The sequence below is a fragment of the Bacillus sp. HNG genome, assembly GCF_003400205.1.
In the GTDB taxonomy this organism is placed as follows: domain Bacteria; phylum Bacillota; class Bacilli; order Bacillales; family Bacillaceae_L; genus Ferdinandcohnia.
The window spans coordinates 115,344-173,014 of record NZ_QUQV01000002.1 but is presented as its reverse complement, the minus strand read 5'-3'; the positions used below and the strand labels follow the sequence as shown (position 1 = coordinate 173,014).

Sequence of the window (57,671 nt, the reverse complement as noted above, 5' to 3'; positions counted from 1 at the left end):
CTATAAGGGCTATAAATATGCAACATGTGCTTCGATTAACGATGAAATTTGCCACGGCTTTCCTAGAAAAACTCCTTTGAAAAGTGGAGATATCGTGACTATCGATATGGTAGTGAACCTTGGCGGGGCACTTGCTGACTCTGCTTGGTCATATGGTGTTGGTGACATTTCACCAAAAGCTGAAAAGCTTCTCGATGTAACAAAAACAGCGATGTATAAGGGAATTGAACAAGCGGTAATCGGAAACCGCCTTGGAGACATCGGTCATGCCATCCAGTCTTATACAGAAGGCGAAGGATTCTCAGTTGTTCGTGATTTTATCGGACATGGAATTGGACCAACGATGCATGAGGAACCACAGGTTTTACACTATGGTCTTCCGAATAAAGGATTACGTTTAAAAGAAGGAATGGTTTTCACAATTGAACCAATGGTGAATGTCGGTAGATATCAGACCACTATGGATAAGAACGGCTGGACAGCTCGTACGATTGATGGAAGTCTTTCTGCACAATATGAACACACAATCGCAATCACACAGGACGGTCCATATATTTTAACGGATCAAGATGCATAATAACGAAAAAGTGTCACACATTTGTGGCACTTTTTTGGTTAAAGGAAAGTTTCAATTAGAATTGGGAAAACAGAGTCCGCAACCCAATGAAAATAAAGTGGAAAAAGAGTGACAAGCCAGTTTCCGTATAAGCAGTATCTACAATAAAACCTCTTCGTTGTACCTGGCTCCTCTGCAATGGATGCAAATACAACTCCTATTAAACTCGTAAAGATAAAAAAGCCATACCCAAATAAAGAGTCAAATCTCACTTCGTACAAGATAAATCCCAATGACGAACCATTAAAAAACAAAATCAAAAAAGACATCAATAAAAAAAATCTTGGTACTATGGACATGTTTTCCACCTCAATAATGTATATGAAGCGGAAGTAGGGTAGATGACAGGAGAATTTTGGTGATGGAACGGAGGGCTTGGCCGATTTGTGATGATTATTGAAAAACTTCAGTGATAAAGAGTGCATTAGAAAAGACTTATGTAAAAATCTTGAAAAAGGTTTGATATAAAAATATTTTAAGTGATGACATCTGGATAATATTTGAAAAAGTCCTGTTTTAAAGTGTGTATATGAAAAGTCTTATGTAAAAATCTTGAAAAAGGTATGATATAAAAATAGTTTAAGTGATGACATCTGGATAATATTTGAAAAAGTCCTATGATAAAATGTGTATATGAATAGGTTTATGTGAAAATCTTGAAAAAGACATCTCAAAAACTCAGTTTATGTGGTGGTTATTGGAAAAGTATTGAAAAGGTCTATAGATAATATAAATGTCTTTAAATAATTCTTGGGAATCTTCCAAAATTACTTGTAGGCACTCTTAAAATATGATTAAATAAATCGACTAAATGACTTCTTTAAGAGGAGGGGATAAATAATGATTACTATAAAAAGACTATCTGAATGTACACTTGAGGATGCAGTAGTAGCATGGAATAAAGGATTTGAAGGTTACTATTTTGATATGACAACAACGGTTGATCTTTTTACAAGACGGATGATTTTGGAAGGGCTTTCTCCCACGCTTTCGGTCATTGCCTATGACGGGGAGCGACCTGTAGGACTTATTTTAAACGGGATTCGCTTTATTAACGGTAAAAAAGTTTCGTGGAATGGTGGAACAGGTGTTGACCCTGAATACCGAGGGAAGGGTGTTGGCAAGAAGTTAATGGAAGCTTCACTAGCAATCTATGAAGCGGAAGGTGTTGAAGTTGCCACACTTGAAGCCGTTAAGGAAAATGATAAAGCCATCACATTATACGAAAAGGTCGGCTATAACATTGTCGATGAATTAATTCATTTACAGCATACAGGTGAATTATCGGGCGATGCCTTTCTATCCGAAAACAACCAATTTACCTTTAAAAAAGGAATTCCGATTGACGCTTCACAAGTTCCCTTTTATAAGGCGATGGTTCCGTGGCAAACACAGTGGAATAATGCACGTGACGGAGAATCACTTCTAGCACTGGATGAGAATGATACGGTTGTTGGATATACAATTTTTAAAAGGTTATTTAATGAGGAAGGAAAGCTTCAATCAATTATTCTAATGCAATGTGAGACCGAACCTTCGCAGGATAAAAAAGAAGACATTGTGAGGGAGCTTTTACAAAGGGTATTTGGTCAAACGAATCTTAATGTTGCAAGAACTGCAGCGAATATGTCGGTGTCGAATAAAATTTTACGTGAATTATTAGAATATGCAGGATTTAAAGTAAAAGCAGAGCAAGTCTTTATGGTAAAATGAATTATTAGAATATTTTTACTAGTCGTGGTACCAAACCAATTGTAAAATGGGGGAGGTAAATGAAAAAAATCATTTTACGCGATGTCACGATGGAAAATTTGCTCGATGTGATTCGGTTAAAATCAGAGGATAAAGAGTTTACTTTATTCGAAAAATGGGTTGCCTCGAATGTCTTTTCATTAGCACAAGCAAAAGTACAGCCAGATTGGGTAACGAAAGCCATATATGATGGAACTCAGTTAATTGGATTTACCATGTTTGGTCTTGAAAATGAACGAAATCGCTTTGAACTTTGCAGGATTATGATTGATTATAAATATCAAGGAAAAGGGTATGGAACCGCCGCTGTGAAAGAAATTATTTCTGAAATGATTCATACATTGCCCTATTGCGATGAGATTTACTTATCAGTTATTCCTACAAACCAAGCTGCTATCCATGTGTATACGAAAGCGGGATTTACGAAAACAGGAGAAATCATCAAAGGTTTTGTTGATGAAGATGTTTATTGTTTTAAGGTCTAGGGGGGAGTATGGATTTTGAAAGCTATTCTAATTGGAATCATCTCGTCACTTTTTTTTGCGGTAACGTTTATTCTAAACCGATCAATGGAGCTTTCAGGTGGAAGCTGGCTGTGGAGTTCTTCATTGCGGTATTTTTTTATGATCCCCTTTTTAATTGGGATTGTTTTTCTTAGAGGTAACCTGAAGGAACTTCTGTATGAGTTAAAAAAGAATCCAATCAAATGGATGCTTTGGAGTACAGTTGGATTTGGGTTGTTTTATGCACCGCTTACCTTTGCGGCTGCTTCTGGTCCAGGTTGGTTGGTTGCAGGAACATGGCAATTTGTCATTATCGCTGGCCTCCTTGTTGTTCCTTTTTTCTATAAAACAGTGGAAATGGACAAAGGGATACAAAAAGTCCGTGAACATATCCCGGTCAAAGGACTTATTTTTTCTAGTTTTATTTTTATAGGAATTGTCTTGATTCAGCTTCAGGAAGCAGATGGAGGAATTGGAATAGAAATGCTCCTAATCGGAATTCTTCCCGTAGTAGTGGCTGCTTTTGCATATCCATTAGGTAATCGAAAAATGATGGAGCATTGTAAAAATGATTTTGACACCTTTCAACGTGTCCTTGGAATGACCCTTGCATCGACTCCGTTTTGGTTCATTATTGCTGGTTTTGGTGTTGCGACTGCTGGACTTCCAGGTAAAGACCAAGTATTTCAATCATTTATCGTAGGGATTTCCTCTGGGATTATCGCAACCGTGCTTTTCTTTTTCGCAACTGAGCTTGTCAAACACGATCAAAGTAAGCTTGCTGCGGTTGAAGCCACCCAGTCAGCCCAGATTATTTTTGTGATCTTTGGGGAGGTTCTCTTATTAAGTGCACCTCTGCCAACTATGTATTCTTTTGTTGGGTTATTGATGATTGCGGGTGGAATGGTATTGCATAGTATGTTTTCAAATCGTAAGTCACCGATAAAGGTAAGTGAATTGGAGTCAAAATCAATATAAAAAAATGCAGAGCTCAAACGTGGCTCTGCATTTTTAATGGTCTAAGAAATTATTTAAAATTTATCATTGTGGATAATTTTTAATGAGTGTATCCAAGTCCAGCTCCAGCGCCTAGCCCCTCGAGGTCATAAGCCAATCTGTCAAGAAGGATAAAATACATCCTTCTCGCCAGATTTTCTTATGCTTATCGGACTTGCACAGGAAGTGCTGACATCGACGTTTTGCCACAGGACGTGGCAGTAGTTAGTCGATGTTCCTCTTGCAAGGCGCTTGCGCTTTTGTTCTGGGTGTATTATTCTACTACAATTTTATTTTCTTCGACTGTTACGTTCAAGCTTGTTTGGTTTTCATTTTCTAAAAGAACATCAGTGATTTGGTCTTCAAGCTGTTCTTGGATGACACGACGTAATGGGCGTGCACCAAATGCTGGGTGGTAACCTAGCTCAGCTAATTTTTGTTTTGCAGCATCATCAACAGTGATGGTTACATCTTGTTCTTTAAGTGTTGCTTCAAGCTCATGTAACATAAGGTCAACAATTTGTAGTAAGTGTTCTTTTTCAAGCTGTTTGAATTCAATGATGGCATCAAATCTGTTCAAGAATTCTGGCTTGAAGAAGGAACCAAGTGAATCAAGGATAGATGTTTCCTTATAAACATCTGTATCAGCTTTTTCAAAGCCAACCGTGATTTTCTTAGGTCCGCCACTTCCTGCGTTACTTGTCATAATAATTACAGTATCTTTGAAGCTTACAGTGCGTCCTTGGCTATCTGTTAAACGACCATCCTCTAAAATTTGAAGGAACATATGCTGAACATCTGGATGTGCCTTTTCAATTTCATCTAAAAGGATGATGCTATAAGGGTTGCGACGAACTTTTTCAGTAAGCTGTCCTGCTTCCTCATGGCCGATATATCCAGGAGGTGAACCGATGATTTTAGAGACAGAGTGTTTCTCCATGTACTCACTCATGTCAAGTCGGATCATAGCATCCTTCGAACCAAATAGTTCTTCAGCAAGTGTTTTCGTTAATTCTGTTTTACCTACACCAGTAGGTCCGACAAACAGGAAGGAACCGATTGGTCGATTTTTAGCCTTCAAACCAGCACGGCTACGACGAACAGCTTTCGCTACCTTTGTAACAGCTTCATCTTGACCAATTACTTTTTTCGCAAGGTTGTCAGCAAGATGTTTCATTTTTTGTTGTTCATTTTCTTGAAGCTTACCAACAGGGATACCGGTTTTCTTCTCGATAATTTGTTGGATATTCGTTACATCAATCACATGCTCTTCTTTGTTTTCCGGATTATTTAATTGTTTTTCTAGCAGAATTTCTTGATGTCTTAGTTTCGCTGCTAATTCGTAGTTTTCTTCCCCAGCAGCTTTTTCCTTTTCAGCAGCGATTTTTGCAAGCTCTGCTTCAATATCCTTTGGATTTGTGCCTCCAGCTGCTAAATTCATTTTTGAACCAGCTTCATCAAGCAAGTCGATTGCTTTATCAGGTAAGAAGCGGTCTTGAATGTAACGATGTGATAATGTTACACAGGCGCGAATCGCTTCATCTGTATATTTTACACCATGGAAATCTTCATATTTTCCTTTAATACCTTCAAGAATCTGAATTGCTTCGTCAACCGTAGGTTCATCCACTATTACAGGTTGAAAACGACGTTCTAGTGCAGCGTCTTTTTCAATTTGTCTGTATTCTTTTAATGTTGTGGCACCGACAACTTGAAGCTCGCCACGAGCAAGAGCTGGTTTTAAGATATTACCAGCATCCATTGAACCTTCAGCAGACCCTGCACCTACTAAAAGGTGAATTTCATCTATAAATAAGATAATATTTTTACGTTTTTGAAGCTCAGCAATGAGTTGCTTCATTCTTTCTTCGAATTGACCTCGAATACCAGTGTTGGCAACGAGTGATGCGACATCTAGTAAATAAACCTGTTTATTTGAAAGCTTACTTGGCGCTTTTCCTTCAGAAATTTGTAGGGCTAATCCTTCTGCAATTGCAGTTTTTCCTACCCCCGGTTCCCCAATTAGAACAGGGTTGTTTTTATTACGGCGGTTTAAGATTTCAATGACACGTTGGATTTCCTCATCACGGCCAATTACTGGATCAATCAGTCCAGCTTTCGCCATTTGAGTTAGGTTTCGACCAAACTTATCGAGTAGACCTCCGCCATTTCCTCCGTGTTTTGGTTGTGTTTGTTGTTGATTCATTCCCATTTGTTGACCGAAGGCATTGCCTTTTAATAGATCATCAAATGTAAAGTTAGGGAAACCGTACATTCCTGAAGGTATTTTCATGTTGTTTTTCTCCTTCGCATAACACTCACTGCAAAGTTGAATTTGTCGCTTATCATTGTTCACTTGTACGTGTAACTGTATCGTAGCTTCATTTTTATTACATGCTTGACAAATCATAAACAACTACCTCCTTGAATTTTGACTATCTTTGACCAATTTAAGATTAAAGACTAAGATCGCCACATCCTGTGACAACGTCTTTGTGACCCACATCGAGTGAGCCTAAATATAATTAGGTCGTTTGTGATGTTTGACCATCTCTGACCTTATGTCTACATTATACTTTGACCATCTTTGACTTTCAAGTGAAAAGCACTAGAAATTTTTGCCACGGACAACGAAGGAATAGCTCGTCTTAATTTAAGAACTTGTACATATACATGAAGTAATACAGACAATTAATGAGGTGGCTATTTGTGCGAGGGAATTGGGGGGCAGCATTTCAAATTGGTGCTGTTTATGTTGGAACAATCGTAGGAGCAGGATTTGCAACAGGACGGGAAATTGTTGAATTTTTTACCCAATATGGTTTATACGGTTTAATCGGAATTGGAATAAGTGGTTTCTTATTTATATGGTTAGGAACTCGAATCATGATCATCGCAAATCTAATTCAAGCTGAATCGTATAAAGAATTTAATGAATATTTGTTTGGACGAAAAGCAGGATTTTTTGTGAACGGATTGATGCTTCTTGTACTGATAGGGGTTACTTCGGTCATGCTTTCGGGAGCAGGTGCAGTCTTTTACGAACAATTAGGTTTGTCCTATCAACATGGAATTTTTGTGACGAGTGCGCTTTCCATATTTGTTTTGATATATGGGGTCAAAGGGTTATTTGGTGTGAACATGTTTGTGGTACCGATTATGATTTTCTTCAGTGTTGTTTTAGCAGTAGAAGTCATTTCTACGGATGTAACAAGTTTATTTAGCAAACCTGACTTAGCTTCACCAAGTTATAAATGGATGATTTCGCCATTTTTATATGCTGCATTTAATCTCACCATGGCTATGCCGGTTTTGGTTCCACTTGCTAAAGAAATAAAACATGAAAAAACATTAAGATGGGGTGGATTGCTAGGTGGGGGCGCATTATGTCTGATTTTATTAACAAGCCATATATCCTTGTCGTCACTCCCAAATATACATACCTTTGAAATTCCAATGGCTGAGGTTATGAAAAACTTCATGGCTGCTTTCTCCTGGCTGTACATCCTTGTGATTTATGGAGAAATCTTTACTTCAGTAATTGGTAATTTATTTGGGCTTGAGCGTCAATTGAAAAATGTCATCAAACTGCCGTCAATCCTAATTGTATTCGGTATTTTGTCCATCGCCTATTGTCTAAGTCAGTTAGGCTACGGCGCATTAATCTCTTTTTTATATCCATTGTTTGGGTATATGAGTTTGATTTTATTAGTTCTATTGGCAAGACCAATGAAACACACCCGGAAAAAATAAAGAGGTTTAAGGTAACCTCTTTATTTTACTTTTCATTAATGAACCTCATCAGAGTATGCAAATGATTCTTTTAAGTGACAGGCTAACTGGATTTTAAGAAAATCTTTTGGATCATTAAAATCTAAATGAAGAATCTCCTCAATTTTTTTTAGGCGTTGATATAATGTATTGATATGAATGTGGAGACTTTTAGCTGTTTCGTTTATCGATTTATTTAATTTTATATAGGTTAGCAATGTCAGTTCTAAGTCATTTTTCCTTGACCTTGTCGTATTTAAGGGTTGAAAAAAGCCATTTATGAATTCTTCTATTTCATTCGTATCCTGATTAATAAATAAACGATTAACCCCAATGCTTTCATAGATAATGATACCTGTTTCCTTTTTATTCACTAGATATGCTACGGATTTCTTTGCTTCTTCATAACTCTTCCCTATGTGATAAGCTCCCTTTTTAGTTGAACCGATACCTACGCATACGAATGAGTCGTTATTATTCGTCCAGTTCTGAATAATGGTTTTCAGTCTTTTTATCAAATCATCAACTAACGAACTGTCAGCTAATGAAACGAGTAAAATGATTTTATTATGAAACCCATAAATGAGCCTCACGTGTAAAATATTCTTTTTAATCAATGAGATGATACTATGAATATCTGCACCAAGCTTATATAAATCCTTATAGTTTACAAGTTCGATGACTACAACAAAAAAGGAGTGGGATGGAATTAAATTGAATTCCTTTCTTTTTGCAATGAGAGCTTCGGGTTCTCTACTTTTAATAACCTCATTAAAAAATTCATGTGTCTTCTTATAATAAATTTCTTCTAATGTATGTTTTTTAACAAGTTCAAGGGCAAGAATGGCTCCACCTTGCTCAATAACAATCCGATCAATAATCGATAAGGTAGTAGAGTAGGGTAAAATAAAACAACCTAGAAAAATGGTACCATTGATGATGGGATATAAATAATACTTTTCTTCTTTAGGTTTTCGTATTTCGACGAAAACAGCATGTCTTCTATTTTTAAATATTCTAGAGATTTCATCAACGCTAAAATCACTTTTTTGATGGACCTGGTTATGATACCAATCATTCTCCAAATAATCATAAAAGGAAACTTTTCTATTTATCATTTTGCCTATTTCTTTTACGATAGTCTCTAAACCTTTATTTTGGAGAGAGAATTTAATAAGGGTATTGTGAACTTCATTTCTTTTTGAAAGCTCTTGTAATTTTTCGTTCACTTCTGTATAAAGGCGTGCATTCTGGATAGCAATTGCTACCTGTGAAGCAAAACCTTGTAATAGTCGTACATCCCCTTCAGTAAATCTCCCTTTCTTATCAAATTGGTGTATGGTCATCACACCGATCCGCTGGTCCCCAATCGAAATCGGTACACTTACAATGGCTTGAATAACTTTTCCTTTTGAAGATGAGTTGATAATTTGTAAGTTTTCTGGGGAAATGGAATGATCGCTCATTTTTTTATAAATCTGGTCTGTCGAATGATAGATTAATGGTTTCCCTTCCTTAAAAACCATTCCAGTTATAGATTCTCCTACGTTCATCCTAAGTTTTCCAATGATTGGTTCAAATCCAACACTTGTTTTCGTAATAATGACCTTTTCACTAGGATCATAAAGTTGGAGATACCCTGCATTTGCAACTGGTATTACGGACAATGCGTTTTTCACAATTTTCTCTAGTAAATCATCAAGAACAAGTGATGAAGAGACAGAGCGGATTCCCTCAATCAAAATATCCAGTTCCGCATCTTTTGCTTGAATCTGGCTTTTAGCGTCCAATAGCTCAAAGCAAATAGATAAATAATCCAAATCTCTTTTATCAAAGGGAGAAGTTATACAGTTGGAGCGAAGGAGTACTTGATGCCCATTCAGGTAAGAAAATGAAATATACAAATTCTCCTCATCCGTAAAGGTCGTGTAAGTGTCATCGAAATTCAATTTTAAAAGGTTAATATTTTCATTTTTTAATTTTCCTTTTTTGTGTAAGAGTTGAAAGGAAGTATCATGTGGTTTTTGAACCCAAATTTCATAAGAAGATTTCTCAAACCCTTTTTCTAAAAAGGAGAGCAGTTGATTTGTTATCATCCTAACCTCCAAAATATATATATATATAGAAAGTTCCGTTTTTTCCGAATTATATATGTAATATAATACATTGTAATAGCTAGTTCAATAAATTACTATAAAAATTAGAAAATAAAGAATTTTCAACCTTAATTATTTTGAATGCGCTTACTTTTTAAAGGGAGGAGTTCAAAAAAGATGTAGGGAAATTTTTTTTACACTTGGAGAAAATCTGAAAAGGAGGATGTTTGATTTGGAAAAAGTATTACAAACCGCAAATAGCTTACCACTTTGGATCTTTGCTTCACTGGTAGTTGGGATCGTCATCTTTCAAGGAATCATTTTTATTCGACTAGCATCAAAAACAAGTCAATCCGTTGGTATGACATCTACAGAAGTAAAGTCAGCGATAAGGGCCGGTGCGATTAGTTCATTAGGGCCATCTTTAGCCATCATTGTTGTTGCTATTTCTATGATTTCACTAATAGGAAGCCCTACAACATTAATGCGAATCTCAATCATTGGAAATGCTGCAATCGAAACAGTGGGTGCAAGTATTGGCTCAAAGGCCGCTGGCGTTGATTTGGGATCTTCTGATTATACGTTACAAGCCTTTACGAACGCTGTATGGGTCATGTGTCTTGGGGGAATGGGATGGTTGTTATTCGTTGCTCTATTTACAAAGTCATTAGGAAAGATACAGAAAAAAGCAGAAGCCAATCCAAAAAATGTAACGATGTTAAGCACCGTTTCTGTTGCTGCAATGATAGGGGCATTTAGTTATCTTGGTGGAGGAGAAATGGTAAAAGGTTTAAGTCATTTCATTGTATTTATTGTGGCGTTTATTACGATGCCCCTCATTATATGGATAGGAGATAAATCCCAATTGAGGTGGTTAAAAGAATGGTCATTAGGATTGGTTATTATAGTCGGGATGATAGCGGGTTATGTCATTTCTTAAAAAGAAAGGGAGGAGAACTAAATGCAAGTAAATAGAGAGGAAAATCTATCTATAAATCAAGCGGTGCCAAGTATGCAAGCACCAGCAATGGATTTTGACACCTTCCAATTAAAATCTCATTTTTGGGGGCGCCTCACAATCTGGTCCGTTATAGCGTTAACATTACTAGTGCCTTCATATCTCTCATTTGTTCTTGGATATCATCCTGGTTGGTCCACGATTATTTCTGGTTTTACAGCCTATGCAGCCATCATTATGTTTGTTTGGGTACTAGAACCGATTAGCTATTACCCTGTGTTAGGTGTGTCTGGTACATATATTGCCTTTCTTACAGGTAACATTGGTAATATGTGTCTTCCATGTGCATCGGTTGCTCAACGTGTCGTTGACGCGGAACCTGGAACGAAAAAGGGTGAAATTACGGCCGCATTGGCCATTTCGACGGCATCCATCATGAACGCGATTATCCTTATTTTAGCTATCTTAAGCGGTTCGTTCATTCTCTCCATATTGCCAGAGTCCGTTATAAATAGCTTGAATTTTGTTCTTCCTGCAATTTTTGGAGGTGTTATAGCCCAATTTGCAATCAAGAAGCCACTATTTGGTGTAATTGGGATTGCATTTGGTTTATTTGTTAATTTAGGTCCTGTTCCTCGTGCGTTCCAAACATTTGTCTGCATACTCGGAACAGTTGTAGTTTGTTTACTTTTAGAGAAGATCAAAAAACAAGAGAAAAATAATTAAGGTGTTGATATTGACTTAGTAGATTTGGAAGGAGTGAGAATCCATTAGTAAATGGATATAACGGATGAATAAACAAAAATTAGTGCAATGGATAAGAAATGACCAGTCCGAATTTACGGAAATGGCGAAAAAGATATGGGAACATCCGCAAGTTGCTTACGAAGAAAGCTATGCTTGTAACTTGCAGATTTCAAAATTAAAAGAAGAAGGATTTCGAATTCAAGCATCGATTGGTGGAATGTCTACAGCTTTTGTAGCTGAATATGGTTCAGGAAAACCAATAATTGGGATACTTGGTGAATATGATGCATTACCCGGACTTTCCCAAGCCGTCAAACCAGTTCAGGAACAAGTAGAAGTGGACGGACCAGGGCATGGCTGTGGCCATAATTTACTTGGAACCGCAGGAGTAGAAGCTGTGGTAGCGTTAAAAAACGCAATGGAGGAATTTAAACTAGCTGGTACGATTCGTTACTATGGTTGTCCCGCAGAAGAGGTTTTGTCTGGAAAAACGTATATGGCAAAGGAAGGCGTCTTTGATGATTTGGATTGCGCTTTAACATGGCATCCATGGACATCAAATATGGTAGTAAATAGGAGCATGCAAGCTATGGTGTCCATTAAGTTTCATTTTAAGGGAATTCCAGCACATGCCGCTTCATCGCCACATGCTGGGAGGAGTGCGCTAGATGCAGTTGAATTGATGAATGTTGGCACTAACTATTTACGAGAACACGTTGTAGACGGTACAAGAATCCATTATGTCATTACAAATGGGGGACTTGCACCAAATATTGTTCCAGAGCATGCGAGTGTTTGGTATTATTTACGGGCTGCTACAAAGGAACAGGTGGAAGACGTACTTAGAAGAGTTCAAAATATTGCTAAAGGGGCAGCTCTCATGACAGAAACAGAGGTGTATTGGGAGATCGAAGCATTTCCTTATAACACTCTGCCTAATGAAACTTTAAATGACCTTATGTACGACAATATGAAATTGGCAGACCCTTTAGTATTTACTGCAGAAGAAGAGGAATTTGCTCAGGAATTAGTAAAGACGATAGATGCTGCCATCGTAAAAATGGCACAACAGGCAAACAATGAAATTCTACCGGTCACCTATCAAAATGATAAACAAACAAAAGGAAAATCTGTCGCTGGTTCTACCGATGTTGGCGATGTTAGTTGGATTACACCTGTTGGGCAAATCATGACAACTTGTGCGCCTGTTGGAGTACAAGTACATTCTTGGCAGGCAACCGCTACTTTCGGATCGTCAATCGGTTTTAAGGGGATGCACTTGGCTGCTCAAACAATGGCATTATCTGCGTATGATTTATTATTAAATAAGGATCATGTACTTGAACAAGCAAAACAGGAGTTTTACTTATCCACAAAAGATAATCCGTATGTAGCGGGGATACCTAACAATGTAGAAAAAGTTATGTTGGGTTAAATGAAAATAGCGGAAAATACATGGATTAGGAAATCGAAGAATGGGCTCATAACGTTCTTCGATTTTCTTTTCGTTTTTAAAAGATGGGGTATAGCACGAGAAAAAATAAGTTGAACACAAGGTGAGAAAGGATTGTTAAAAGGATATTCCGATTCCACATATATAAGGTACCCCAAACCACTCCACCAGCAAATGTCGCTAGCAAGAAAAGTGGGTTAAAGGTATACATATTTGCCGACATATATAAAAGTGAGGAAATGACGATCACGAGTAGCTTATTTTCGAAATGATTCTCAACTTTCTTCTGAATATAGCCTCTCCAAAATAACTCTTCACCTGGAATGATGATGAGAAACAGCACCACATAATGCCAAGTTAGCTGAGGCTGAACTTTCATATACAAATCAGCAACATCTGTTAGTACATTCGGAAATACGAGTTCAGAGCCTATTTTACCGGTAAAAAAGAGTCCGTACATGAGAAGCCCGGAAAGTATAGCAATTGCTGTGTTTGAAATTGAAATGGTTTTGGTATCGAATTTTCCGTATCGGATGGCTGCAATAGATAATAGGAAAAAGGATATTGTAAACATGACCCAAAATGGAAGGTCCGAAAGAAAACTAATAGCGAGTAAAATATGTACAAGTATAAATAATAGTAAAAAGTTTTTGTGCATTTGTTTTTGCCTCTTTTGTTAAGATGTGTCGCTGTTCATTTTATCATGAGTGTGAATTTTTTAGAATAAATATCCGGTGGCGACTCATCCTAATGATGATAATCTGAAAGAAGGAGATGTTCGAGATGACACAATCTAAACGCCAACAAGAGCGCCAATGGACAGTTCGCAAACAATCCCAAAATCCGCATGGTAAAGTAAAATCATTTGAACAGCTTGCTGAAGAAGCAGGGAAGGATACTAAAGAATAGTAAGACTAAGGCACACACCTCTGTTATGAGGTGTGTTTTTTGGGTTTTGGGGTATGTGTTTTTATTGGAAGTGGTGGCTTAATGGAGTCTATGCGAGAGGTATTTCTAAGTATATCCAAAAGTGGTGTGTTAAGAGAGTTTTATGTAAGGGGTAGTTCCAGGTATATCCAGAAGTGATGTGAAAAGAGAGGTTTATGCAAGGGGTATTTCCACATATATCCATAAGTGGTGATATAAAAGAGGTTTATGCAAGGGGTATTTCCAAGTATATCCAGAAGTGATGTGAAAAGAGAGGTTTATGCAAGGGGTATTTCCACATATATCCAGAAGTGGTGATATAAAAGAGGTTTATGCAAGGAGTATCTCCAGAGATATCCATAAGTGGTGTGAAAAGAGAGGTTTATGCAAGGGGTATTTCCACATATATCCAGAAGTGGTGTGAAAAGAGAGGTTTTTGCCAGGGGTATTTCCAGGTATATCCAGAAGTGATGTGAAAAGAGAGGTTTATGTAAGGGGTATTTCCAATCATATCCAGAAGTGAATTTGTATAAGAGCCTGAGCACCATCACCCTCCTAAAAAATGGAGCATAGTGTATCTCCAAAGAGCTTGAAGCACCCCCCAACCTAGTAATAAGTGAAATATGGAACTAACTATAAATCGAAAACTTCATCCTCATCCATCAATCTAAAATTTCCAATTCATTTTCATTGAGAAATATCGGGAACCGAAATATAATTAACCAATGGTATAACTTGAATTGGAAAGAAGGTTCATTATGGAACAAGATGACATGAGGGAATATAAATTAGGTATCCTATACACCACGATTGCCTATATTGCATGGGGGGTACTGCCTCTTTATTGGAAGTTAATCGACTACGTTCCAGCATTCGAAATACTTGCACATCGAATTATTTGGTCCCTTGTTTTTGTGCTTTTAGTTATCCTTGTTTCAAAAAAAGGGAAACAGTTTATAACAAGCCTTAAAGAGATCGTTAAACACAAATTGAAACTAATTGGGATTGTAGGGTCAGGCATCCTCATTACAATCAATTGGGCTACTTACATTTGGGCGGTGAATACGGATCATATTATTGATGCTAGCCTTGGGTATTACATCAACCCATTGGTAAGCGTACTGCTAGGAATCATTGTTCTTAAGGAACGAATCCTGTTTTGGCAGGGGATTTCATTTGGATTAGCCGGTATTGGAGTTCTTATTTTAACCATTCAATATGGAAGTTTTCCTTGGGTTGCGATCACACTTGCACTAAGCTTTGGGTTTTATGGGTTAACAAAGAAACTTGCCAAGCTTGATTCATTGGTAGGTTTAGCGATGGAAACAATGGTGGTTGCACCAATTGCACTCATTTATTTAGCTGTACTCAATAAGGGTGGAGTCGATTCTTTTTCAGGAGCCACCATTGACGTGCAATTATTGCTAATGGGGGCAGGCGTGGTTACAGCATTACCGTTACTTTGGTTTGCTGCTGGAGCAAACAGAATCCCACTATCTGTTGTGGGGATTCTTCAATATATTTCTCCGACTATAAGCCTTTTCTTAGGAGTATTCTTATATCATGAACACTTTACAAAGGTGCATTTAGTAACTTTTATTTTTATCTGGACAGCACTATTAATCTACTCATTCTCAAAATCTAGATTTCTAACTTCGCTCCAACCTAAGTTTGTTAAAAATAAATCATTAGGGGCATAAATACAAAAAGGGAGCTGATTATTAATCAGCTCCTTTTTTCATTAGATTGTTGTGACAATCTTATAGTTTTTGTGATTAACTACAGTACGACTCTCTAATTCTAAATCTCTATAATTGTCCATATATGTTAAGTCTACGATAACCGAATTTTCATTTACCTTTTCGACGATGCCTTTTAGGCCCTCTTTGAACTCAATGATATCCCCAATTTCTGCAATTTTCATTATGTCGCCCTCCATTGCATTCTATGAATCTTCAATATAGTTCATAAAGTGCTTTTATTTACAAAAAAACCATTTTTTTATATTTTGCCTTACTTTTGTTCTTATGTAAAGCGTTTTCATAGATATTTTATTATAAAAATTTGTAAATAATGTGACAACCCTCCATTATTTTTTTATAGTTAGTAAATAAGCCTTTGTTAGAGGGAGAGAATAATAGTGAAAGATGTAGGATTGGTTTTAGAAGGTGGGGGAATGCGTGGTGTATACACAGCGGGCATCCTTGAATATTTTATGGAACAGGATTTATATTTCCCATATGTTGTTGGTGTATCGGCAGGGGCGTGTATGGCAGCGTCTTACCTTTCTAGGCAAATGGGAAGAAATCGCACGGTTAATATTGATTATGTCAATCACCCAAACTATCTATCATTCCGTAACTTTGTACAGCATAAGCAATTATTTGGGATGGATTTTATTTTTGATGAGATCCCAAATAAACATGTCCCGTATGACTATGATACTTTTTATCAATCAAAGGAAGAATTCGTGGTGGGAACAACCGATTGTGAAACAGGGGAACCCATTTATTTTAAAAAAGAGGAGTATGGAAATGACATGCTCAAGGTAATTCGGGCATCTAGCTCATTGCCTTTTGTTGCGCCAATCATCGAATTCAAAGGGAAAAAATTATTGGATGGTGGAATTACGGATCCCATTCCATTGATAAAAGCACAGCAGGATGGAAATTCAAAAAATGTGGTCATTTTAACTCGAAATCGTGGTTATTTGAAAAAGAAATCAAATATGACTTGGGTTGTAAAACGCGCATTTAAGCAATATCCTAATCTGGTAAAAGCCATGGAAACACGCTATAAGCGTTATAATGATACTCTAGCGTATTTGGATCAAGAAGAAAGAGCGGGAAGGATTTTTGTGATTAGTCCAACAGAACCACTTGAGGTGGGACGAGTTGAAAAAAATCCTGTGAAATTAACCAATTTATATGAACTTGGACTGAAGGACGCAAGCGAGCAGTTTGAAAAATTTCAGAAATGGTTAAAGGCTTAATCAAAACGGTGTCCCTAAAAAGAGACACCGTTTTTACTTATTTACCTTGCACATCATGATAGGCAAAGCGCTATTGACCGCAAGTACAACCAGGTCCATGAGGTCCATGTGGTTCCCTAGTGGTTGGTGTCATTCCATAACCTTGAGGAGCCATCATGCCAGGTATACCGGATCCTTGAGGAGAGAAACCACCCATCATAGGTCCAGCACCAGGAGTTTGAGGTCCGAATCCACCCATCATAGGTCCAGCACTAGGTCCTTGAGGTCCGAATCCACCCATCATAGGTCCAGCACTAGGTCCTTGAGGTCCGAATCCACCCATCATAGGTCCAGCACTAGGTCCTTGAGGTCCGAACCCACCCATCATAGGTCCAGCACCAGGAGTTTGAGGTCCGAATCCACCCATCATAGGTCCAGCACCAGGAGTTTGAGGTCCGAACCCACCCATCATAGGTCCAGCGCCGGGAGTCTGAGGATTGAATCCACCCATCATAGGCCCAACATCAGGATCCTGTGGATCAAAATCGCCCATTATTCCAGTTCCACTCATTGGTGCAAGCTGTTGACCGCAAGTACAGCCTGGCCCATGTGGTCCGTGAGGAATCATGATACTTTGTTGCACACCAGGCTGTGCCCCGTACATATTCGGATTCATAAACATTTCTTTTTGATAATTTTTCATAGAATCCACCTCTCTACAGTATGATCCAGATAAAAAAGTCAGCTACTTTGGTAAGTTAACTTTTACCTATTTCATCATAAATGCCTACTAGACACTTTCCCCACATCATATGCCTATTGGCGTAATGTGTGTAGAATCACATGATAAATGGGTATTAGCCTTGTTTCTCTTTCTATGAACTACTATAATTTAAAAGGAAGTTAAAAAAGTCCGGTGAAAATGACACATCGAATTTCTGCGAACGTTGCACTGAGAACATGATGAATACCTGGGGAATGCGCTTGCGTCTACTAGTTTAATCTGGGATGTCAATTCCTCAGCGCAAGGCTGCAAGGATGTTAACTCAAGCAGTTGCCTCGCTCCGGTACTCAAAGCTGCACCGCCTTGAAATTTCGACGCACAGGACGTGCTAGTGTCGACAATGCCACAGGAAGTGGCGCTTTTGTCGACGCGGTCCTTTTCATCCAGCTTTTTGTAACAGTCATTTAAGCTAGAGGTGTTTACTATGAATGAACAATTTGTAAATGAAATTTTAAATAAACTGCGAGATGGAGAACTAAGTGAATATTTGGTGAAAAATGATCAATTTTTAGAGTTTCGAAAGACATTGGTCAAGAGGGAAGATTTTAAGCATTTTCGCGGAATTGCCCAACATGGTGGGGATGTGCTGTATCGATATACGGAAGTCGCGAGAAGTTAATGTGACAAAAGTCACAGACCAAAGGTTGACAAAGTACATCATAATTTAGTAAAATTATCTTGAATTCAAGATAATGAAAAGGGTGGAAAGTATGGAAGCGAATGAAGCAATCAATGTTCCTAACCTCTCCTTAAAATTTTTTGTCATTCTATCTAGAGCATTCCGATCTGTGAATGAGCGAGTTGAAGAGGATGTAAAAGGATACGGACTAAACTTAACAGAATTTGCCGTGTTAGAGCTTCTTTATCATAAAGGGGACCAGCCAATTCAGCATATTGGTAAAAAGGTCTTATTATCGAGTGGAAGTATAACCTATGTTGTCGATAAATTAGAAAAAAAGAATTTCCTTCTCAGAAAACCTTGTCCAAAGGACCGACGTGTTACATGGGCGTCCATTACGGAGGAAGGTAAACAATTCATGGATACGATTTTTCCAAAGCATGAAGAGGCTATTGAAGAAATTGTCGGGGGTCTGACTGATTCCGAAAAAGAAGAAATGATGGTCCTCTTAAAAAAGTTAGGTTTTCATGCTGAAAAATTATAAAAGATAATTGAAGTGTATATTACTTGACCTCCCTTTTATAAAAATACTATACTTTCAGGACAAAGAATAGAGAACTTAAACTAGTTGCCGTAGTAAGAAAGGGAGAATGAATATGGTTTCAAATGAGATAAAGAACCTTCTTTTAAATAAAATGAAAATGATACAAAAACCAGGCGAACAGGATATCTGTTTAGTTGGACCTGTCACATTACCTGTTCAGTTAGATGATCATGTTGTGACATTTAATTGGTATACATGGTTAAAAGTTGAGGATGAAATGAGCACGGAGGAAGTGCTGGATACACTTTCTAAAACGAACCTTGCAGCTATGCAACAATCATCTGTACTTGTATACGGTGATTTTGATACCGAAAACGATGCTCTTATTCGAATGCACAGTATATGTCATACTGGTGATATTTTCGGAAGCAAACGCTGTGATTGTGGGTTCCAATTGCGTGAATCCATGAGAATGATCGTTTCAAATGGTTGTGGTGCACTTTTTTATTTAGCTAATCATGAAGGAAGAGGGATTGGGCTATTTTCAAAATCACTTGCTTACATCCTTCAGCAAGAAGGGCTTGATACCGTGGAAGCCAATCTTGCATTAGGCTTTAAAGATGATACCCGTAATTATGAGGATGCGATTCGTGTACTCACGGATTTACGTGCGAAACCAGTTACGTTAATTACAAACAATCCGAAAAAATTAGCTGCATTACAAGAATATGGACTTTTATCTGATACACATATCCCACTATGGGGGGATATATCTGAATACAACCAAAAGTATTTAGAAACAAAAGTTGAAAAATCAGGTCATATCCGTGTTAAAGAGAAAATGACAGTTATTTAATAATTTTAATCAAATGGTAAGCCTAACCTCTGGGCTTACCTTTTTTATTTGCTGATTGAAGTATTATCTTTGTTTTTTGTAAAAAAATAGAGGAGAATTGCATAGTCTTGTACTATTTATAATGTAGAGTCTCGATGAAATGGGGGAAACGGTAGTGGAAAGCCATGGGGCGCTTATTAAAAAGCAGCAAGAATTCTTTTCGACAGGTAAAACAAAGGAAGTTGCATTTCGGATTGATACTCTTAAAACGCTTCGAAGTTTAATTAAGACACATGAAAAAGAAATCATGGATGCCTTACATACAGATTTAAACAAATCGGAATTTGAGTCCTACACGACGGAGATTGGGTTTGTCTTGGAGGAACTTCGCTATACGTTAAAACATATTGAAAACTGGGCAAAGCCGAGAAAGGTAAAAACAAGCCTAACGGGCTTTGGCAGTAAAAATTATATTTATCCTGAACCATATGGAGTGGTTCTGATTATTTCACCTTGGAATTATCCGTTCCAATTGGCATTCGCACCCTTGATTGGAGCAATTGCAGCTGGGAATTGTGCAATTTTAAAGCCTTCAGAGTTAACACCTAAGACGTCTGAATTACTGACAAAACTGATTCGTGAACATTTCCAAGAGGATTACATCGCAATCGTAGAAGGTGGAGTTGAAACAAGTACAGCCCTTTTGAATGAAAAAACGGATTATATCTTTTTTACAGGAAGTGTTGCTGTTGGAAAGGTGATTATGGAGGCAGCAGCCAAGCACCTAACACCTGTAACCCTTGAACTTGGCGGAAAAAGTCCATGTATCGTCCATAAGGATGCCAACCTTCAGTATGCGGCTAAGCGGATTGCATGGGGGAAGTTTACAAATGCGGGGCAAACCTGTGTTGCGCCAGATTATTTATATGTTCATCATGAGGTGAAGGAAGAATTTTTGAATCTATTAAAAGAGGCTATCCAAGAATTGTATGAAAATGCTTTAAGTGAGGAGAGCCAGTTTACTAAGATTGTCAGTGATCGGCATTTTCAGCGTCTAAAAACATTTATATACAATAGTGGGACCATTTATCATGGAGGAGAATCAAATGCTGAAAAGCTACTGATTGCTCCAACAGTCTTGACTAACATTACATGGGAGGACCCAATCATGGAAGATGAAATTTTTGGGCCGATTTTACCTGTAATTGAGTATGAAGACATTTTAAAAATTATCGATGAAATTAATCAGCAGCCAAAACCACTTGCCTTGTATATTTTTTCAGAGGTTGAACGAGTTCAAAACATGGTCCTTGAGTCGATTTCCTTTGGAGGAGGCTGTGTGAATGACACGGTTTATCATTTTACTTCACCACATTTACCGTTTGGTGGTGTTGGTGAAAGTGGAATTGGGGCTTATCATGGCAAGGGGAGCTTCGATGTATTTTCTCATGAAAAAGGTATCATGAAGCAAACAACACGATTTGATTTACCATTCCGTTATCCAAACACAAAGCATGGGTTAAAGTGGATAAAAATGATTATGAAATAACCGTAAAACGGCTGAGATGTTTGTAAAGTTCAATCCATATTTTTCCGTCACGTCCAATATTTAGGTGAAACTTATCTAAGGATTATTTTTCCATGTATTTTTTCAGACAACGTGTAGCAATGGCTCTCACAATCTACCAAGTATTGGACAATGAATCGAAATATTACAGCTGTTACCCTTCTAGTAGGGACAAAAACGACGACTACTAGGAGGAATAAAAAATGAAAAACCTTAAAAAGATTGGATTTGCAACTGCATTAACATTCTCAATATTAGCAACAAGTGTGAGTGCATCGGCAGCAACTCATACTGTTAAATCAGGTGATACATTTTGGAATCTTGGCATGAAGTATGGTGTGTCTGTACTAAATCTTAAGGAAATGAACAATCGAACAAGTGATATGATTTATCCAGGAGAAGAGCTTAAAATTCCAGAAGCAGTGACGAATGAAGAGAAGGAATTACTTGCACGACTTGTACATGCGGAAGCAAAGGGTGAACCATATGCAGGCAAGGTTGCAGTGGCAACTGTTGTATTAAACCGTGTGGATTCATCTGAATTCCCAAATTCTATTAAAGAAGTTATTTACGAGAAAACAACAGGCGGTTCATATGCATTTAGCCCAGTGGCTGATGGTTCAATCAATCAACCAGCTGATGAAGAATCAAAACGTGCTGTAGATGAAGCTATAACATTTCGTGGACAAGGAAAAGGATCCTTATTCTTCTTTAATCCAGACAAGTCCTCACATCCATTCATGATGGCAAGAGAAGTAACAACTATTATCGGTAACCACCGATTTGCAAAATAATTAATGGTTAAAGCACCTATTTCAACAACAAAGAAATAGGTGTTTTTTTCGTATGCCCTTCATATAGTGAGTATTATACAAAAATATGAAGGGAGCAATAACGATGGCAGCTAAGGTATTATTTTTCGGAGATCCGGGAATAGATGATTCACTTGCAATTATGTACGGATTGCTCCATCCAGAAATTGAGATTGTCGGTATTGTACCGGGCTATGGAAATGTTGAACAAGAACAAGCTGTTCAAAATGTGGCTTATTTATTATCCCTTGCAGGTAAAAGAGATATCCCGATCATTGCAGGGGCGAAGGGACCTCTATCCGGAGAATTCACCCCTTATTATCCTGAAATTCATGGAGAAAAAGGGCTTGGTCCCATTCGTCCACCTGATACATTACAAACGGGAGAGTTATTAAATTTTGATGAGATATTTAAAATCATTCAAAAATATGAAAACGAACTCTATATCGTCGATGTAGGGCGTTCAACCTCTCTTGCTATTGCCTTTCTTCTTGGCGGTGAGGTTATGAATAAAGTAAAAGGAATTTATGTAATGGGCGGTGCTTTTTTTGTTCCTGGTAATGTCACTGCCGAAGCCGAGGCGAATTTTTACGGAGATCCGATTGCCTCAAACCTTGTTTGTGAGCGTGCAAGAAACCTTGCGATTCATCCACTGAATATTACCATCCAGGCTCTCTTGACTTCCGAAATTGTGGATACAATTGTCCGCCATGGAACTCGTAATCCTTACCGCGATTTAATACGACCCATTTTCGATTATTATTATGAATTTTATAAAAAAAGCGTACCTGGAATTAAAGGGACGCCGTTACATGATGTGGTTGCTTTAAGTGCAATTGTGAATCCATCAATTGTACAATATGCACATCGTAGGGTAAATGTTGAATTGTTCGGAATTTTAAAGGGAGTAAGTGTCGCAGACTTTCGAGCGAACCCAGATAAGGAGCCACCTGAAACATTAGACCGAATTGCCTTGCGCTTTGATTATAAAAAATTCATTACCGAATTTATTCAAGTGATGACAATGGGAGATGTAGATAGGTAGGAATATACAGTCCTTTCGATGTCCGAAGCAATTTTACAATAGGAAATAGTGCATTGGTAGTAGAAATATATTTTAAATTTTCGGAAAATATACCCAAGCTTTCTTATCAACATTTGGCATATAATGTGAATAAGGAAGCTTCCATATTTGCCTAAGGTCAAGCATTACTAAATCTGGACTTTAGGGGGTGATGACATGTTGTTACATCTCTTGCTAGCAATCTTTATTGGTGGCTCTATGGGGTTGTTGGGACATGCTAAAAAACAGGGGAAAATCGAAAAACCTCGTGTGACAAAACGCTTCATCTACCTCGGCTTCTTAGAAGAAATGATTATCGGAACCGTTGCGGCAGTTTTAGTCGTAGCATCGAGTGACACAGATTCGATTTTTCGAGTAGTGTTCCTCTCAATTTTGGCAGGTTACGGGGGAGAAAGGATCATGCAAAGAGTTGAATTCGTGAGACGTGCTGAAAGACAAACGGAATTGCCTGTGGAAACAAATCAAGAACAGGAGAGCAATAAGAAGAATGATGCTATTTGATTTAAAACAAGAAACAAAAGAAAAACGCGATGTTTTCTAGGCGACTCTTTTTGCAGGAAACCTGTGAAAAGGGTCATTTTTATGTTAATCTAAGTCCTTAAACTGCTAGAACTAGAGTTGTGTCTATTAAAATGGTATAATCAGTAGCAGTGATATGAAATGGAGGATTTATAATATATGATTACAGTTACAAATGTCAGTTTGCGTTATGGTGATCGCAAGCTTTTTGAAGATGTTAATATAAAGTTTACACCAGGAAATTGTTATGGTCTGATTGGGGCAAATGGTGCCGGAAAATCTACCTTTTTGAAAATCCTTTCTGGTGAAATTGAGCCACAAACTGGTGATGTTCACATGACACCAGGAGAACGCTTAGCGATTTTAAAACAAAACCACTTTGAATATGAAGAACATGAAGTCCTTAAAGTTGTCATCATGGGACATGCTCGTCTTTTTGAAGTGATGCAGGAGAAGGATGCCATTTATATGAAGCCAGATTTCTCTGATGAGGACGGCATGAGAGCAGCTGAACTTGAAGGAGAATTTGCCGAATTAAATGGGTGGGAAGCAGAATCAGAAGCTGCAATCCTTTTAAAAGGACTAGGGATTCCAGAGGAGCTTCACGCGAAGAAAATGGCAGAATTAACCGGTTCTGAGAAAGTAAAAGTGTTATTAGCGCAAGCCTTATTTGGCAAACCAGATGTCCTATTACTGGACGAGCCTACGAATAACTTGGATTTAAAAGCGATCCAGTGGCTAGAAGAATTTTTAATTAACTTTGAAAATACCGTAATTGTCGTTTCCCATGACCGTCATTTCTTAAATAAGGTATGTACCCACATGGCTGACCTTGATTATGGAAAAATTCAAATCTATGTTGGAAACTATGACTTCTGGTATGAATCTAGCCAGCTTGCTTCAAGAATGGCACAGGATGCAAACCGCAAAAAAGAAGAGAAAATTAAAGAACTTCAAGCATTTATTGCGCGCTTTAGTGCAAATGCATCTAAATCAAAACAAGCAACCTCTCGTAAAAAGCTTTTAGATAAAATTTCACTTGATGATATTAAACCATCTTCGCGTCGATATCCGTTCGTCGGATTTACTCCAGAGCGTGAAATCGGTAATGACTTATTACGTGTAGAAGGTCTTACAAAGACAATCGATGGTGTGAAGGTGCTAGATAATGTCAGCTTTATTATGAATAAAGGCGACAAGCTTGCGTTTGTAGGTAAAAGCGAAATAGCAATCACAACATTATTTAAGATTTTGATGGGTGAAATGGAAGCAGATAGTGGTACCTTCAAATGGGGTGTTACAACGTCTCAAGCCTATTTCCCTAAGGACAACTCGAAATATTTCGAGGGGAATGAGCCAACTTTAGTGGACTGGCTTCGTCAGTTCTCGCCAAATGATCAAAGTGAAAGCTTCCTACGTGGATTCTTAGGAAGAATGCTTTTCTCTGGAGAAGAGGTCTTGAAAAAGCCTAGCGTTCTCTCAGGAGGAGAAAAAGTACGCTGTATGCTTTCAAAAATGATGCTAAGCGGCTCAAACGTGTTATTACTTGATGACCCGACAAACCACTTAGACCTTGAGTCCATTACCGCTTTAAACAATGGCTTAATCGCGTTTAAAGGTTCTATTTTATTTACATCACATGACCATCAGTTTGTTCAAACAATTGCAAACCGCATTATTGAAATCACACCAAATGGTCTTGTTGATAAGCAAATGACATATGATGAATATCTTGAAAATACGGAGCTTCAAAAACAAATAGAAGCCATGTATGCGTAATATCAAATGCGTAAGCGCCTTTTTCTGCGGAACGTCGACTAAAATCTGCCACTTCCTGTGGCAAACATCGACGTCAGCACATCCTCGAAAATGCTATGCATTTTCTTCGTGCGATGCTATGCTCTCGAAGCTTTCCTTGTCCTGTGCAAGTCAGACAAGCACAAGACAAGCCAGCGGGAAGGTTGTAAATTGACCTTCTTGATGGATTGGCTTGTGACCTCGAGGGGTTAGGCGCAGAAGCTGGACGTATGTAAAAAAGCCGTCTTCCTCATGGGAGACGGTATTTTATTCTGCTTCCGAAATGGATGAATCTCTGCCATCAGAATCATACGTATTGGATGTACTTCTACCACTATGAATGGTAATATTAACACCCGTATTTAATGAACCAGCACCTGCATATGTTTTTCCTGTTGAGGTGGGAGAAACATTAAATGAGTTCCCGGCAATAATGGTTCCCTCATTCCGGTTAATCTCGATCGGTCCTAAAAAGATTGAAGCCATATACCATGTACCACCTTCCATACCTTTGGTAGTACTAGCATATAGCTTGTTAGAATATTATGAAAGGTACAAACCCCTAAAATTAAAAAGATAAGCCAAAAAGAGGCTTATCATTTACCCAATAAAGCTAAAATCCCCTTAAATATAAGGACGAATGAAAAGACAATGATTGTAAGGACACCTACTAAAATAAATACTGAATGTAAACTTCCTAAAACGGTATCGTATGCAGTTACTTTGATAAGAGCAAAGCCAGCTAAAATACACGCAACAAATAAGAAAACATATTTATCCAAGTGATTTCCCTCCTTTACTACACTATATGTCCAACTGAAAGGAAAGTGAGGAAATCAAAGAATTTTAATCATTTTTTAATATTTAGGAATAAATAAGAAAAGCGTGAATAGAATGGTTTTGTTGGAAAAAAAGGAAATAAATCAGGCATTAAAAAAGATAGGGTGGGAAAGATGGCATTAGTAAAAAATTGTATCATTGTGTTGTTGTTTGCACTTTTGGTTGTGGGGATGATTTTATTTGGAGTAAGAACAATCGAGGCCAAGGAAAAACCAACTGTGATGATGACGCCTGAGAAAATATATGTTGAAAAAACCGTTCACTTCTAAGGAAAGTGGCGGTTTTTTAAGTTATTCGTTGCTTAACAAATAGAGGCCCTTATGTAAGGACCTCTAATAAAGATGGTTATTGTTGTGAACCATTTTTAAGCTGTTGCTGTGCCATGGCAACGAGGCGTTTCGTCATTTCGCCCCCAACGGAGCCGTTAGCACGTGCGGTCGTATCTGCACCAAGCTGAACTCCAAACTCATTGGCGATTTCTTCTTTCATTTGATCTAGAGCATTTTCAGCACCTGGAACCAATAGTTTGTTTCTTGCCATGATACATCACTCCCGACTAGTTTTTTGAGTAACCAAATGATTACTCATTTTTAAGGTGTCACGTCAAGCGGAAATGATGCTTGGGAATTACGACCACTTCCGCCAAAAATGATTATTCAACCTTCATACTTTCCTCCTCAAGTTTCTCCATTTCAGCCTTCATCCATTGTGGAACCAATTTTTCACCAATAAATACCAACGTTGGCTTATAGTTCATTAGCTCTTTTAAGTAAATGGGTGTTCCATAGGAGTATTGGAACAAATAAGTATGATTCGAATGGGTAAACTTTAAATAACCCTTAATCCGGTAAATCGTATCAGGCATTTTTCTTAGCCAATCCTCGAACAAATCAAGGTCAAGTGGATTTGAAAATGTATGTACATATGTTTTTAGCTTCAAATCAAGATGGACATGGGCACGTTCATGTGGTTTTCGCTCGGTCTTTTTTATCGTTCGTAAATCATCAAGTTTCACGGAAGCATACTTCGTCAATAAGCATTTTGCATCACGGTTAATTGACTGAATTTCAAAGATCATTTGTCCTTGTTCCATCTCTGACAACTGGTCGACTTTATTCAGTAACAATACATCTGCGTGGTAAACTTGTTCACGTAAGAGCATTTGCAACTGAGCACTTAATGAGTTTCTTTCCTTCCAACGATTCACATCGATTAGGGTCACTATCGATTGGACAAATAATTGATCTGCAAATAGTGGGGACATACAGGCATCCAGCACTTCAATTGGATGGGCAACCCCTGTTGTTTCAATATAAATTGCATCAAGATCATAGTCCTGTAGAAGTCCTTGTAGATGAACTTCAAGCTGACCTTGAATCGTACAGCAAACACAGCCATTTAATAATTCTTTAAGGGGTGTATTTTCTGTAACGGCATTTGAATCGATTGAAACCTGGCCTAACTCATTCATTACAACCGCTACTTTACGACCTAATTTTTTTTCTTCGTTCAGAATATTTTGCAATAAAGTGGTTTTCCCACTTCCTAAAAATCCAGATAAAATAAAAACCTCAACTTTTTTCATAAAAACTCCTCATTCTTTCAGGCTGTTTTCGCAAAAATTGTTGTTTTTGGCACAATTGATTTCCGCTACAGGTGACGCTTTCCGCGGGCGTGGCTTGAGCCTCCTCAGGCCTACACGATGTAGGTCACGAAGCCGTTGCCACAGGACGTGGCGCTTTTAGGCTTCGTTCTATTGTTCGCTCCTGTGGGGTCTCAAGTCTCACGCTTTTCCCGCAGGACTTTGAATTTCTTCCTTGAAATAACCCACGCACGAAGAAAATGCGAATGCATTTTCGAGGAGTCGCCACCTTCCGCTTCAATCAATAGTTTTGTTTTATCCAATAGCAACAATCTTTTAGAAAAGATCCTTCTTTTATATGATTACTCTTATTATAACGAATTATCTCGAACAGGGAAGAAAAGTCGAATTTGACAGATTTTTTCAATGAACATATACTAGAACTAACAAAATTCGAAAGGAATGGGTAAGGGGCAATGGACAATTAATCTTATTTTCGTACCGATTTTTTATATATCGAGTATCTAGAGAATAGGATTACTATGCCCATTTCCATGTCCATTTGTATACCATACATTTGTACGTTTATTTGTATTGGGAAAAATGTGTCCTCTCTAGGTACTTACTAGGGAGGTTTTTTTATGACGATTTTAAAAATAAGTGGGGTCCACAAAAGCTTCGGAGATAAGATTATTTTAAATCATATTGAATTTGACGTCCAAAGGGGAGCTCGAATCGGGATTGTCGGGAATAACGGAGCTGGGAAGACAACACTGGCAAACATCTTAACGGGAAAAATAGAGATGGATAAAGGGAATGTCGAAATGCCGTCTGGACCGATTTCAATTGGTTATGTAAAGCAGGCTGCAGATATCGCGCTTGGTGACCTTGAGGAAGTAATAATGTCAAAAGATATGTTGAAGCAAACTAGCCAGCTTGGGTTAACGAAAGTCCAAACATGGGATCATCATCGCGGAGCCCACTTAAGTGGGGGCGAGAAGACAAAGCTATCACTGGCAAAGGTTTGGGCATCCCAGACGAATCTTTTATTGCTTGATGAACCGACTAACCATCTTGATTTTAAAGGAGTAGAGTGGCTGATTGAGGAAATGAAGGCTTTTCCGGGCGCCATTATTGTCATTTCGCATGACCGCTATTTCCTTGATCAAACAGTAAGTCAAATTATTGAGATAGAGGACGGAAATTCAATCATTTACGAAGGAAATTATAGCGATTTTTATAAAGAAAAGGAAAGGCAATACCAAAGTCAGCTTCATCGCTATGACATTCAACAAAAACAAAAAGAGAAAATTGAAAACCAGCTAAGCAATTTGCAAAACTGGTCAGACAAAGCGCATCGCCAATCGACGAAGCAGGAGGGCTTTAAAGAATTTTATCGAGTGAAGGCAAAGAAAATGGATAAACAGATAAAGTCAAAAAAGAAGCGTCTTGAAAGAGAACTCGAAAAAAACAAAATTGAAAAGCCAAAGGAAAAAGAGGAACTCCAATTTCATTTTAAACAGAGTAAAAAGCGGGGGAAACGAATTGTTGAAGTGAACAATGGAGGAATGAGATTTGGCGAGAGGCTATTGTTTCAAGAAAGCCATTTTTATGTAAAGTTTGGAGAACGAATTGGTATTCTTGGTGAAAATGGCTGTGGAAAGACGACATTGTTTCGTGTCATTATGGGAGATTCAACACTATCAACGGGGGAGCTTTGGAAAAGTCATTCCTTAAAAATCGGCTATTTGTCTCAGGATGTAACGGACTTGGACGAAACGAAGACAATCCTTGAATACCTTGGACTCACCGTAAAGGATAGAATTAGTGAGACAAGGACTATTTTTGCAAACATTGGGTTTCAAGCAGATAAAATCAATCAGCCCATATCGTCCTTAAGCTTGGGTGAACGAACAAGGGTGAAACTCGTTAAATTGTTATTGGATGAGGTGGATCTATTAATTTTAGATGAACCGACCAACCACCTTGATCTTGCAAGCCGCGAGTCTCTTGAAAATATGCTGCAAACATTTGAGGGAACGATTCTGACCGTTTCCCATGATCATTATTTTCTTGAAAAAATGTGTGACAAACTTCTTGTTTTTGAACATGGTGTTATTAAAAGAGTTGAAATGGGGCTGAGGGCATATCAGCACAAAGACCAGATCGGACCGGTCACTACACAAAACAAGGCAGAAGAAAAGCTGCTTATCGAAAATGAGATTAGTGCGATAATCGGACAATTGTCATTGATATCAAAGGATGATCCAAAATACGATGAGCTAGATAAAAAACTACTGGAATTAATGAAAAAGAAAAGAGAACTATAATTCGAAAAAAGTTCAGTGCTTAACAACACTGAACTTTTCTCTTTGCTTATGCCCCTTTTTGAATAGGGGTGAAAGGGGTCTGACGTTTCTTCTGAAGTATAAAAACGAATGCGAATAAGAAAATACCTATACCACTGAATAGAATATGTGGATAGATGAGCAATAGCCCACTTATGATTAAGAGAATTCGGTCTAGTACGTTTGCTATTGTTTGAAATCTGCCGATGATTCCTGCACTTAACGAAACAACGCCGACTACGGCAGTAAAGAATGCAATCATGATTTCAAGCGGTGAACCTTCAAGCAATAATGCAGGTTCTAGCACGAACATAAATGGCACGATGAAACCGACAATTCCAAGTCGAACGGCTTCTAGTCCCACTTGATTAGGGTTACTATCGGCAATTCCTGCTGCAGCATATGCAGCGACAGCAACAGGTGGTGTAATCGCCGAAAATATGGAGAAATAAACGATAAATAAATGTGCTGACATTAAGGATACACCTAACTCCATTAATGCTGGTGCAGCTAACATGGCTGTTAAAATATACGCAGCCGCAACTGGCATTCCCATTCCTAAAATAATACAAATAACCATAGTTAGTAATAAAGTTGGAATAAGCATACCTTCCGTTAAGCCAAGTACGACACTCGTTAACTTCCCCCCGAGGCCAGTTGACATGATACCTGATATCACTAAACCTGCTGCTGCACATGCGGTTGTGACAGGGATAGAGGATTTAGCACCATCCACCATTGCTTCGAAAATTTGCTTAATACCCATCCGCGTTTTTTTACGAAACCAGCTCACAATCACAATGGCTAATACCCCATAAAAACCAGTTCTTGATGCGCTATACCCATTTAAAAGAAAAACGAGTAAGACAACGAGTGGAATAAAGTAATACCAGCCTGCTTTTAAAACATCCGAAACTTTAGGGATATCCTCTTTTTTTGCCTTTGGTAAATCTAATCGTACAGCCTCAAAATGAACCATGGCAAGTAAGGAAAGATAGTATAAGATTCCCGGAATAATCGCCGCAATGACGATTGAAATATAAGGAATCTGTGTGATTGCTGCCATTAAGAAGGCAGAGGATCCCATAATTGGTGGAAGGATGCTACCTCCTGTTGATGCTGCAGCTTCAACTGCTGCCGCAAATGATGGTTTGTAACCAGAGCGTTTACTTACAGGAATGGTAAATGAGCCTGTCGTGACGACATTTGCTGTTGGACTTCCCGAAATCATCCCAAAAAATGCACTCGCTAGCACGGCCACCTTCGCAGCACCACCACGTGTTCTTCCAGCCAAAGCCGTTGATAACTGAAAGAAAAATTCACCCGCACCGGCTTTTTGTAAAAAGGCTCCAAACAATAAAAACATATATACAAATGATGCAGCAACTGCAATTGGTGAACCCCATAATCCATTAAAGCTGTAAGCTAAATCTTCGACTACCTCTGAGAACGAAAACTCCCGATGCCAGATAAGTCCTCCTAAATGATGACCCCAAAGCGCATAGCCGATTCCAATTAATACAATGATGACAATCGGCATCCCAATCGTCCGGCGTGCTGCTTCAATGCTTAACAAGACAAAAAGGAAGCCAACTAAAATATCCAATGAGGACAATGGGTCGACAATCGGGATTCGTTCTGAGATACGTTCTGCATGGATGTTAAAATAGATTCCCGCACCTAATGCTAAAAATGAACAGATATAGTCTATGACTGTCGGAGAAGTGCTCGTTCCACTCTTTTTTGAAAAACTATAATAAATAAAAGTCAAAAATAGTATGAAAGATAAATGCGTCGCCAACAACTGAATTGGATCTAATTTCCCCCAAATAACGGACCCAACTTGGAATAAAGATAGAATGAATGCGAAACTTATCAATAACTTAAAATGTGATCCAGTTAAGTGGCGCTTTTCACCTTCCGTGAAGACTTTTGTTATGTTATTTTTAAAGCCCATCATGTTGGGATCTCCCTTCTAGAATTCGTGAATGAGTCCTTTTTCTTTTAAAAATTTTTCCGCACCTGGATGAAGCGGGACTTTCCCAACCTTACTAAAGTTTTCTTTTGAAAGATTTTTAAATTCTTTATGAACGGTACTTAAGTATTCAAAGTTCTCATAGATCGCTTTTGTGACACGATATACTTCTTCTTCCGGTACATCTTTATGAACAATCAAAATCGCTGGAGTATATACGGTACTCATATCTTGTTCTAAGAAACGATAGCTCCCACTCGTAATCGTACCTTGTTCCATTCCTAATTTTTCAGCCACAGCTTGTAGGATATTTTGATCCATTGATATAAATTTCAAATCATTCGTTGTGGAAGCCTCTAAAATATCACTAGAAGGAACAGACACGGCATCTCCTGTCATATCGATTCGATTGTCAGACATCAATTCAAAGGTCGTTGACCCACTTAAATGATCCACAGAACCACCCCACGAATCAATGTCTTGATAAGTTACCCCGTATTCTTGTAGTATCGCTCGAGTAATGATTTCACCAGCAGAACCTCTCTGGTCAACAGCAAGTCGTATCGGAGCTTTCTTTTCAATGACCTCATCTAATGAATCAAATTTCACATCTCCTCGCGCAATCAGCTGATAATAGTTAGCAGGGATGACAACACTGATTGCCCGTATATCTGGATAGGCGTTTTTATAGGGTTCTGTTCCACTGAATGCCGCGTATGCTGTCATAGCGTATGAAATTCCGTATGGGACAGTGTTTGTTCCGACACTCGCAGGGTTTTCTACAATTCCGCCCGGTTCTACCGTAATCAGAGATCCTTTATATTCTCGACGAATCGATTCAGCGATTCCTTCTGTAAAAACAGACCATGCACCACCTGTTCGTCCACCGATGATGGTCGTTCGAATATCGTCTGAAGTATCGACAGCAACCGCGCCGACCTTATTCATGCAACCTACCAGTAGTAAACTACTTACTATTAAAATGAAAGATAAAGTCCAATTTCTGTGAGACATTATGTTTACCCCCAATGGGTTATCTTTTTGATTATGAATCTACACTCAATTTTTTAAATCAGAGGGATTTCTTGTTTCCTTCTTTTACCTGTAAGCTAATATCTAGGGCTTTAACCGAATGTGTTAAAAATCCTAATGAAATAAACTTGACACCTGTTCCGGAGTAGGTTGCTAAGTTATCTAAGGTAATTCCTCCAGAGGCTTCGGTGATAATGTCTTTTGGTACTAACTGTGCAAATTCCTTTACCTCTTCTGGGCTACGATTATCAAACATGATGACATCCGCACCGGCATTTACCGCTTCTAAAACTTCTTCTGCGTTTTCCGTTTCAACCTCAATTTTTACCATGTGACCGATTTTTTCCCGTACGGCTTGAACCGCTTTTGTAATGGACCCACAGTAAGCAATATGGTTATCCTTAATCATGACACCATCATAGAGACCAAATCGATGGTTTTTGCCACCGCCGGATACGACTGCATATTTATCCAGCATCCGGAGTCCTGGAATGGTTTTTCTAGTGTCACAAATATGAATGGTAGGATCGTTTAAAGCCTCCACACATCTGTTTGTGACCGTTGCGATTCCACTCATTCTTTGCATGAGATTTAAAATGACTCTTTCACCAGTAAGCAGGTGGGAAGTCGGTCCGCTAACAGTAGCAATGGTATCACCAACAGAAACTCGATCTCCGTCAGAAAAGCGTTGTTCGACTTTGATTGAAGGATCTAACAAATGATATGCTTCTTTAATAATGGACAATCCAGATATAATTCCATTTTCTTTCGCAATGAACACTCCTTGACTTGTTTGCTCAAGCGGAAAAATCGATTGACTAGTGACATCTTGTTCACCAATATCCTCAAGTAAAAATTCCTGTAGCATTTTTCGTAATTTTAATAGATTCATAGTTTGCCTCCTTACCTAAATAAGTTTGATAACAATTTCACAAACTTAGGCATATTTCGTTAAAAAAATCATGTGTACATGAGTGTGGAATTACATCTGTCTTGTCATCTATATTTACATAATACCAACAGAATATCAATAGTATCAATGATAAAAATTTTTGGTGTAATTGCGTGTGGATAGGGTTGATGGAATAAAAAAAGCACCATCGGGAGCTAATCCCTGATGGTGCATCTTTTTTAAAAAGCCCAGTTTCCGTTGCGAAAAACAGGTTCAATTTTGCCATCGGCAGTGATGCCGTCGATGTCCATTTCACCTGAGCCGACCATGAAGTCGACATGTGTGATACTTGAGTTTGCACCTTTCTTTACAAGCTCATCACGTGACATCGTTTTCCCACCTTCAATACAGAACGCATATGCATTACCAATTGCAAAGTGATTGGACGCATTTTCATCAAAAAGCGTGTTGTAGAAAAGAATCTTTGATTGTGAAATAGGTGAGCTATGTGGAACAAGTGCAACCTCACCTAAATAATGGCTACCTTCATCTGTTTCGATCAGACGTTTTAAGGTATCTTCACCTGTTACAGCCTTCACATCAATAATTCGTCCGTTTTCAAAGGTTAATGTAAATTCATCGATCAGGCTTCCACCGTAATTTAGTGGCTTAGTGCTGCTGACAAATCCATTTACACCATCCTTTTTGGGAACTGTAAACACCTCTTCAGTCGGCATATTCGCAACAAACTCAATGTTTTGTTCGTTTTCGCCACCGCCGCCAATCCATACATGGTCTTCAGGTAATTCAACGACTAAGTCAGTTCCAGGTGCTTTATAATGTAATTTTTTATATTTTTTCTTGTTTAAGTATTCAACCTTTGCATGTAAGGTTGCGTTATGTTCCTTCCATGCTTGAACAGGATTGTCAACATCAACACGAGTGGCTTGGAAAATGGCATCCCATAATTTTTCGACTTGCTCCTCTGCTGACAGATCAGGGAAAACTTTTTCAGCCCAGCTTTCAGAAGGGACAGCGATGACAGACCAGCTGATTTTATCAGCCTGAGAATAATTTCGATATTTTTCAAGTGCCTTACCTGCCGTTTTATTGGCATTGGCTATGCGCTCAGGATTGACACCTTTTAATAAGTCTGGATTGGAAGAAATAATCGATAAAAAGGCTGCTCCGTTTTCAGCAAGATCTTCCATTCCTTTTGCCTTCCACATTGGATAGTCAAGAAAGGCTTCATCTGGTGCCAGGTCAAAACGTGTGCGTGTAATTTCGTCGTCATTCCACTCGATATATACATTTCTTGCTCCGGCCTCATAGGCTTTTTTTACAACTTTCCTTACATATTCTACGGCTGAAATAGGTGCATTTATAAGAAGGTTCTGTCCTTTTTGAACATTAACACCAACGCGAACAGCTAAATCAGCATATTTTTCAAGCATTTGTTCGAATTTAGACATATGTATTCTCCTTTTGTGGTGCCATACATAGCACGAATGTAAGTGTTACCTTTCTAGTGTAACAGAACAGATTCGGTGAGCGAAATACAAATTTAACTTTATTCGTAGGAGTCTCTATTTTTAATGGAGGGGCTGCATGCAAGAAGAGTAACTATCCAATTTGGGACTGAATAAAGTTAAATGCCTCCGGCGGATGCCACAGATTTTCAAAGGAAGTTTTTCCAGCAAAGCTCGAAAAAATCTAGGCGCAAATACGCTTTGGCGTATTTGATTTAAAAAATAGGCGAACGTATATTGACAGGATGGTGTATGTGATTTAATGTATTAAGTGTACTATATGATATAATACACATAAAACACAATTGACATAGAACAACTGAAAGGGGTGTTTTGCTTGTATTTTCAGTTAGATGAACGAAGTAACACACCGATTTGGGAACAAATTGTAAACCAAGTCAAGGAACTCATTTTAAAAGGAGTCCTTCAGCCTGATGAAAAATTATTAAGTGTTCGCGAGCTTTCTTCAACCTTGCTTGTAAACCCAAACACGGTCAGCAAAGCCTATCAAGAGCTTGAGCGACAGGGAATTATCGAAACACGAAGGGGAAAGGGTACATTTGTTTCCGAACAGCTTCCAAAGAAGGTGGATGATGAAAAAGTGGAGGAAATCAAACAATCATTAAAGCTTTTACTTGTAGAAGCTTCTTATCTCGGGATAAATAAAGAAACTTTTGTTGAGTGGATTGAAAAGTATGTAGAGGAGTTAGGAGGGAAGGATAGCAATGCTTAATGTACAAAATCTTTCAAAAAGCATTGAAGGAGAAAGAGTTTTACATGATATTTCTTTTTCAATTGGCGAAGGATCAATTGTCGGCTTGGTCGGACGAAATGGAGTCGGAAAAACAACATTGTTAAGAAGCCTTGTTGGCATTTTAGATGCGGATGAAGGGGAGGTTGTGTTTCAAGGGGAAAACATCGTGACAAACCCTGAGGTGAAAGGGGAAATGGTGTTTGTTCCAGATTCAAATGCAACATTTAATGGCTACAGTATCAAAGAGCTTGTGACACTATATGAAGCGATTTATGTGAATTTCGATAAACCCTATTTTTATTCGCTTTTACAACGCTTTAACCTTCCAGAAAAGAGAAAAATTCGGACTTTTTCACGTGGGATGAAGGCTTTGTTATTTATCATTTTGGCTATTTCAACAAAAGCAAAACTGATTATATTAGATGAACCAACAAATGGGCTAGATGCGATTGTAAAAAGGAAAATTCTCCAGTTTTTATTAGAGGAAGTGTCAGAATCAAAGATCTCTCTTTTGATTTCTAGTCATCATTTAGATGAACTCGAGAAAATCGCGGATACCATCATCATGTTAAAGAATGGTGAGGTCGAATCAATCGTCACAATGGAGGATGCAAGACTGCATTATAAAAAGGTTCAGGTGGTCTTCAAAGAAAACGGGATTCCTGAAGAACTAAAGCAACTTTCAAATATTGAAGTCCTATCTCAAATTGGTCGGGTCCACACCCTTTTAATAAAAGGAAACACAGAAGCAGTAGTATCACGATTAAAAGCAGAGCAACCATTGCTATTAGAAGAATTACCTATGTCACTTGAAGACATGTTTGTGTCTGCATTAGGAGGGGATGACATTGTTTAACAAGGCACTTTGGCTAAAGAATTATAAGCAATCAAAGTTTGTGGTATGGGGACTTTGGTTAGTTTGTCTTTACTTTCCATATAAACTGAATAACTATTTAAGCATCGAGGAAAATTCGCTTTTACATTGGGATGAATGGGGAAATTCAGAGCCCTACACATTACATTTTGGAAATTTTTTGGAGGTAGGATTGTTTCAAGTTCTTGCATGCATACTCTTGGCCACAGCCTTAATTGGATTAGAACGAACAAATCAAAGCTTTGATTTTACACTAGCATTACCTTACAAAAGAAGTGATATCTTTTTCTCCAAGTGGATATTTGGCGTATTTCATCTGACCGTAGCAGTGGCAGTAAGTGTGTTAATCTCAATGTTTGTACTTGGTAATTCTTTGTTGAATGAGTATCTTCCATTAGCTGCCCTTGGGTATTATTTTTTGATTGCTCTTGCCACTCTTATTGGAGTCTTTACGTTTAGTCTGTTTATTGGCTTAATTGGAGCAAGTTTTGTTTCGCAATTTGCCTTTAGTTTGATCTTTCTATTCTTGCCATACGGACTATATAACTTAGTAATGCAAGGAATTTCTACTCACTATAGAGCAATTACAGGAGACTACTTTATAAAAGAAAAATACGGAATCCAAGGGTTTGATGTCTATGCTGAAAATCTCTCATTCCCATTACTCTTATTGGATTTTGAACATGGGATAAATGAAATCTTTGTTTGGAAGCAGGCTACATTTTTAAGTGAGTTGTCAGTTATAATCATTCCAATTCTTGTAACGATTCTCTCTTTATACTTGATTAAGCGATTATCAACTCGAATAAAAAGTGAAAACAACGGTAAAATCTTGGCTTATGAAAATCTGCTTCCATACCTAAAAGTAGGTGTGCTCATCTGTTTCTATCTATTTGGTGGAATGGTATTTGGCCAGTCCAATAGGTACAATGAACCGCCAAACCTCCTATCCTATCACCTAGGAGGACTTGGATTCAGTATCATTGCCTACTTTATCCTGACAAAAATAGCAGGAATGAGAATGCAATTCGGAAAGAAATAAAGGATCAGAGGTTGCTAGGAGACCAGGTGGCACCAGAGGGACGGTTCTCTTGGTTCCTAATAGGTATAAATGAAAAGGAGGGACCACAGGAACCGTCCCCGTGGTCCCCAAGTTTTTAATAAGGGGGATGAGAAGTTGAAACTGTTAAGAATTTTATTGTTCGTTCTCATCATGATGTTGCTTGCGGGGTGTAATAAGGAAGAGTTGCAGTGGTATGAAATGGTGGTGTTTCAGCCAGTAGAGACACCAGAAACGATCAATACATGGTCCGCTCAACTACAGTATGTCAATTATAGTGAAATGAAAGAGACGCCTCCAGACATTCTTAAACTTACATACAATGGGGTGGGTTCTCCTGTTCCAAATGAGGTTATGTTTCACATTCAAGGGACTTCGATCTCAGGGGATATTGAATTAAAAAATGATGGCACTGGTGAAGCCATTATTGATCGTGAACAACTATTAGACTATCTCGATACGATTATTTTAGAAGACGGTACGATTACAGGTTCAATCCCTCTAGTTCTTAGTTGGGGTGATCTAACTGAAGAAATAACCTTGCCCTATTTAACCGCCGTTAAAGACTTTGAGAAAACGACATTGGACAAATTGCTAAAATTTCTTTCTTAAAATGAAACCCTTGCCACTCCTTACTCGTATAAACTAGTATGAGGAAGGAGTGCTTTATTATGTCTGAAAAACCAGAGTTAAAGCTGCCGAAAACTTTATTTGAAAAAATAATAGAGTTGCTCTCGATACTATTTTTACTTGGCATGTATGGGTTTGTCATCTTGAATTGGAGTGAGATTCCAGACCGAATCCCGACTCATTTTAATATCATGGGAGAACCTGATAGGTGGGGAGGAAAATGGAGTGTGCTCATTCTTCCAATTATCGCAACCTTTTTATTTAAAATGATGTTTATTCTAAGCAAGTTTCCACATATTCATAATTATCCGGTAAAGGTAACACCAGAAAATGCGGAAAAACTGTATAGAATCTCTAGAAAAATGCTCATTACGATGAATTTTTGGCTTACTCTCTTTTTTGCGATTGGCACGTGGGAAATGGTCAATGTCGGACAGGGCAATGAAGGGTTAGGCATGTGGTATATGATTGGGCTACTCCTGTCTATTTTTGGACCAATGGGTTATTATATTTACAAGATGATCAAATAGTTACCAGAGGGACGGTTCTTGTGGTTCCCTGTTAGGGACCACAAGAACCGTCCCCGTGGTCCAATGAAAGTAGGTAGACATCAATGTTAATAGAAATTATTGTTCAACATGCAGAGGATGCAAAGTTAGCTGAAGAACATGGCGCAAATCGTTTAGAGTTAGTGACCGCAATGACGGAAGGAGGTTTGACACCTTCTTACGGCATCATCAAGGATGTTGTTCAAGCCGTCTCTATTCCCGTCCATGTCATGGTCCGTCCTCACGGCTATTCATTTACATATTCAGAAGATGACAAGCGGGTTATTTTAGAGGATGTTAAAGTGTGTAAGGAACTTGGCGCGACTGGAATTGTGTTTGGTTCTTTAACTGAAAATGGAGAAATAGATGAAGCATTTCTTCAAAAAGTGATTAATGTAGCAGATGGAATGAAGATCACCTTCCACCGTGCGATTGATGAAGCAAAGGATATTATCGAAGCCTATAAAACCCTTCAAAAATACAGTGATTCGATTCAAACAGTGTTAACCTCTGGAGGTGCCCCAAAGGCATTAGATGGTGTAGAAAATCTCAAGGCAATGTTGGCGCTCCACCGTGAAAAACCATCACCAGTCATTATGCCTGGATCTGGACTGTCTCATAATAACATTGTAGAGATTCACCAAAAACTTCAGGCAACCGAATACCATTTTGGATCGGCTGTTCGTATAAATGGGAAGTTTAGCGAACCAATAAATGGGAATACTATTAAAAAGATAAGAGAAATACTAGGATAAAACAACAAGGATGTCTGGATGTATATTTGGACGTCCTTTTATTTTGGAGAAAATGCCTAAAATCGATAGAATGGCTGCTAACATCGATAGAAAAGAAATATCGTCGATAGAATCAAAATAAAATCGATAGAACAAAAATAACGCCGATAAGAAACAAAAAAGACGTGGCAATACACCCAAATTTCACCTAACAGGAGAGTGAAACCAGTGGAAGTTCTCATTAAACACCTCGAAACCATATGTAAACAGCATTTTTTAAATGAAAAAATCTTACTTGTTGATTCATATATGATAGGCGAGCAAATTTTAAGACAATATACTCAACGAAACAATTATGCCCTTAATATAAAAATCAAAACAATCAAGGACCTTGCGCTCGATTCAACATCAAACCAACAAAATCAACTCATGAGCAATGCACTCGGGGTTCATTTGGTGTACAACCTGTTAACTGAACTTAAGCCTGGACTAAACTATTTTCATGAGCTCGAAATTACACCAACCTTAAGCAAAAGTATGTATCTTACCATAAACCAACTTCGTCTTGCAGGATACAAAAGTAGCAACCTTTCAAGTGAACCATTCGTTTCACCCAAAAAAGGAGACGATCTGAAACTCATTTTAGAGGCATACGAACAACTTCTTCATAAACATAAACTGGTGGATGAGGCAGACCTTTATCGGAGTTCACTAGGAAAATATGATTCTCGAAATCAAATCTTCATTCTTCAAAGTAACCTTAAGTTAACATATGAACAGGTTAAATTTTTAGAAGCGCTCCTTCCACCAACCAATTTTTATTTACCAATGGAAGCAGTCCGCGGTGCTGCTATACCTGAAAGTTCACCATTATCAAAAGTCGTGTTTGGAGACGAAACGCCATTAAGCTATTTATCTGATGTGGAGAATTCACCAACAACCGTTCCGACCCTTTCCCTTTTTTCAGCTAAAACGGAGGAAATGGAGCTAAAAGAGGTCATCTATCGAATCAAAGAAAAAGGGATTCGCTTTGATGAGGCAGCCATTTTTTATACATCGAGCGCTCAATATGTAACTGCTATGTATCACGTAGCTGAGCGTTTACAAGTGCCGGTGACCTTTGGGGAGGGGATACGGATTGGGTTTACGAGACCAGGTAAAATGGTGGCTGGAATCTTAGCTTGGATGAAGGATTATTATAGTGTGCAGGCTTTTTTAAAGCTTCTTCAGGAAAACGTGCTCGATTTAGGGGATGATGCACCTTCAAAAAGAACATGGGCGACACTACTTCGTGGTGCCGACATTGGCTGGGGTAAAGAGCGCTATCTTACTCAAATCCAAGCTAAACTGAAAGAATCACTTGGCTCAGAGAACCGAATCCGAGATTATGAGTGGATTTTAAAATGGTTTGCGACTACGTTTAAGCATATGCAAACTGCCGAAAACAATGGAACAATCAATTATAGGGACTTGTTAAAAACGATCCACTATTTTCTGCAGAACTATTGTAAGGTTTCATCAGCATTTGACCAAGCGGCGAAAGAAGCATTGCTTGAGCGAATTGAGAATTTGCTACCATTTTCCAATGAATCTGTAGTAAATGCCCACCAAAAATTCGAGGAGGATTTCCTCACCATTCGCATTGGGCACTCGCGTCCTAAGCCTGGATTTCTACATTTCACTTCGTATAAAAACGGGCTTTATTTGAATCGTGAGCATTTGTTTATTGTTGGTATGGACAACAAGCGGTTTCCAGGGAAAGCAGGGGAAGACCCACTATTGCTTGATACTGAAAGAGGAAAACTAGGGCGGTTTTTGCCATTGGAAAAAGAAAGAACTAAAAACGACCTTTATTCCATGTTGCAGTTGTTTGCTTCAGCAGCAAAGAATGAAATAACCATTAGTTTCTGTAGATTCGACATAAATGAAAATCAAAATATATCACCTGCGTATTTATTTTTACAATGCTATCGAATTCAAACAGGAGATTTTTCTGCAGACTTTAAGACTCTTCAAGAGAATGTTCCGGTTATAAACCGAAGTCATCCACTTGAAATCGAAGACTGGTGGTATGAGAAAATCACAAACTCTCAAACGACCCAGCTTAATGAACCATTTTTAGCCGATTTTCCGAATATTACGAGAGGGCTTCATGCTGAAAAAATGAGGCAGGATCCAGCGTTTACCGTGTACGAAGGTAAAATTGAGAGTGATACGACCAGTTTTGATCCACGCAAAAATCAGGAAATCACTATTTCAGCTGGAAAACTCGAAAAAATCGCGAAATGCCCTTATGCCTATTTTTTAGAAAATGTGTTGCGATTAAACGTAATTGAAGACATTACATATGACCCGACAAAATGGTTAGATGCTAAAACGAGGGGAACCTTGCTGCATGAAATATTTGAGAAATTTTATCAAGAAATGAAAGAACGGCACGAAAAACCTTCCTACTCAAAGCATGTTGGCCTTTTAACTAAGATAGCGAACGAAAGGCTGAATGATGTTAAAAAAATTGTTCCGCCACCTAATCCACGAACGGAGAGACTAGAGTCAGAAGAAATCATCGAATCATGCGAGACCTTTTTAAAAATTGAAGAGGAAAATAGTGAGCAGGGCGAACCTTTGTATTTTGAATATTCGTTTGGCAAAGACGCACCAGCTGTGATTGAACTTCCTACTGGAACGGTTCATGTCAGGGGAATCATTGACCGGGTCGACATACTTCCCGATGGCTCCTACCACATTATTGATTACAAAACGGGAAGCAGCTGGGGGTATCATACGAAGGAATTTTTCAAAGGTGGGAGACAGCTACAGCATCTCCTTTACACTCTCGCAATCGAGGCCCATATGGGGATGGAGGCTGGTGCAGTAAAAATGAGTTCCTATCTTTTTCCAACCCGTAAAGGAGCAGGAAAACGCTTTGTGAGGGAACAAGAAGAAACGACACGAACCAACGGTAAAGATATTTTAGATAAGCTCCTTTCGATTGTGGAGCATGGACATTTTACCATGACAGATGATGAGAATGAATGTACGTTCTGTGAGTTTAAAAAGATTTGCAGACGTTCCACCTATGACAAAGATGCATTAAAACATAAGCAACAGGATGAGACGGCAGAGGGACTAAAAAGCTTTAAGGGAGTGCGCGCTTATGACTAAGGTGATTGTCGATCAAGAGGCGAGAGATAAAATTTCAACCGTTCTGAATCAAAATTTCCTTGTGGAAGCTGGGGCTGGTTCAGGAAAAACAACGAGCCTAGTTGACCGAATGGTGAACCTGATTTATACAGGGACAGCAAAAATGGACGAGATTGTGGCAATTACCTTTACAAAAAAAGCGGCGGATGAACTGAAAACACGCTTCCTAACGGTTCTCGAGAAAAAATGTAAAGTGGAAACAGACCTTGATTTGAAATTTTTGCTCGAGGAGGCCTTACAAAACATTGAACAATCGTTTATTGGAACGGTCCATTCTTTTTGTGCACGTTTATTGCGCGAGCGACCAGTAGAAGCAGGGATTGATGTTCATTTTTCTGAACTTGAGGATACAGAGGATGACAAAATTGCAGAGGCGGCATGGTTAGTCTACACACACAAGCTTGAACAGGATCATCCCCAGAAATCTAGAATTATGAAGGATTTAGGGCTTCGTGAAAAGGATTTAATGGAGCGCTTTTGTCAAATGAAGAACTACCCTGATGTTGAGTGGGCAAGTGAAGTCATTGAAAAGCCAAATCTTGATGACGTGTTTTGTCGTTTCATCACGCTGTTAAAAGAAGCAAGTCGTTGCATCCCGAAGGATATTCCTAAAGGTCCTGACAATCTCCAGGAGGCAATTGATGATGCGCTTCGCCATGTTAAATACAATGACAAAACCGATGCGTTAAAAATTAAAATTTTTCAGTTGTTTGATAAAAAATTGAAGGTTACGCAATACAAATGGACATCAAAAGAGGATGCCAAGGAATACCACGAGAGAATTACCGGTTTTTTCGAGGAACATATTCAGCCTTTACTTGTAAGTTGGAGTGAATATTGCCATCCATTTGTGATCGAATTATTTCAAGAGGCATTCGCAGAGTATGAAAAAATAAAGCAGGAACACTCGTTAATGAATTTTCAGGATCTGTTAATGAGAACCGCAGCTCTTTTAAGGGACAATGCAGAAGTACGATCGTATTTTCAAGGAAAATACAAAAGGCTGCTTGTCGATGAGTTTCAGGATACTGATCCAATCCAAGCAGAAATCATGTTTTATTTAACGGGTGAGGATGTCACGGAACAGAATTGGACCAAGTGCAAACCGCGACCGGGCTCGCTTTTTGTTGTGGGGGATCCGAAGCAAGCGATTTATCGGTTCCGACGAGCAGATATTGATATTTACAATTTAGTGAAGGAACTGATTGAAGCCCATGGCGGAGAAGTTCTTAAACTTATTATGAATTTCAGAACGGTAGACCATGTTACGAACTTACTGAATGAAGTATTTCAGGAGCATTTGCCGAAAGAAAAGACTGTTCACCAGGCTGCTTATCGTCCGCTCTTTTCCTATAAGGAAGCAAGCAAATCTGATTTTTCAGGGATTAAAAGGCTGGTTTTAGCTGATGAATTTGCGAAGAATAAAGCAATTACGGTTGAAGAAGATGCAAATAGTATCACGGCATACGTTCAAAAATTAATAAAAGAGGGTCACGAGCCACGAGAATTTATGATTTTAACAAGGCAAAAAGATGGAATCGATGTGTATGCGTCAAAACTTGAGGAAGCGGGAATTCCAGTGAGCGTAAGTGGTGAAATGGAAATTGGCACCATTCTTGAATTTCAGGATCTTATTTTTCTACTTGAAGCACTTGTGGATCCAGACGATCAGATTGCTTTGGTTGCAGCATTACGAAGTATTTGGTTTGGGATTAGTGATGAAGAGCTATTCCAATGGGGACAAGCAGGAGGAGTCTTTTCCATCTTTGCACCGTCGCCCGATCATTTAAATTCCGACACAAAACATCATATTGAAGGAGCACTTTCAAAGCTCAAACAATATGTAAAGTGGAAGACGTCACCTTCACCAGTTGTGGCCATAAAAAAAATAATGGAAGATATCGGGCTGTACCCATTGTTTCTTATGAAAGGCTATGGAAAAAGGGAAGCGACGAATCTCTTACAAACTCTTGAAGCCCTCCGTTTGAAAGAGGAAGAAGAAGCAACAACCTTCAGTCAAGCTGTCGATTATGTGAAACAGCAAATTGAAGAAAAAACAAAGGTCATCAATCTGGAGGAAGATGAAAACGCAGTACGAATTATGAATGTCCATAAAGCAAAAGGCTTGGAAGCACCGATTGTGTTCTTGGCCCATCCGGGGAAAAAGTCAGAAGTCCGCAATAAAATATGGTCCCATATCAGACGTGAAGAGCAATCATCAACGGGATATTTTATGTTCGAAAGAAAGCAAGGCTTTGCGAGAAAACCTGTTGCACAGCCTCTCCACTGGGAGTCTTATCTCGATGCTGAGGAAGCTTATTTACTTGCGGAGGAAATACGCATTCTGTATGTAGCGGCAACAAGAGCAGAGAAAGCCATGATCATCAGTTCATTTGAAACCAAAAATGATAAAAATCCGTGGAATCTTCTTCTTGATGGTATATCTGGACTTGAGGAGATTGAAAAGCTAGAGCTAACTTATGAGGGAAAAGTGATTCAGAAGCACATCGTTACACGAGATGAATTCGTAGAAGACACACAGGGTTTACTTGATTGGATTGATGATCGAAAGCAACCATCTTTTTCAACATATAGTCCAACTGAAGACAAGCAGGATATCTTCTCGCTTGAGATTGAGCGTGAGGAAGGTGGGGGGCAGACGTGGGGAACTGCTATCCATGAGGTGTTTGAGAAGATTGCCAAAGGAGAAGAAGCTGAAGAAGTAATTGGCTCGACTTTACAAAAGCATGAGATTTCGTTAGGAAGAAGAGATGAAGTTGCTGAAGCGGTAGCCCATTTTAAACAATCGATGATTTGGGCAGAGCTTCAGATTGCTGACCATGTGTTAACAGAAGTTCCGTTTATGATGAAAATCAATGCTCAAGATCCATTGTACGAGTTCGTTGAAAAAGGGGACAATGCTGAGACTGTTTTTGCTAGTGGCATTATTGACCTTGCCTATAAGCTGAATGGTACTTGGAAAATCGTCGATTATAAAACAGACCGTCCAAAGGACATAGCGAAGCTACCAGTCCTTACGAAATATTACCAAAATCAAATTGACCTGTACCAGCAAATTTGGGAACGAATCACGGGCGAAAAAGTGGCGGACAAGCAACTTTACTTTGTTACACCGAATATTATAGTAGGTGTGTAGGAGTGGTGTGTTAGTTTTTAGGGATTTATTCTAAATGAAGACCGGAACTTAAAGGGGCTGTCACTGTAGGGGGCATCATAAGGTGGATGAAGACTTGAACGAGGGGAAGTCTGATTCGAAAATGTCTTCATAAGGTGGATGACGACCCAAACGAAGAGAAGTCGCAATCAAAAAGGTTATCATAAGCCCGATGAAAACTCGAATGAAGTAAAATCAACGTCGAAACGTCCTTCATTGCTGCAAACCTCTTGAGAATGATGTATGATTTCCTAAAAATGACGGACTTTAAACAATGAGACTCGTTAAAAAGGGGAGCACAGCATTGAAAAAGAAGATTGCCATCATCGGTGGGACTGGGCTAATAGGTTCCATCCTTGAAGAAGGACTAAACACCAAATATGAAATCTTCATTCTTGATAAAAAGGTGGACCATCACCCAAACCACATCGAGGTGGATGCAACAAATTTTGAGGATCTGGTAAGTAAGATTCCACCTGATTGTGACGCACTTGTTAACCTGCTTAATGTGAACACAAAGAATGATTTTAAAGATCTTTCCCAATTTCATAAAAAGACCGAAATACATTTTCTAGCTTCATTTTATATTCTAAAAGCAGCGATCGATCTTGGTATCCCGAAGGTGGTCTATGCAAGCAGCAATCATGTGACCGATTTTTATGAGAAGGATGGAATGTCTTCACTCGGACGTGAAATCAAAGTTGAGGATTATCCATACTCAAAGAGTTTGTATGGAACACTTAAATTGGCATCAGAAAACCTCGGACATATTTTAGCCTATGAGGAAGAAAACAATCTATCTGTCATTAACTTGCGAATTGGCAGTGTTAGACGGGATGAAGTGAAGGATTTACAAACAATACCACGGACCCAAAAAACATTATTAAGTCATCAGGATGTGATTCAGTTAGTTGATTTAGCTATCCAATCCACCATCAAATTTGGTACATATTATGGCGTATCAGATAATAAAGATAAACCGTGGTCTACAGAAAACGCCACACGTGAGCTGGGATTTATTTCAAAAACGAATTCAACCGACGTCCTGGAACGGGCTGAAACCGAAATGGACAATTTTCACCCCTACTTCGAGGATTTAGAAAATCAAAATTGGCTTAACTAAAAATCGTGCCCCTCGAAGGGCATGATTTATTTAGCTCGTTGAAACAGAAAGTGACGTTCTAAAAGTTTTCCTTTTTTGACCATTTGATATAATGATAGAATAACCCTAAAGGGGTTGAAACTATTTGAAAAAGAGGAAAATGATGTTACTTTCTACTGGAATTTTACTCATAATAGGTGTTATCTATTTCGGGAGTATTCATTATAAAATAACTCAGTATGTGGATACAGAGCCGCCCAAAAATGCTGACTATTTAATTATTCTTGGGGCAAAGGTGAACAGTGAAACCCCGTCACTTGCATTGCAATATCGTATCGATGCTGCTGCATTATATGCGAAGGAGAACGAGAATACGATTTTGATCGTTTCAGGTGGCCAAGGCCCAGGGGAGGATATTACAGAAGCTGAGGCAATGAGACGTGAACTAGTGGATAAAGGGATTCCTGAAACAAGAATCTTCATGGAAGACCGGTCAACAAGTACATATGAAAACATCAAGTTCTCGAAACAATTTATCCCTGAAGATCCTAAGCTTGGGATTATTGTGACGAATGATTATCACCTTTATCGTTCCGTTCAAATTGCAAGAGACGCCGGTTTAACAGTAAAGGGTCTACCTGCAAAAACACCACAGATAACATTGCTAAAAGCTTATAGTCGCGAGTATTTGTCAATCACGAAATATTATGTAGAAAAGTATTTAATAAAATAAAATACACATCTAATGACGAGAACAGTTCTCGTCATTTTTTTATTCAGGTTTACGTTTAAATAAATATGAAAAAAATCCATAAACTAGCTAGTAAGCCAAATGATAAAAGGAGGAACTTTTGTGGGAAGGTACATCTTATTGATTGTCCTTTTTTTGTCTCTCAATCAAATTCCTGCAATGGCAAAAGAACGCTTTGATTATGAAAAAACGGGGAAAATTACGTGGGAAGTAAAGACGAATGAAAAGATGGTGGCAATCACATTTGATGATGGTCCAAATCCCGTCTACACTCCTGAAATTTTAGATGTGTTATCAAAACATAAAGCAAAGGCAACTTTTTTTGTTGTCGGAAAACATGCAAATAATTACCCTGAGATTATTCGCCGTGAAGTATTAGAGGGTCATGAAATTGCTAATCACACCTTTAATCATTTAAATATCATAAGGGATTCCCAAAAACTTGAGAATGAAATAATTCAAACTTCTGACGCGCTTAAGGAAATAACCGGGTTTAGCCCTACTCTATTTCGGCCAGTTGGTGGAAGTTATAATGATGTTATTATTAATACGGCTGCTGAAAATGGATATCATGTTGTTTTGTGGTCATGGCATCAAGATACGAAGGATTGGAAAAATCCAGGGGTTAACACGATAACAAAACGGGTTATTTCAGGTATAAAGCCAGGAAACATTATCCTTTTTCATGATTCAGGAGGAAACCGCACGCAAACGATTCGAGCACTAGATCGTATCCTGACGAAACTGGAGAAAGAAGGATATGAATTTGTTACTGTTTCAGAAATGCTTTTTAGGACCCATACCACTCAAAATAATTAGGATTGTAAAAAACAAGAATCGCCTTGTAAACAAAGAAGATTCTTGTTTTTTACTCTTCAACCGCTTCAAGCAATAAATCTACAATATGAACGGCACGCATTTTATCGGATAACCCTTCCCGTTCAATGCCAAGTTTCATTTGTAATAAACAGCCTGGATTCGCTGTGACAATGGTTTTAGCCTGTGTCTCTTTTACGTTTTTCATTTTTGAATCCAAAATTTTCATCGACATTTCAGACTCCACGATGTTATAGATTCCAGCTGAGCCACAGCAGCTATCCGCATTTTTCATTTCCATATAAGTGGCGCCGTTAATGGCTTGAAGTAGCTTTCTTGGCTCAGAAGCAGTCTTCATCACATTTCGTAAATGACATGAATCTTGGTAGGTAATGACCTGAGCAGGGAGGGAAAGCTCTTGTTTATGAAACTCTAATTCTACTAAAACAGAAGAGATATCCTTAAGCTTTTTTGAAAAAGCTTTCGCCCGTTCTACCCACTTTGGCTCATCTTTTAGAAGGTGACCATAATCAATTAAAAAGGCTCCACAGCCACCAGCATTTGTAATAATATAATCCGCCTCGATTTCCTCAAACCCGATAATATTTTGTTTTGCTAGCTCTTTAGCTTTATTCTTTTCTCCACTATGTCCATGTAGCGCCCCACAGCACGCCTGAGATTTTGGTATGACAATCTCACAGCCAGCCAATTGAAGCAACTTCATTGTGGCATCATTCGTTTTCATAAACATCGTATCCATCAAGCAACCTGTGAAAAAGGAGACCTTTTTCTTTTGAACACCAATGGGCTCAAGGTGGTATGGTCGGTTCTTGAGTTCTTTCAAAGTAGGCACCTCTGGTAGAACGCGTTCCATCGTCGTTAAGCTATCAGGTAAGAACTTCATTAGCCCACTTTTTTGAACGACTTTTTGCATGCCGGAACGCTGATAGACACCCAGTAATCCAGTTAAGGTACGCATGCGATTTTGATGAGGAAACAGACCTTCAAAAACGGTTTTTCGAACGGTCTTAATCGGTAAAGAATGCTTTTTATTTTGATGAACAATATCCCTTGCTTCTTCTAAAAGATGTCCGTAATTGACGCCAGACGGACAAACCGGTTCACAGGCGCGACATCCTAAGCACATATTTAACGATTTTTCAAAGTCCTCATCGGGCTCAATGAGACCATCGACAACAGCCTTCATTAATGCAATTCTTCCGCGAGGGGAGTGGGATTCCTGATAGCCCGATTCGATATAGGTTGGGCAGGTTGGAAGACAGAACCCACAGCGCATGCAGTTCAATAATTCGTTCTGATCCATCCGAGATTGGAATTCTTCTTTTATTTTTTGTTGTTCGTGTATTGACGTCATCTTGAAACCACCACACGTTTTCTTGAATCTTTTGCAAACATTTTACCAGGATTCATTATGTTATTAGGATCTAGTCCTGTTTTAATGGCTTGCATCGCAGCAATCCCCGCAGTACCTAATTTCATCTCAAGATATGGAGCTTTCATCACGCCAACACCATGTTCGCCTGTGATGGTTCCACCGAGTTCAATTGCTGCTTCAAAAATTTCTTCAAATGCTTTTTCCACTCGTTCAATTTCTTCACGATCCCTGACATCTGTTAAGCAAGTGGGATGGAGGTTACCATCACCTGCGTGACCAAAGGTACAAATTCGGAGTTGATATTTTTTCGCAATTTCTTCAATCGCCTTTACCATCTTGGCAATTTCAGAACGTGGAACAGTTGCATCTTCTAAAATAGTGGTTGGTTTTAACCGTGCAAGTGCGGAAAGAGCTGCGCGTCTTGCTGTCCTTAGTGCATCTGCTTCTTCTTCAGATTGTGCAGATTTCACGGAAACGGCATTTTCTTCCTTGCAAATCTCTATGATTCTCTCAATATCCCGTTTTACAATTTCTGCTGGACCATCCTGCTCAATAAGGAGAATGGCTTTCGCATCAGTTGGAAGCCCGATTTGTGCGAATGCCTCGACTGCTTCAAGAGTAGGCTGGTCTAAGAACTCAAGTGTAATCGGAATTATTTTACTCGCGATAATCTTTGAAACGGTTTTGGCGGCTGCCTCCAAATCCTGATAAAGGGCTAGAATCGTTTCTTTCGTTTCAGGCATGGGGATGAGCTTAAGCGTAGCTTCGGTAATGATGCCAAGTGTACCTTCTGAACCTACAAAAAGCCGCGTCAGGTCATATCCAGCTACATCCTTTGCGAGTTTTCCACCGGTTTTGATGATTTCACCATTCGCTAGAACAACCTCAAGCCCCATCACATAATCACGTGTTACCCCATATTTAAGACCGCGTAATCCACCCGAATTTTCGTTGATATTGCCACCGATTGTGGATATTTTCATCGAACCAGGGTCAGGTGGATAAAACAAACCCTTTGCTTCTACAGCATTTGTGACCTCTTGAGTGATCACGCCAGGTTGGACCGTAATGGTTAAATTTTCCTCATCGATTTCCAAAATTTTATTTAAATGTTTAAAAAGGAGGACAACTCCACCTTCGGTTGGACAGGTACCTGCGCAAAGATTGGTCCCGGAACCACGGGGAACAATTGGAATTTTAAATTCATTGCAAACCTTGACGACACTCGCAATTTCCTCTTTATTTCGTGGAGAAATCACGGCATCTGGCATTGACTGGAACTGTGGGGTTGCATCATAGGAGTACACCAGTCGCCCTGTACTTGAATCATCATAGTTTTCCGCACCGACAATTTTTAAAAAGTGTTGTTTTGCTTGTGCATCAATCATGGTATCGCCTCCAAATTATCTACTTATAATAAGCATAAAAAAAAGCGGAAGAATCCGCTATGTAGAAACCTACAAATATTCGTTTGATTATTCGACTACTTTTATGGATCTATCCAATAAAAGAATTCCAAGATAAAGGGTGGTTAAATCCACAAAATTTCTTGGGTGCAATCCGGTTTTCTCTTCGATTTTATTAAAACGGTATGAAAGAGTATTCACGTGAATATGAAGGGCCTCAGCAGTATCTTTGATAGATTGGTTTTGCCTAGTATATTCAAGAAGGGTTAGGAGCAAATCATAATCACCCAGAAGTTTAGCGATTGTACGCTTCACATATTCGATTTGAACCATCCCACTCGTTTCATGTATGAGCATCTCCAATTTTAAATCATCGTCGAATTGGATTGAGTTCGTCCGTTTCGCAATCTGAAGCGCTCGATCAGCTTCATCGAAAGATTGTCTTAGTAGGTAGTCCTCACTACCAATTCCAAACGATATTTTAACAGAGAAGGAGCTTTCTATTTCCTTTTTTAGTTTTTGAAGAGTTTTTTGGATTTGTTCTTTTGACCGGTCCGTTAACAGGAGGAGAAACTGTTCATTTCCCCATCTAACAAAGATCTCATTTTCGTTTAAAAAGGTGCTTTGCTGAAGTCGATTTGATATAGGTCTGATTGGAACTTCAGTTTCACTTTTAATAGACGCAAAAACAACCTGACGTTTCCTTTCGATATCAATATTTAGATGCTCCGCACGTTTGATAAATTCTCCTGATTCTTCTTTACCTTGAACCCAATCAAAGACAAAGGTTTCAAGTGCTCGGGATTCCATTTCGATTTGTTCAGCATAATAGCTCTCTTGAATGAGCAACTCAGTCATTTTTTTCAAAAGCTCTCCATATGCAGAAACTTGATCAGGATTTCCAGTAATACCAATGACTCCAACAACTTTTTGTTTAAACATAATAGGTAAATTGATACCAGCCTTTACACCTTTTAGGTGATCTTCCATCTCTTTTGTTATGATCATTTTCTTTTCGTCTCGACTAGCGAGAAGTGCACCTTCATGAAAGTTGCCAATTCGGCTCGTGTCCGTACTTGCAATAATGGTTCCTGAAACATCTACAACAATAATATCTTCATCAATTAATCTACGAACTTCGTTAATAATTTTTTTAGCAAGTGATGGTATAAGCATGAAAGATCCTCCGTTCCAACGTATTATACCAATTCTATCATTTCTAAAAATTGTTGTAATTGCATTTTTTAAGCGGATGAAGTTTTTCTGTTTTATAATAGAGAGTGTAAAATGTGGACATAGTGTAGATAGATATGTTTGAAGGGAAGAAAATCAATGTTTCAAGATATATCAGTTGAAGAATTACGGAAGTTGCAGAAGGAAAAGCCACTTGCCATTGTTGATGTGCGCTCACCTTCTGAATTTGCTGAATCCAATATCCCTGGCAGTGTAAATATTCCGATATTTACAGATGAAGAACGGGCTGAAATTGGAACGATCTATAAACAAGTAAGTCCTGATGCGGCAAAGGAAAAAGGACTTGAAATCGTATCTGCCAAGCTTCCGACCTTTATCAAGGAGTTTGCAAAACTCCCTGAGGAAGAGAAGGTTGTTTATTGCTGGCGCGGAGGAATGCGTAGTAAGACATCCGCAACACTCATTGATTTAATGGGAATCAAAGCAAAACGACTGATTGGAGGAATTCGTGGGTTTCGGACGTGGGTTGTGGAAAACTTAGAAGAGCTTGAGAACGATTTTAAGCCTAAGGCTTTAGTGATAAATGGATATACAGGTTCGGGAAAAACAAAAATTTTAACAGAGCTTCAGGAAAAGGGCTATCCGGTCATGGATTTAGAAGGGATGGCCAACCACCGCGGATCCGTGTTTGGGATGATTGGGAAAAAGCCACATAATCAAAAAGTGTTTGACCTAATGTTTGTGGAGCGTGCACTTGAACTAAAAAATTCTCCATATGTCCTATTGGAGGCTGAAAGCAAGCGAGTCGGTAGAGCAACATTACCTGACTTTTTACTGAACATTAAAGAACAAGGGTACCATATTTTTGTTGACCTACCAATGGAAGAGCGGGTTTTAAACATTTTAGAAGATTATCGGCCGTGGGAATTTCCGAATGAATGTATGTCTGCCTTCCAACGAATTAAAAGAAGGATTCATACACCGATTGCAGCACAGATTGAAAAAGATCTTGAAACCGGGGATTATAATTCGGCTGTGAAGTTATTATTGGAATACTACTATGATCCGAGATACCACTATACGGCTGAACAAATACCTGAAGAACGCAGCACAGTCTTACATGTGAAAAATGTGGAAGAAGCCACAAGATTAATCGAAGAACTTATCGCTGAAAAAATAACAAAAGCCCCAACAAATTAATGATAAAACGACTACGACCTAGTGCCATTAGCACTAGGTTTTTTGGTAATTTTTTTGCATTTCATTAGACTTACGAATCATATATTATTTTTCTAGTAAAAGACGGACATATACTTGTCAGCTTTCGTCGAATGCTTTTATCGTAATTCAAATATAGGGGGAACTAATACATGACAAAGCGCAAGTTCAAGAAGTCTATCATTAGCGGTACAGTAGCATCAGCACTTATTCTTTCATTAGCAACACCTGCTGCATTTGCTAACGAAGACGGAACACAAGAAACAGTTGTCGAAGAAATCCCGGTTAATTACGGTACGGCTGAAGATGTCGTAGCTGAGGATGAAGTAGTCGAAGAAAACGTAGAGGCAACTGAAGAAGTAACTGAAGGTGAAGAAGCTACAGAAGAAGTAGTTGAAGACGAAGAGGTAATTGAGGAAGAAGCTTCTGAAGAAGAGGCAACAGAAGATGAAGAAGTTGTAGAAGAAGAGACAACTGAAGAGGAAGTTCAAGCTGAAAAAGCACCTTCTTTAGTACCTGGAGATTTCTTTTATTTTGTAAAACTTATGATCGAAAAAGTACGTCTTGCAGTAACTGTTGATGATTATAAGGAAGCAAAACTATTAGCTGAATTTGCGGCTGAGCGCATCGCGGAAGCAAATGCTTTATTTGCTGAAGGTAAAACAGAAGAAGCTGAAGAACTTCTTCAAAAAGCAATCGAAACTCAAGAAGCTGCAACTGAAAGTTTAACAGAGTCTGAAGAGCCTGCAACTGAAGAAACAGAAGTAAAAGAAGAAGATGCAGTTGAAGAAGAAACATCTGATGCTGAAGAAGTAGTGGCAGAAGATGATGTAGAAGAAACTGTAGTTGAGGGTTCTGTGGAAACAGAAGTAGAAGTAAAGCTTGCAAATAACATTGATGCATTATCTGCTGCTTTAGCACACGTTAAAAATCCAACTGCTCAACAAGCATTAATGAAAAATATTCAAAAATCATTTGCAAAATTAGATAAAAAACTTGCAAAACTAGAGAAAAAAGCAGCAAAATTTGCAGCTAAACAAGAAGAAAAAGCGATTGAAGAAACAACTGAAGAACCAGTTGTAGAGCAAGAAGAAGTAGTTGAGGAAGTAGCGACAGGACCAGTAGTCGAAGAAACAGAAACAACTGAAACAGAAGTTCAACCTGTTGTAGCCGCTCCTGCTCCTGTAGGTGAAAAGAAACAAGAAAAAGTAAATGAAAAGCGTGAACAAGCTCAGCAAAAAGCACAAGAGAAGCAACAACAAGCACAAGCGAAAAAAGCTGAGAAACAACAACAGGCTAAAGAACAAAAGCAAAATCACCAAAATCAAAATGCAGGTAAAAACAATGGCAATGGCCAAGGGAACAAAGGAAACAGCAACGGCCATGGAAACAATGGCAACGGCAATGGTAATGGTAAAAACTAAATTTTAAAGTAACGGATTATTTATTCAAAGGATGAAATCAACTGGATTTCATCCTTTTTTCATTTTGTCAAGCTGGGATTTTCCCTCATGAATTCGCTTTATATTTTTAATGTGTTATGATTAGAGTAGTTACTACCTGAGGAGGTCGGATAAATGATTAATGTAAAAAGTAAGGGTTCTAACCGATTTGCTTTTGAAAATGAGCGAGCTCTATGTTTAACACAGGTAATCAAAAGAACGGAGAATAATGTTACCAAGAAGATGGTGGTACGCGATAAAAAGATGGGCATTGATTTTTCTGTTATCATTCCATTAAAACTGAAAAAAAATGGAGAGGTCCATTACTACCCATCAAAAGAATTTACAGTTAGAGGAAAAAAGGTTGGCACGAAAAATACAATGGCAAAATATTATGATTCCCTAGGTGAGTGGGAATCGTTTAAGAGTGAATTTTTTGATACGTATAGTTTGACAGTAAATAAGTTGATCTATAAGGAAGCGATTGTAAAGTAGTTCCTCGAAATAGAAATTGGAATCTAAAAAAAGAGCGTAGTTTTGAAAATCACTATGAGTGTGATTCAAAACTATCGCTCTTTTTTTACATTATGAGTGGAAAACAGCTTATATCTTTTAACACTCTGTATAATGCAATCATACCTAGAAGAAAGTAAAATAGACACAAAGTTCATATTTTTAGGACAATGTTTATGTTTTCATCATGAATGTTAGAAAAATATGAAAACGCTTACTGTTTGTAAGCTTTTAAAATTGCAAAAAAGTGCCTCTGTCATTTGCAATTTTCACTATAAAAAGGAGGTAAATCTATGAGTCATTCAAACGTAAGAATTTCGTATCAGGATTTAAAAATGAATTTTAATGAAGTGAACCCTGCACTAACGAACCGTGAAGCTATTGAAGAATCCAATCGCTGCCTTTATTGCTATGATGCCCCCTGTATAACTGCATGCCCTACTGGAATAGACATCCCTACCTTTATTAAAAAAATCGCTTCTGGAAATCTAAAAGGATCAGCAAAAACAATTATGACATCTAACCCTATCGGTGCAAGCTGTGCCCGTGTTTGCCCTACAGAGGAGCTTTGTGAGGGGGCTTGTGTCTTAAATCATTCCACCAAACCAATCATGATTGGTGATTTACAAAGATACGCTACAGATTGGGCAATCCGAAATGAACAGATACTATTTGATCCGGGTAAGAAAAATGGGAAATCAGTTGCCATTGTCGGGGGTGGTCCTGCAGGACTTTCAGCTGCCAGAGAACTCGGATTACTTGGCTATGATGTTACCATTTTTGAAGCAGAAGAGAAGGCTGGCGGTTTGAACACATATGGTATCGTTTCGTTTAGACTTCCACAGGGAATTTCATACTGGGAGGTTAAGCAAGTAGAAAGCTTAGATGTGAAAATACGCACAAATACTAGAGTTGGTGGGGATATTTCTGTAGATGAGATCCTTGAAAACTTCGATGCTGTCATTCTAGCAATTGGAATGTCAAAGGTACCTTCCCTTGGCATCGTTGGTGAAGAATTAGAAGGGGTATATGATGCGATTGAGTTTGTAAAAGAAACAAAAACAAAGCCAATATCAGATCGATTTCTAGGCAGTAGGGTTGTTGTTGTAGGTGCTGGGAATACAGCGATTGATGGTGCGACATGCTCAGTCAGGTTAGGGGCAGAAAACGTAAAAATCCTCTATAGAAGAACGATTGAAGAAATGACGGCCTATGATTTTGAATATGAATTTGCCAAACAAGATGGTGTTGAATTTCGATGGTTAACAGCGCCTAAGAAAATCATCGGGGATGAACAAGGACGCG

General features: G+C 38.5%; 52 protein-coding genes (2 of these 52 cut by a window edge). 36 read left to right on the top strand and 16 right to left on the bottom strand.

The window, feature by feature from the left end; all coding sequences use genetic code 11:
- The 4 genes from map to DZB84_RS04180 all read left to right on the top strand — a co-directional run.
- Positions 1 to 577: the 3' portion of a type I methionyl aminopeptidase gene (gene map, locus DZB84_RS04200; protein ID WP_116351016.1), read on the top strand. 176 nt of this gene lie to the left of the window's left edge; only the last 577 of its 753 coding nucleotides appear in the window; its start codon lies beyond the left edge, outside the window; its stop codon occupies positions 575 to 577.
- Positions 578 to 1,456: 879 nt separating this feature from the next.
- Positions 1,457 to 2,329: a GNAT family N-acetyltransferase gene (locus DZB84_RS04190; RefSeq protein ID WP_116351014.1), complete on the top strand. Its 873-nt coding sequence runs from the start codon at positions 1,457 to 1,459 to the stop codon at positions 2,327 to 2,329.
- Between the two features lie 59 nt (positions 2,330 to 2,388).
- Positions 2,389 to 2,853 carry a GNAT family N-acetyltransferase gene (locus tag DZB84_RS04185; protein WP_116351013.1) on the top strand — a complete coding sequence of 155 codons (465 nt, stop codon included), beginning with the start codon at positions 2,389 to 2,391 and terminating at the stop codon, positions 2,851 to 2,853.
- Between the two features lie 15 nt (positions 2,854 to 2,868).
- On the top strand, positions 2,869 to 3,849 hold the full coding sequence (locus tag DZB84_RS04180) for a DMT family transporter (RefSeq protein WP_116351012.1): 981 nt from the start codon (positions 2,869 to 2,871) through the stop codon (positions 3,847 to 3,849).
- A gap of 292 nt (positions 3,850 to 4,141) precedes the next feature.
- Here DZB84_RS04180 and DZB84_RS04175 read toward each other — a convergent pair whose 3' ends face one another.
- Positions 4,142 to 6,277 (bottom strand): ATP-dependent Clp protease ATP-binding subunit, encoded by a 2,136-nt coding sequence (locus DZB84_RS04175; protein WP_116351011.1) that lies wholly within the window; start codon positions 6,275 to 6,277, stop codon positions 4,142 to 4,144.
- A 299-nt stretch (positions 6,278 to 6,576) separates the two neighbouring features.
- Here DZB84_RS04175 and DZB84_RS04170 point away from each other — a divergent pair, with 299 nt between their 5' ends.
- Complete coding sequence (locus tag DZB84_RS04170; RefSeq protein ID WP_116351010.1) at positions 6,577 to 7,620, top strand: YkvI family membrane protein; 1,044 nt, start codon at positions 6,577 to 6,579, stop codon at positions 7,618 to 7,620.
- Between the two features lie 35 nt (positions 7,621 to 7,655).
- Here DZB84_RS04170 and DZB84_RS04165 read toward each other — a convergent pair whose 3' ends face one another.
- Positions 7,656 to 9,734 carry a helix-turn-helix domain-containing protein gene (locus DZB84_RS04165; protein WP_116351009.1) on the bottom strand — a complete coding sequence of 693 codons (2,079 nt, stop codon included), beginning with the start codon at positions 9,732 to 9,734 and terminating at the stop codon, positions 7,656 to 7,658.
- A 223-nt stretch (positions 9,735 to 9,957) separates the two neighbouring features.
- Between DZB84_RS04165 and DZB84_RS04160 the strand changes: the two genes are divergently transcribed.
- The 3 genes from DZB84_RS04160 to DZB84_RS04150 all read left to right on the top strand — a co-directional run bounded on the left by DZB84_RS04160 (position 9,958) and on the right by DZB84_RS04150 (position 12,874).
- Positions 9,958 to 10,674 (top strand): DUF5058 family protein, encoded by a 717-nt coding sequence (locus DZB84_RS04160; protein WP_116351008.1) that lies wholly within the window; start codon positions 9,958 to 9,960, stop codon positions 10,672 to 10,674.
- Between the two features lie 21 nt (positions 10,675 to 10,695).
- Positions 10,696 to 11,418, top strand: coding sequence for a small-conductance mechanosensitive channel (locus DZB84_RS04155; protein WP_223254379.1), 723 nt, complete (start codon positions 10,696 to 10,698; stop codon positions 11,416 to 11,418).
- Positions 11,419 to 11,482: 64 nt separating this feature from the next.
- Complete coding sequence (locus tag DZB84_RS04150; RefSeq protein ID WP_116351007.1) at positions 11,483 to 12,874, top strand: amidohydrolase; 1,392 nt, start codon at positions 11,483 to 11,485, stop codon at positions 12,872 to 12,874.
- A gap of 76 nt (positions 12,875 to 12,950) precedes the next feature.
- On the opposite strand, the gene DZB84_RS04145 is transcribed toward DZB84_RS04150, so the two are convergent.
- Positions 12,951 to 13,550 carry a CPBP family intramembrane glutamic endopeptidase gene (locus tag DZB84_RS04145; RefSeq protein ID WP_116351006.1) on the bottom strand — a complete coding sequence of 200 codons (600 nt, stop codon included), beginning with the start codon at positions 13,548 to 13,550 and terminating at the stop codon, positions 12,951 to 12,953.
- Positions 13,551 to 13,675: 125 nt separating this feature from the next.
- Here DZB84_RS04145 and DZB84_RS25185 point away from each other — a divergent pair, with 125 nt between their 5' ends.
- On the top strand, positions 13,676 to 13,801 hold the full coding sequence (locus tag DZB84_RS25185) for a DUF6254 family protein (protein WP_010283238.1): 126 nt from the start codon (positions 13,676 to 13,678) through the stop codon (positions 13,799 to 13,801).
- A 776-nt stretch (positions 13,802 to 14,577) separates the two neighbouring features.
- Entirely contained in the window at positions 14,578 to 15,519 is a 942-nt protein-coding gene (gene rarD / locus DZB84_RS04140) for an EamA family transporter RarD (RefSeq protein ID WP_116351005.1), read from the top strand.
- Positions 15,520 to 15,560: 41 nt separating this feature from the next.
- On the opposite strand, the gene DZB84_RS04135 is transcribed toward rarD, so the two are convergent.
- On the bottom strand, positions 15,561 to 15,743 hold the full coding sequence (locus tag DZB84_RS04135; RefSeq protein WP_116351004.1) for a YkvS family protein: 183 nt from the start codon (positions 15,741 to 15,743) through the stop codon (positions 15,561 to 15,563).
- Between the two features lie 213 nt (positions 15,744 to 15,956).
- Between DZB84_RS04135 and DZB84_RS04130 the strand changes: the two genes are divergently transcribed.
- Positions 15,957 to 16,811 carry a patatin-like phospholipase family protein gene (locus tag DZB84_RS04130; protein WP_116351003.1) on the top strand — a complete coding sequence of 285 codons (855 nt, stop codon included), beginning with the start codon at positions 15,957 to 15,959 and terminating at the stop codon, positions 16,809 to 16,811.
- A 70-nt stretch (positions 16,812 to 16,881) separates the two neighbouring features.
- On the opposite strand, the gene DZB84_RS25425 is transcribed toward DZB84_RS04130, so the two are convergent.
- Positions 16,882 to 17,493 carry a phage tail tape measure protein gene (locus DZB84_RS25425; RefSeq protein WP_116351002.1) on the bottom strand — a complete coding sequence of 204 codons (612 nt, stop codon included), beginning with the start codon at positions 17,491 to 17,493 and terminating at the stop codon, positions 16,882 to 16,884.
- Between the two features lie 505 nt (positions 17,494 to 17,998).
- Here DZB84_RS25425 and DZB84_RS04120 point away from each other — a divergent pair.
- From DZB84_RS04120 to DZB84_RS04085, 8 genes are all read left to right on the top strand, one after another.
- Positions 17,999 to 18,193, top strand: coding sequence for a hypothetical protein (locus DZB84_RS04120; protein ID WP_116351001.1), 195 nt, complete (start codon positions 17,999 to 18,001; stop codon positions 18,191 to 18,193).
- A 91-nt stretch (positions 18,194 to 18,284) separates the two neighbouring features.
- Entirely contained in the window at positions 18,285 to 18,737 is a 453-nt protein-coding gene (locus DZB84_RS04115; RefSeq protein WP_116351000.1) for a MarR family winged helix-turn-helix transcriptional regulator, read from the top strand.
- A gap of 112 nt (positions 18,738 to 18,849) precedes the next feature.
- Positions 18,850 to 19,593 (top strand): GTP cyclohydrolase II, encoded by a 744-nt coding sequence (locus DZB84_RS04110; protein ID WP_116350999.1) that lies wholly within the window; start codon positions 18,850 to 18,852, stop codon positions 19,591 to 19,593.
- Positions 19,594 to 19,747: 154 nt separating this feature from the next.
- A complete protein-coding gene (locus tag DZB84_RS04105; protein WP_116350998.1) occupies positions 19,748 to 21,121 on the top strand; it encodes an aldehyde dehydrogenase in 1,374 nt (457 codons plus the stop codon).
- Between the two features lie 221 nt (positions 21,122 to 21,342).
- The gene (locus DZB84_RS04100; protein ID WP_116350997.1) at positions 21,343 to 21,933 is read left to right on the top strand and encodes a cell wall hydrolase; all 591 of its coding nucleotides are present in this window, start codon (positions 21,343 to 21,345) and stop codon (positions 21,931 to 21,933) included.
- A 103-nt stretch (positions 21,934 to 22,036) separates the two neighbouring features.
- The gene (locus tag DZB84_RS04095) at positions 22,037 to 22,996 is read left to right on the top strand and encodes a nucleoside hydrolase (RefSeq protein ID WP_116350996.1); all 960 of its coding nucleotides are present in this window, start codon (positions 22,037 to 22,039) and stop codon (positions 22,994 to 22,996) included.
- Positions 22,997 to 23,191: 195 nt separating this feature from the next.
- A complete protein-coding gene (locus DZB84_RS04090; protein WP_116350995.1) occupies positions 23,192 to 23,536 on the top strand; it encodes a DUF4257 domain-containing protein in 345 nt (114 codons plus the stop codon).
- Between the two features lie 177 nt (positions 23,537 to 23,713).
- Entirely contained in the window at positions 23,714 to 25,333 is a 1,620-nt protein-coding gene (locus DZB84_RS04085) for an ABC-F family ATP-binding cassette domain-containing protein (protein WP_116350994.1), read from the top strand.
- A 285-nt stretch (positions 25,334 to 25,618) separates the two neighbouring features.
- Here the strand turns inward: DZB84_RS04085 and DZB84_RS04080 are convergent, their stop codons facing one another.
- Both DZB84_RS04080 and DZB84_RS04075 read right to left on the bottom strand, forming a co-directional pair.
- A complete protein-coding gene (locus DZB84_RS04080; RefSeq protein WP_116350993.1) occupies positions 25,619 to 25,837 on the bottom strand; it encodes a spore germination protein in 219 nt (72 codons plus the stop codon).
- A gap of 110 nt (positions 25,838 to 25,947) precedes the next feature.
- Positions 25,948 to 26,133, bottom strand: coding sequence for a hypothetical protein (locus DZB84_RS04075; RefSeq protein WP_116350992.1), 186 nt, complete (start codon positions 26,131 to 26,133; stop codon positions 25,948 to 25,950).
- 171 nt (positions 26,134 to 26,304) lie between these two features.
- On the opposite strand from DZB84_RS04075, the gene DZB84_RS24805 reads away from it, so the two are divergent.
- Positions 26,305 to 26,460 carry a hypothetical protein gene (locus DZB84_RS24805; protein WP_189655141.1) on the top strand — a complete coding sequence of 52 codons (156 nt, stop codon included), beginning with the start codon at positions 26,305 to 26,307 and terminating at the stop codon, positions 26,458 to 26,460.
- Between the two features lie 76 nt (positions 26,461 to 26,536).
- Here DZB84_RS24805 and DZB84_RS04070 read toward each other — a convergent pair whose 3' ends face one another.
- Together DZB84_RS04070 and DZB84_RS04065 are read right to left on the bottom strand one after the other, a co-directional pair.
- Positions 26,537 to 26,731, bottom strand: coding sequence for an alpha/beta-type small acid-soluble spore protein (locus tag DZB84_RS04070; protein WP_057996587.1), 195 nt, complete (start codon positions 26,729 to 26,731; stop codon positions 26,537 to 26,539).
- 112 nt (positions 26,732 to 26,843) lie between these two features.
- On the bottom strand, positions 26,844 to 27,776 hold the full coding sequence (locus DZB84_RS04065; RefSeq protein WP_116350991.1) for a CobW family GTP-binding protein: 933 nt from the start codon (positions 27,774 to 27,776) through the stop codon (positions 26,844 to 26,846).
- A 638-nt stretch (positions 27,777 to 28,414) separates the two neighbouring features.
- Here DZB84_RS04065 and abc-f point away from each other — a divergent pair.
- Positions 28,415 to 30,103 (top strand): ribosomal protection-like ABC-F family protein, encoded by a 1,689-nt coding sequence (gene abc-f, locus DZB84_RS04060; RefSeq protein WP_116350990.1) that lies wholly within the window; start codon positions 28,415 to 28,417, stop codon positions 30,101 to 30,103.
- A gap of 46 nt (positions 30,104 to 30,149) precedes the next feature.
- On the opposite strand, the gene DZB84_RS04055 is transcribed toward abc-f, so the two are convergent.
- The 4 genes from DZB84_RS04055 to DZB84_RS04040 all read right to left on the bottom strand — a co-directional run bounded on the left by DZB84_RS04055 (position 30,150) and on the right by DZB84_RS04040 (position 35,492).
- Positions 30,150 to 32,081 carry a TRAP transporter permease gene (locus DZB84_RS04055; RefSeq protein ID WP_116350989.1) on the bottom strand — a complete coding sequence of 644 codons (1,932 nt, stop codon included), beginning with the start codon at positions 32,079 to 32,081 and terminating at the stop codon, positions 30,150 to 30,152.
- A gap of 15 nt (positions 32,082 to 32,096) precedes the next feature.
- Positions 32,097 to 33,110, bottom strand: a complete 1,014-nt coding sequence (locus tag DZB84_RS04050; protein WP_116350988.1) for a TAXI family TRAP transporter solute-binding subunit — start codon at positions 33,108 to 33,110, stop codon at positions 32,097 to 32,099.
- Positions 33,111 to 33,168: 58 nt separating this feature from the next.
- Positions 33,169 to 34,020, bottom strand: a complete 852-nt coding sequence (gene nadC / locus DZB84_RS04045; protein WP_116350987.1) for a carboxylating nicotinate-nucleotide diphosphorylase — start codon at positions 34,018 to 34,020, stop codon at positions 33,169 to 33,171.
- A gap of 239 nt (positions 34,021 to 34,259) precedes the next feature.
- On the bottom strand, positions 34,260 to 35,492 hold the full coding sequence (locus tag DZB84_RS04040) for an aminopeptidase (protein ID WP_116350986.1): 1,233 nt from the start codon (positions 35,490 to 35,492) through the stop codon (positions 34,260 to 34,262).
- 394 nt (positions 35,493 to 35,886) lie between these two features.
- Here DZB84_RS04040 and DZB84_RS04035 point away from each other — a divergent pair, with 394 nt between their 5' ends.
- The 11 genes from DZB84_RS04035 (at position 35,887) to DZB84_RS03985 (ending at position 49,200) form a co-directional block, all read left to right on the top strand.
- Positions 35,887 to 36,282, top strand: a complete 396-nt coding sequence (locus DZB84_RS04035; protein ID WP_116350985.1) for a GntR family transcriptional regulator — start codon at positions 35,887 to 35,889, stop codon at positions 36,280 to 36,282.
- Complete coding sequence (locus DZB84_RS04030; protein ID WP_116350984.1) at positions 36,275 to 37,159, top strand: ABC transporter ATP-binding protein; 885 nt, start codon at positions 36,275 to 36,277, stop codon at positions 37,157 to 37,159. The genes DZB84_RS04035 and DZB84_RS04030 overlap by 8 nt, the downstream gene beginning before the upstream one ends.
- Positions 37,152 to 38,219, top strand: coding sequence for an ABC transporter permease (locus DZB84_RS04025; RefSeq protein WP_189655140.1), 1,068 nt, complete (start codon positions 37,152 to 37,154; stop codon positions 38,217 to 38,219). The genes DZB84_RS04030 and DZB84_RS04025 overlap by 8 nt, the downstream gene beginning before the upstream one ends.
- A gap of 135 nt (positions 38,220 to 38,354) precedes the next feature.
- Complete coding sequence (locus DZB84_RS04020; protein WP_116350982.1) at positions 38,355 to 38,849, top strand: hypothetical protein; 495 nt, start codon at positions 38,355 to 38,357, stop codon at positions 38,847 to 38,849.
- 59 nt (positions 38,850 to 38,908) lie between these two features.
- Entirely contained in the window at positions 38,909 to 39,397 is a 489-nt protein-coding gene (locus tag DZB84_RS04015) for a DUF1648 domain-containing protein (RefSeq protein ID WP_189655139.1), read from the top strand.
- 83 nt (positions 39,398 to 39,480) lie between these two features.
- Positions 39,481 to 40,170 carry a copper homeostasis protein CutC gene (locus tag DZB84_RS04010; RefSeq protein ID WP_116350980.1) on the top strand — a complete coding sequence of 230 codons (690 nt, stop codon included), beginning with the start codon at positions 39,481 to 39,483 and terminating at the stop codon, positions 40,168 to 40,170.
- Between the two features lie 207 nt (positions 40,171 to 40,377).
- Positions 40,378 to 43,314, top strand: a complete 2,937-nt coding sequence (locus tag DZB84_RS04005) for a PD-(D/E)XK nuclease family protein (RefSeq protein ID WP_116350979.1) — start codon at positions 40,378 to 40,380, stop codon at positions 43,312 to 43,314.
- Positions 43,307 to 46,510 (top strand): UvrD-helicase domain-containing protein, encoded by a 3,204-nt coding sequence (locus DZB84_RS04000; protein ID WP_116350978.1) that lies wholly within the window; start codon positions 43,307 to 43,309, stop codon positions 46,508 to 46,510. Before DZB84_RS04005 ends, DZB84_RS04000 begins: the two co-directional genes overlap by 8 nt.
- Before the next feature lie 322 nt (positions 46,511 to 46,832).
- Positions 46,833 to 47,651 (top strand): NAD-dependent epimerase/dehydratase family protein, encoded by an 819-nt coding sequence (locus DZB84_RS03995; RefSeq protein WP_223254378.1) that lies wholly within the window; start codon positions 46,833 to 46,835, stop codon positions 47,649 to 47,651.
- Between the two features lie 139 nt (positions 47,652 to 47,790).
- Positions 47,791 to 48,363, top strand: coding sequence for a YdcF family protein (locus tag DZB84_RS03990; RefSeq protein WP_411266256.1), 573 nt, complete (start codon positions 47,791 to 47,793; stop codon positions 48,361 to 48,363).
- A gap of 99 nt (positions 48,364 to 48,462) precedes the next feature.
- Positions 48,463 to 49,200 carry a polysaccharide deacetylase family protein gene (locus tag DZB84_RS03985; protein ID WP_189655138.1) on the top strand — a complete coding sequence of 246 codons (738 nt, stop codon included), beginning with the start codon at positions 48,463 to 48,465 and terminating at the stop codon, positions 49,198 to 49,200.
- A 49-nt stretch (positions 49,201 to 49,249) separates the two neighbouring features.
- On the opposite strand, the gene DZB84_RS03980 is transcribed toward DZB84_RS03985, so the two are convergent.
- The 3 genes from DZB84_RS03980 to DZB84_RS03970 form a co-directional block, all read right to left on the bottom strand.
- Complete coding sequence (locus tag DZB84_RS03980) at positions 49,250 to 50,572, bottom strand: (Fe-S)-binding protein (protein ID WP_116350974.1); 1,323 nt, start codon at positions 50,570 to 50,572, stop codon at positions 49,250 to 49,252.
- Positions 50,569 to 51,981, bottom strand: a complete 1,413-nt coding sequence (glcD, locus tag DZB84_RS03975; protein ID WP_116350973.1) for a glycolate oxidase subunit GlcD — start codon at positions 51,979 to 51,981, stop codon at positions 50,569 to 50,571. The genes DZB84_RS03980 and glcD overlap by 4 nt, the downstream gene beginning before the upstream one ends.
- Before the next feature lie 87 nt (positions 51,982 to 52,068).
- Positions 52,069 to 53,175, bottom strand: a complete 1,107-nt coding sequence (locus DZB84_RS03970) for a CdaR family transcriptional regulator (RefSeq protein WP_116350972.1) — start codon at positions 53,173 to 53,175, stop codon at positions 52,069 to 52,071.
- A 156-nt stretch (positions 53,176 to 53,331) separates the two neighbouring features.
- On the opposite strand from DZB84_RS03970, the gene mnmH reads away from it, so the two are divergent.
- From mnmH to DZB84_RS03950, 4 genes are all read left to right on the top strand, one after another.
- Positions 53,332 to 54,393: a tRNA 2-selenouridine(34) synthase MnmH gene (gene mnmH, locus DZB84_RS03965; protein ID WP_116350971.1), complete on the top strand. Its 1,062-nt coding sequence runs from the start codon at positions 53,332 to 53,334 to the stop codon at positions 54,391 to 54,393.
- Between the two features lie 170 nt (positions 54,394 to 54,563).
- Complete coding sequence (locus DZB84_RS03960) at positions 54,564 to 55,835, top strand: DUF5667 domain-containing protein (RefSeq protein WP_116350970.1); 1,272 nt, start codon at positions 54,564 to 54,566, stop codon at positions 55,833 to 55,835.
- A gap of 153 nt (positions 55,836 to 55,988) precedes the next feature.
- On the top strand, positions 55,989 to 56,348 hold the full coding sequence (locus tag DZB84_RS03955; RefSeq protein WP_116350969.1) for a hypothetical protein: 360 nt from the start codon (positions 55,989 to 55,991) through the stop codon (positions 56,346 to 56,348).
- Positions 56,349 to 56,659: 311 nt separating this feature from the next.
- Positions 56,660 to 57,671: the 5' portion of an NAD(P)-dependent oxidoreductase gene (locus DZB84_RS03950; RefSeq protein WP_116350968.1), read on the top strand. It continues 359 nt past the right edge of the window; the window shows 1,012 of its 1,371 coding nt (coding positions 1-1,012); it begins with the start codon at positions 56,660 to 56,662; its stop codon lies off the right edge, out of view.

Bases quoted from the DNA above. Each gene is read 5' to 3' on its own strand.
- DZB84_RS04185 (WP_116351013.1), top strand. From the start codon at position 2,389: ATGAAAAAAATCATTTTACGCGATGTCACGATGGAAAATTTGCTCGAT.
- mnmH (WP_116350971.1), top strand. From the start codon at position 53,332: ATGTTTCAAGATATATCAGTTGAAGAATTACGGAAGTTGCAGAAGGAA.
- DZB84_RS25425 (WP_116351002.1), bottom strand. From the start codon at position 17,493: ATGAAAAATTATCAAAAAGAAATGTTTATGAATCCGAATATGTACGGG.
- DZB84_RS04070 (WP_057996587.1), bottom strand. From the start codon at position 26,731: ATGGCAAGAAACAAACTATTGGTTCCAGGTGCTGAAAATGCTCTAGAT.
- DZB84_RS04065 (WP_116350991.1), bottom strand. From the start codon at position 27,776: ATGAAAAAAGTTGAGGTTTTTATTTTATCTGGATTTTTAGGAAGTGGG.
- DZB84_RS04165 (WP_116351009.1), bottom strand. From the start codon at position 9,734: ATGATAACAAATCAACTGCTCTCCTTTTTAGAAAAAGGGTTTGAGAAA.
- DZB84_RS04115 (WP_116351000.1), top strand. From the start codon at position 18,285: ATGGAAGCGAATGAAGCAATCAATGTTCCTAACCTCTCCTTAAAATTT.
- abc-f (WP_116350990.1), top strand. From the start codon at position 28,415: ATGACGATTTTAAAAATAAGTGGGGTCCACAAAAGCTTCGGAGATAAG.
- DZB84_RS04155 (WP_223254379.1), top strand. From the start codon at position 10,696: ATGCAAGTAAATAGAGAGGAAAATCTATCTATAAATCAAGCGGTGCCA.
- rarD (WP_116351005.1), top strand. From the start codon at position 14,578: ATGGAACAAGATGACATGAGGGAATATAAATTAGGTATCCTATACACC.
- DZB84_RS04150 (WP_116351007.1), top strand. From the start codon at position 11,483: ATGAATAAACAAAAATTAGTGCAATGGATAAGAAATGACCAGTCCGAA.
- DZB84_RS03955 (WP_116350969.1), top strand. From the start codon at position 55,989: ATGATTAATGTAAAAAGTAAGGGTTCTAACCGATTTGCTTTTGAAAAT.
- DZB84_RS04160 (WP_116351008.1), top strand. From the start codon at position 9,958: ATGTTTGATTTGGAAAAAGTATTACAAACCGCAAATAGCTTACCACTT.
- DZB84_RS04015 (WP_189655139.1), top strand. From the start codon at position 38,909: ATGTCTGAAAAACCAGAGTTAAAGCTGCCGAAAACTTTATTTGAAAAA.
- DZB84_RS24805 (WP_189655141.1), top strand. From the start codon at position 26,305: ATGGCATTAGTAAAAAATTGTATCATTGTGTTGTTGTTTGCACTTTTG.
- DZB84_RS04055 (WP_116350989.1), bottom strand. From the start codon at position 32,081: ATGATGGGCTTTAAAAATAACATAACAAAAGTCTTCACGGAAGGTGAA.
- DZB84_RS04100 (WP_116350997.1), top strand. From the start codon at position 21,343: ATGAAAAACCTTAAAAAGATTGGATTTGCAACTGCATTAACATTCTCA.
- DZB84_RS04190 (WP_116351014.1), top strand. From the start codon at position 1,457: ATGATTACTATAAAAAGACTATCTGAATGTACACTTGAGGATGCAGTA.
- DZB84_RS04175 (WP_116351011.1), bottom strand. From the start codon at position 6,277: ATGATTTGTCAAGCATGTAATAAAAATGAAGCTACGATACAGTTACAC.
- DZB84_RS03985 (WP_189655138.1), top strand. From the start codon at position 48,463: ATGATAAAAGGAGGAACTTTTGTGGGAAGGTACATCTTATTGATTGTC.
- DZB84_RS04110 (WP_116350999.1), top strand. From the start codon at position 18,850: ATGGTTTCAAATGAGATAAAGAACCTTCTTTTAAATAAAATGAAAATG.
- DZB84_RS04030 (WP_116350984.1), top strand. From the start codon at position 36,275: ATGCTTAATGTACAAAATCTTTCAAAAAGCATTGAAGGAGAAAGAGTT.
- DZB84_RS03980 (WP_116350974.1), bottom strand. From the start codon at position 50,572: ATGACGTCAATACACGAACAACAAAAAATAAAAGAAGAATTCCAATCT.
- DZB84_RS04000 (WP_116350978.1), top strand. From the start codon at position 43,307: ATGACTAAGGTGATTGTCGATCAAGAGGCGAGAGATAAAATTTCAACC.
- DZB84_RS03990 (WP_411266256.1), top strand. From the start codon at position 47,791: ATGATGTTACTTTCTACTGGAATTTTACTCATAATAGGTGTTATCTAT.
- glcD (WP_116350973.1), bottom strand. From the start codon at position 51,981: ATGATTGATGCACAAGCAAAACAACACTTTTTAAAAATTGTCGGTGCG.
- DZB84_RS04135 (WP_116351004.1), bottom strand. From the start codon at position 15,743: ATGAAAATTGCAGAAATTGGGGATATCATTGAGTTCAAAGAGGGCCTA.
- DZB84_RS04145 (WP_116351006.1), bottom strand. From the start codon at position 13,550: ATGCACAAAAACTTTTTACTATTATTTATACTTGTACATATTTTACTC.
- DZB84_RS04090 (WP_116350995.1), top strand. From the start codon at position 23,192: ATGTTGTTACATCTCTTGCTAGCAATCTTTATTGGTGGCTCTATGGGG.
- DZB84_RS03960 (WP_116350970.1), top strand. From the start codon at position 54,564: ATGACAAAGCGCAAGTTCAAGAAGTCTATCATTAGCGGTACAGTAGCA.
- DZB84_RS04120 (WP_116351001.1), top strand. From the start codon at position 17,999: ATGAATGAACAATTTGTAAATGAAATTTTAAATAAACTGCGAGATGGA.
- DZB84_RS04050 (WP_116350988.1), bottom strand. From the start codon at position 33,110: ATGTCTCACAGAAATTGGACTTTATCTTTCATTTTAATAGTAAGTAGT.
- DZB84_RS25185 (WP_010283238.1), top strand. From the start codon at position 13,676: ATGACACAATCTAAACGCCAACAAGAGCGCCAATGGACAGTTCGCAAA.
- DZB84_RS04010 (WP_116350980.1), top strand. From the start codon at position 39,481: ATGTTAATAGAAATTATTGTTCAACATGCAGAGGATGCAAAGTTAGCT.
- DZB84_RS04095 (WP_116350996.1), top strand. From the start codon at position 22,037: ATGGCAGCTAAGGTATTATTTTTCGGAGATCCGGGAATAGATGATTCA.
- DZB84_RS03970 (WP_116350972.1), bottom strand. From the start codon at position 53,175: ATGCTTATACCATCACTTGCTAAAAAAATTATTAACGAAGTTCGTAGA.
- DZB84_RS04080 (WP_116350993.1), bottom strand. From the start codon at position 25,837: ATGGCTTCAATCTTTTTAGGACCGATCGAGATTAACCGGAATGAGGGA.
- nadC (WP_116350987.1), bottom strand. From the start codon at position 34,020: ATGAATCTATTAAAATTACGAAAAATGCTACAGGAATTTTTACTTGAG.
- DZB84_RS04085 (WP_116350994.1), top strand. From the start codon at position 23,714: ATGATTACAGTTACAAATGTCAGTTTGCGTTATGGTGATCGCAAGCTT.
- DZB84_RS04040 (WP_116350986.1), bottom strand. From the start codon at position 35,492: ATGTCTAAATTCGAACAAATGCTTGAAAAATATGCTGATTTAGCTGTT.